The 57,671-nt window shown below is 55.6% G+C and carries 55 protein-coding genes (1 of these 55 running past the window's edge); 18 read left to right on the top strand and 37 right to left on the bottom strand.

All coding sequences use genetic code 11. The features are described 5' to 3' along the window. From EIEH_RS00835 to ibpA, 3 genes are all read right to left on the bottom strand, one after another. Positions 1 to 106 carry the 5' end (the start) of a valine--pyruvate transaminase gene (locus tag EIEH_RS00835; RefSeq protein ID WP_015869498.1) on the bottom strand. The gene continues 1,154 nt to the left of window position 1, outside the view, so only the first 106 of its 1,260 coding nucleotides appear in the window; its start codon is at positions 104 to 106; its stop codon lies off the left edge, out of view. A 190-nt stretch (positions 107 to 296) separates the two neighbouring features. Further along, positions 297 to 764 carry a small heat shock chaperone IbpB gene (gene ibpB, locus EIEH_RS00830; RefSeq protein ID WP_015869497.1) on the bottom strand — a complete coding sequence of 156 codons (468 nt, stop codon included), beginning with the start codon at positions 762 to 764 and terminating at the stop codon, positions 297 to 299. A 115-nt stretch (positions 765 to 879) separates the two neighbouring features. Further along, the gene (gene ibpA, locus EIEH_RS00825) at positions 880 to 1,293 is read right to left on the bottom strand and encodes a small heat shock chaperone IbpA (protein ID WP_015869496.1); all 414 of its coding nucleotides are present in this window, start codon (positions 1,291 to 1,293) and stop codon (positions 880 to 882) included. 274 nt (positions 1,294 to 1,567) lie between these two features. Here ibpA and EIEH_RS00820 point away from each other — a divergent pair, with 274 nt between their 5' ends. Then, positions 1,568 to 1,918: a YceK/YidQ family lipoprotein gene (locus tag EIEH_RS00820; RefSeq protein ID WP_081167119.1), complete on the top strand. Its 351-nt coding sequence runs from the start codon at positions 1,568 to 1,570 to the stop codon at positions 1,916 to 1,918. A gap of 6 nt (positions 1,919 to 1,924) precedes the next feature. Here EIEH_RS00820 and EIEH_RS00815 read toward each other — a convergent pair whose 3' ends face one another. The 6 genes from EIEH_RS00815 to dnaA all read right to left on the bottom strand — a co-directional run bounded on the left by EIEH_RS00815 (position 1,925) and on the right by dnaA (position 10,335). Next, positions 1,925 to 3,223 carry a YidR family protein gene (locus EIEH_RS00815; protein WP_015869493.1) on the bottom strand — a complete coding sequence of 433 codons (1,299 nt, stop codon included), beginning with the start codon at positions 3,221 to 3,223 and terminating at the stop codon, positions 1,925 to 1,927. A 76-nt stretch (positions 3,224 to 3,299) separates the two neighbouring features. Further along, the gene (gene yidA / locus EIEH_RS00810; protein ID WP_015869492.1) at positions 3,300 to 4,118 is read right to left on the bottom strand and encodes a sugar-phosphatase; all 819 of its coding nucleotides are present in this window, start codon (positions 4,116 to 4,118) and stop codon (positions 3,300 to 3,302) included. A gap of 89 nt (positions 4,119 to 4,207) precedes the next feature. Continuing rightward, positions 4,208 to 6,622: a DNA topoisomerase (ATP-hydrolyzing) subunit B gene (gene gyrB, locus EIEH_RS00805; RefSeq protein WP_015869491.1), complete on the bottom strand. Its 2,415-nt coding sequence runs from the start codon at positions 6,620 to 6,622 to the stop codon at positions 4,208 to 4,210. A gap of 43 nt (positions 6,623 to 6,665) precedes the next feature. Continuing rightward, positions 6,666 to 7,742, bottom strand: a complete 1,077-nt coding sequence (gene recF / locus EIEH_RS00800; RefSeq protein ID WP_015869490.1) for a DNA replication/repair protein RecF — start codon at positions 7,740 to 7,742, stop codon at positions 6,666 to 6,668. A gap of 76 nt (positions 7,743 to 7,818) precedes the next feature. Continuing rightward, positions 7,819 to 8,919, bottom strand: a complete 1,101-nt coding sequence (gene dnaN, locus EIEH_RS00795; RefSeq protein WP_012846885.1) for a DNA polymerase III subunit beta — start codon at positions 8,917 to 8,919, stop codon at positions 7,819 to 7,821. Between the two features lie 24 nt (positions 8,920 to 8,943). After that, the gene (gene dnaA, locus EIEH_RS00790) at positions 8,944 to 10,335 is read right to left on the bottom strand and encodes a chromosomal replication initiator protein DnaA (protein WP_015869489.1); all 1,392 of its coding nucleotides are present in this window, start codon (positions 10,333 to 10,335) and stop codon (positions 8,944 to 8,946) included. Positions 10,336 to 11,057: 722 nt separating this feature from the next. Here dnaA and rpmH point away from each other — a divergent pair. The 5 genes from rpmH to mnmE all read left to right on the top strand — a co-directional run bounded on the left by rpmH (position 11,058) and on the right by mnmE (position 14,892). Beyond that, positions 11,058 to 11,198 carry a 50S ribosomal protein L34 gene (gene rpmH, locus EIEH_RS17040; RefSeq protein ID WP_015462599.1) on the top strand — a complete coding sequence of 47 codons (141 nt, stop codon included), beginning with the start codon at positions 11,058 to 11,060 and terminating at the stop codon, positions 11,196 to 11,198. 17 nt (positions 11,199 to 11,215) lie between these two features. Then, entirely contained in the window at positions 11,216 to 11,575 is a 360-nt protein-coding gene (gene rnpA, locus EIEH_RS17035) for a ribonuclease P protein component (protein WP_015873072.1), read from the top strand. Beyond that, positions 11,539 to 11,793: a membrane protein insertion efficiency factor YidD gene (yidD, locus tag EIEH_RS17030; RefSeq protein ID WP_071525660.1), complete on the top strand. Its 255-nt coding sequence runs from the start codon at positions 11,539 to 11,541 to the stop codon at positions 11,791 to 11,793. Before rnpA ends, yidD begins: the two co-directional genes overlap by 37 nt. 1 nt (position 11,794) lies before the next feature. Further along, on the top strand, positions 11,795 to 13,420 hold the full coding sequence (gene yidC / locus EIEH_RS00780; RefSeq protein WP_015873071.1) for a membrane protein insertase YidC: 1,626 nt from the start codon (positions 11,795 to 11,797) through the stop codon (positions 13,418 to 13,420). 107 nt (positions 13,421 to 13,527) lie between these two features. After that, on the top strand, positions 13,528 to 14,892 hold the full coding sequence (mnmE, locus tag EIEH_RS00775; RefSeq protein ID WP_035608323.1) for a tRNA uridine-5-carboxymethylaminomethyl(34) synthesis GTPase MnmE: 1,365 nt from the start codon (positions 13,528 to 13,530) through the stop codon (positions 14,890 to 14,892). Between the two features lie 34 nt (positions 14,893 to 14,926). Here mnmE and smrA read toward each other — a convergent pair whose 3' ends face one another. Both smrA and EIEH_RS00765 read right to left on the bottom strand, forming a co-directional pair. Next, positions 14,927 to 15,502: a DNA endonuclease SmrA gene (gene smrA, locus EIEH_RS00770; RefSeq protein ID WP_015873069.1), complete on the bottom strand. Its 576-nt coding sequence runs from the start codon at positions 15,500 to 15,502 to the stop codon at positions 14,927 to 14,929. A gap of 20 nt (positions 15,503 to 15,522) precedes the next feature. Continuing rightward, positions 15,523 to 16,173, bottom strand: a complete 651-nt coding sequence (locus tag EIEH_RS00765) for a TVP38/TMEM64 family protein (RefSeq protein WP_035608320.1) — start codon at positions 16,171 to 16,173, stop codon at positions 15,523 to 15,525. A 269-nt stretch (positions 16,174 to 16,442) separates the two neighbouring features. Between EIEH_RS00765 and EIEH_RS00760 the strand changes: the two genes are divergently transcribed. Beyond that, on the top strand, positions 16,443 to 17,180 hold the full coding sequence (locus tag EIEH_RS00760; protein ID WP_015873067.1) for a 4'-phosphopantetheinyl transferase family protein: 738 nt from the start codon (positions 16,443 to 16,445) through the stop codon (positions 17,178 to 17,180). Between the two features lie 619 nt (positions 17,181 to 17,799). On the opposite strand, the gene EIEH_RS00755 is transcribed toward EIEH_RS00760, so the two are convergent. Then, positions 17,800 to 19,137, bottom strand: a complete 1,338-nt coding sequence (locus EIEH_RS00755) for an NCS2 family permease (protein ID WP_015873064.1) — start codon at positions 19,135 to 19,137, stop codon at positions 17,800 to 17,802. Between the two features lie 209 nt (positions 19,138 to 19,346). On the opposite strand from EIEH_RS00755, the gene adeD reads away from it, so the two are divergent. Further along, complete coding sequence (gene adeD / locus EIEH_RS00750; RefSeq protein ID WP_015873062.1) at positions 19,347 to 21,122, top strand: adenine deaminase; 1,776 nt, start codon at positions 19,347 to 19,349, stop codon at positions 21,120 to 21,122. 66 nt (positions 21,123 to 21,188) lie between these two features. Then, positions 21,189 to 21,860, top strand: a complete 672-nt coding sequence (gene yieH / locus EIEH_RS00745) for a 6-phosphogluconate phosphatase (protein ID WP_015873061.1) — start codon at positions 21,189 to 21,191, stop codon at positions 21,858 to 21,860. Positions 21,861 to 21,920: 60 nt separating this feature from the next. On the opposite strand, the gene phoU is transcribed toward yieH, so the two are convergent. The 5 genes from phoU to pstS form a co-directional block, all read right to left on the bottom strand. After that, the gene (gene phoU / locus EIEH_RS00740) at positions 21,921 to 22,652 is read right to left on the bottom strand and encodes a phosphate signaling complex protein PhoU (RefSeq protein WP_015873060.1); all 732 of its coding nucleotides are present in this window, start codon (positions 22,650 to 22,652) and stop codon (positions 21,921 to 21,923) included. 19 nt (positions 22,653 to 22,671) lie between these two features. Beyond that, entirely contained in the window at positions 22,672 to 23,451 is a 780-nt protein-coding gene (gene pstB, locus EIEH_RS00735) for a phosphate ABC transporter ATP-binding protein PstB (RefSeq protein WP_015873059.1), read from the bottom strand. A 47-nt stretch (positions 23,452 to 23,498) separates the two neighbouring features. Next, positions 23,499 to 24,386 (bottom strand): phosphate ABC transporter permease PstA, encoded by an 888-nt coding sequence (pstA, locus tag EIEH_RS00730; RefSeq protein ID WP_015873058.1) that lies wholly within the window; start codon positions 24,384 to 24,386, stop codon positions 23,499 to 23,501. A gap of 1 nt (position 24,387) precedes the next feature. Next, positions 24,388 to 25,359: a phosphate ABC transporter permease PstC gene (pstC, locus tag EIEH_RS00725; protein ID WP_015873057.1), complete on the bottom strand. Its 972-nt coding sequence runs from the start codon at positions 25,357 to 25,359 to the stop codon at positions 24,388 to 24,390. 62 nt (positions 25,360 to 25,421) lie between these two features. Then, a complete protein-coding gene (gene pstS / locus EIEH_RS00720) occupies positions 25,422 to 26,462 on the bottom strand; it encodes a phosphate ABC transporter substrate-binding protein PstS (protein ID WP_015873056.1) in 1,041 nt (346 codons plus the stop codon). Positions 26,463 to 26,824: 362 nt separating this feature from the next. Here pstS and EIEH_RS00715 point away from each other — a divergent pair, with 362 nt between their 5' ends. Continuing rightward, positions 26,825 to 27,661 (top strand): glycosyltransferase family A protein, encoded by an 837-nt coding sequence (locus EIEH_RS00715; RefSeq protein WP_015873054.1) that lies wholly within the window; start codon positions 26,825 to 26,827, stop codon positions 27,659 to 27,661. A 57-nt stretch (positions 27,662 to 27,718) separates the two neighbouring features. Here the strand turns inward: EIEH_RS00715 and glmS are convergent, their stop codons facing one another. From glmS to asnC, 15 genes are all read right to left on the bottom strand, one after another. Then, positions 27,719 to 29,548 (bottom strand): glutamine--fructose-6-phosphate transaminase (isomerizing), encoded by a 1,830-nt coding sequence (glmS, locus tag EIEH_RS00710; RefSeq protein WP_015873053.1) that lies wholly within the window; start codon positions 29,546 to 29,548, stop codon positions 27,719 to 27,721. A 208-nt stretch (positions 29,549 to 29,756) separates the two neighbouring features. Further along, positions 29,757 to 31,127 carry a bifunctional UDP-N-acetylglucosamine diphosphorylase/glucosamine-1-phosphate N-acetyltransferase GlmU gene (glmU, locus tag EIEH_RS00705; protein WP_015873052.1) on the bottom strand — a complete coding sequence of 457 codons (1,371 nt, stop codon included), beginning with the start codon at positions 31,125 to 31,127 and terminating at the stop codon, positions 29,757 to 29,759. A 278-nt stretch (positions 31,128 to 31,405) separates the two neighbouring features. Further along, positions 31,406 to 31,825 (bottom strand): F0F1 ATP synthase subunit epsilon, encoded by a 420-nt coding sequence (locus EIEH_RS00700; protein ID WP_012850327.1) that lies wholly within the window; start codon positions 31,823 to 31,825, stop codon positions 31,406 to 31,408. A 19-nt stretch (positions 31,826 to 31,844) separates the two neighbouring features. Then, a complete protein-coding gene (gene atpD, locus EIEH_RS00695; RefSeq protein ID WP_012850326.1) occupies positions 31,845 to 33,227 on the bottom strand; it encodes a F0F1 ATP synthase subunit beta in 1,383 nt (460 codons plus the stop codon). A 34-nt stretch (positions 33,228 to 33,261) separates the two neighbouring features. Next, positions 33,262 to 34,125, bottom strand: a complete 864-nt coding sequence (atpG, locus tag EIEH_RS00690) for a F0F1 ATP synthase subunit gamma (protein WP_015873050.1) — start codon at positions 34,123 to 34,125, stop codon at positions 33,262 to 33,264. A gap of 62 nt (positions 34,126 to 34,187) precedes the next feature. Then, complete coding sequence (atpA, locus tag EIEH_RS00685; protein ID WP_015873049.1) at positions 34,188 to 35,729, bottom strand: F0F1 ATP synthase subunit alpha; 1,542 nt, start codon at positions 35,727 to 35,729, stop codon at positions 34,188 to 34,190. Positions 35,730 to 35,741: 12 nt separating this feature from the next. Next, entirely contained in the window at positions 35,742 to 36,275 is a 534-nt protein-coding gene (gene atpH / locus EIEH_RS00680; protein WP_015873048.1) for a F0F1 ATP synthase subunit delta, read from the bottom strand. Positions 36,276 to 36,289: 14 nt separating this feature from the next. Then, the gene (gene atpF / locus EIEH_RS00675; RefSeq protein ID WP_012850322.1) at positions 36,290 to 36,760 is read right to left on the bottom strand and encodes a F0F1 ATP synthase subunit B; all 471 of its coding nucleotides are present in this window, start codon (positions 36,758 to 36,760) and stop codon (positions 36,290 to 36,292) included. Between the two features lie 59 nt (positions 36,761 to 36,819). Further along, positions 36,820 to 37,059, bottom strand: coding sequence for a F0F1 ATP synthase subunit C (gene atpE / locus EIEH_RS00670; protein ID WP_004093904.1), 240 nt, complete (start codon positions 37,057 to 37,059; stop codon positions 36,820 to 36,822). Positions 37,060 to 37,110: 51 nt separating this feature from the next. After that, positions 37,111 to 37,929 (bottom strand): F0F1 ATP synthase subunit A, encoded by an 819-nt coding sequence (gene atpB, locus EIEH_RS00665; RefSeq protein ID WP_015873047.1) that lies wholly within the window; start codon positions 37,927 to 37,929, stop codon positions 37,111 to 37,113. Positions 37,930 to 37,969: 40 nt separating this feature from the next. Continuing rightward, positions 37,970 to 38,347 (bottom strand): F0F1 ATP synthase subunit I, encoded by a 378-nt coding sequence (atpI, locus tag EIEH_RS00660; RefSeq protein WP_015873046.1) that lies wholly within the window; start codon positions 38,345 to 38,347, stop codon positions 37,970 to 37,972. A gap of 647 nt (positions 38,348 to 38,994) precedes the next feature. Further along, positions 38,995 to 39,615: a 16S rRNA (guanine(527)-N(7))-methyltransferase RsmG gene (gene rsmG, locus EIEH_RS00655; RefSeq protein WP_015873045.1), complete on the bottom strand. Its 621-nt coding sequence runs from the start codon at positions 39,613 to 39,615 to the stop codon at positions 38,995 to 38,997. 85 nt (positions 39,616 to 39,700) lie between these two features. After that, positions 39,701 to 41,590: a tRNA uridine-5-carboxymethylaminomethyl(34) synthesis enzyme MnmG gene (mnmG, locus tag EIEH_RS00650; protein WP_015873044.1), complete on the bottom strand. Its 1,890-nt coding sequence runs from the start codon at positions 41,588 to 41,590 to the stop codon at positions 39,701 to 39,703. Positions 41,591 to 41,986: 396 nt separating this feature from the next. After that, the gene (gene mioC / locus EIEH_RS00645; protein ID WP_015873043.1) at positions 41,987 to 42,430 is read right to left on the bottom strand and encodes an FMN-binding protein MioC; all 444 of its coding nucleotides are present in this window, start codon (positions 42,428 to 42,430) and stop codon (positions 41,987 to 41,989) included. Positions 42,431 to 42,532: 102 nt separating this feature from the next. Then, on the bottom strand, positions 42,533 to 42,994 hold the full coding sequence (gene asnC, locus EIEH_RS00640; protein ID WP_015873042.1) for a transcriptional regulator AsnC: 462 nt from the start codon (positions 42,992 to 42,994) through the stop codon (positions 42,533 to 42,535). Positions 42,995 to 43,152: 158 nt separating this feature from the next. Here asnC and asnA point away from each other — a divergent pair, with 158 nt between their 5' ends. After that, positions 43,153 to 44,145: an aspartate--ammonia ligase gene (gene asnA, locus EIEH_RS00635; protein WP_015873041.1), complete on the top strand. Its 993-nt coding sequence runs from the start codon at positions 43,153 to 43,155 to the stop codon at positions 44,143 to 44,145. Positions 44,146 to 44,148: 3 nt separating this feature from the next. Here the strand turns inward: asnA and viaA are convergent, their stop codons facing one another. Both viaA and ravA read right to left on the bottom strand, forming a co-directional pair. Then, positions 44,149 to 45,603: an ATPase RavA stimulator ViaA gene (viaA, locus tag EIEH_RS00630; protein ID WP_015873040.1), complete on the bottom strand. Its 1,455-nt coding sequence runs from the start codon at positions 45,601 to 45,603 to the stop codon at positions 44,149 to 44,151. 1 nt (position 45,604) lies between these two features. Next, a complete protein-coding gene (ravA, locus tag EIEH_RS00625) occupies positions 45,605 to 47,119 on the bottom strand; it encodes an ATPase RavA (protein WP_015873039.1) in 1,515 nt (504 codons plus the stop codon). A 262-nt stretch (positions 47,120 to 47,381) separates the two neighbouring features. On the opposite strand from ravA, the gene kup reads away from it, so the two are divergent. From kup to rbsR, 7 genes are all read left to right on the top strand, one after another. After that, positions 47,382 to 49,250 (top strand): low affinity potassium transporter Kup, encoded by a 1,869-nt coding sequence (kup, locus tag EIEH_RS00620; RefSeq protein ID WP_015873038.1) that lies wholly within the window; start codon positions 47,382 to 47,384, stop codon positions 49,248 to 49,250. 191 nt (positions 49,251 to 49,441) lie between these two features. Beyond that, complete coding sequence (gene rbsD, locus EIEH_RS00615) at positions 49,442 to 49,861, top strand: D-ribose pyranase (protein ID WP_015873037.1); 420 nt, start codon at positions 49,442 to 49,444, stop codon at positions 49,859 to 49,861. A gap of 7 nt (positions 49,862 to 49,868) precedes the next feature. After that, a complete protein-coding gene (rbsA, locus tag EIEH_RS00610; protein ID WP_015873036.1) occupies positions 49,869 to 51,374 on the top strand; it encodes a ribose ABC transporter ATP-binding protein RbsA in 1,506 nt (501 codons plus the stop codon). A gap of 6 nt (positions 51,375 to 51,380) precedes the next feature. Beyond that, a complete protein-coding gene (gene rbsC / locus EIEH_RS00605) occupies positions 51,381 to 52,361 on the top strand; it encodes a ribose ABC transporter permease (protein ID WP_015873035.1) in 981 nt (326 codons plus the stop codon). Positions 52,362 to 52,384: 23 nt separating this feature from the next. Continuing rightward, complete coding sequence (gene rbsB, locus EIEH_RS00600; protein WP_015873034.1) at positions 52,385 to 53,272, top strand: ribose ABC transporter substrate-binding protein RbsB; 888 nt, start codon at positions 52,385 to 52,387, stop codon at positions 53,270 to 53,272. Positions 53,273 to 53,344: 72 nt separating this feature from the next. Further along, positions 53,345 to 54,274 (top strand): ribokinase, encoded by a 930-nt coding sequence (gene rbsK, locus EIEH_RS00595; protein WP_015873033.1) that lies wholly within the window; start codon positions 53,345 to 53,347, stop codon positions 54,272 to 54,274. 6 nt (positions 54,275 to 54,280) lie between these two features. Then, on the top strand, positions 54,281 to 55,288 hold the full coding sequence (rbsR, locus tag EIEH_RS00590) for a ribose operon transcriptional repressor RbsR (protein ID WP_015873032.1): 1,008 nt from the start codon (positions 54,281 to 54,283) through the stop codon (positions 55,286 to 55,288). Here rbsR and mdtD read toward each other — a convergent pair. The 3 genes from mdtD to EIEH_RS19455 form a co-directional block, all read right to left on the bottom strand. Beyond that, positions 55,279 to 56,688 carry a multidrug transporter subunit MdtD gene (gene mdtD, locus EIEH_RS00585; RefSeq protein ID WP_015873031.1) on the bottom strand — a complete coding sequence of 470 codons (1,410 nt, stop codon included), beginning with the start codon at positions 56,686 to 56,688 and terminating at the stop codon, positions 55,279 to 55,281. The genes rbsR and mdtD overlap by 10 nt on opposite strands. 17 nt (positions 56,689 to 56,705) lie before the next feature. Further along, complete coding sequence (locus EIEH_RS00580; RefSeq protein WP_015873030.1) at positions 56,706 to 57,398, bottom strand: FadR/GntR family transcriptional regulator; 693 nt, start codon at positions 57,396 to 57,398, stop codon at positions 56,706 to 56,708. A 45-nt stretch (positions 57,399 to 57,443) separates the two neighbouring features. Beyond that, positions 57,444 to 57,671: hypothetical protein (locus EIEH_RS19455; protein WP_204365805.1), on the bottom strand; the 228-nt coding region annotated here is incomplete at its 5' end.

The raw sequence follows: 57,671 nt of genomic DNA, 5'->3' as shown, positions 1-57,671 counted from the left end.
CCAGCATAATGGTGCCGGGCGTACGCAGGCCACTATTGAGATCGTCCATCAGACGGGTGATTGCAGAGTAACGGGTAAATCTCTCGCCAAAAGCAGAAAACGTCATAGCAGACCACGCGGGGGATTAGGGATAAAACAGCCACATTACCTGCAGTTGGACGATGCGACAAGTCAACCACTAAGTCCCTTTATTTTGATTATTCTGGAAAAATTTAAAATTACAGAATAAAAAAGGCGCAGCAACGGCTGCGCCAAATCGAGAGGGTTTATACCCACGGAGGGTATGGTGGATCTGATTATTGCTGATGGGTATCCGGTTCATTCCGACATTCAAGCGCCGCGGGATCGCGCGGCGCGGCACTGATGACAATACGCTGTGGCTGGAGCGCCTCCGGTACGTGACGTACCAGATCGATATTCAATAGACCGTTCTCAAAGGCAGCGCCCTCTACCGTCAGGTGCTCTGCCAGCGTAAAACTCAACTCAAAGGCTTTGCATACCAGCCCCTGATGCAGATACTCCACTGGCTTTTCCGGCTTGACCGGGTTACCGCGTACTGTCAGGCGTGGGCCTTCGACCTCAAGATCCAGCTCACTCTGGCGAAATCCGGCCAGCGCCAAAGAGATGCGGTAGTGGTTATCATCACTTTTTTCAATGTTATACGGTGGAAATCCCTGCGGCTCCAGTGAGGTCTGCATGGCATTAGCCAGCTTGTCAAAACCAATCCACTGGCGCATTAGCGGTGCAAGATCATAATTACGCATGTTCATATACTCCTTCTAAGAAGCGAGATGTTAATAATGCTCAGGTGGGATATTTCCCACCTACCTTATCCCCTAAGGCAGGCAAAAAAAACAATAGCCAACCAGCCAACTTTCGTTATTTTATATCAATCTTACGCGCCTGCTGCGACTCGGGAACAATACGCTCCAAGTCGATAAATAATAGTCCATTCTCCAGTCGAGCTTCATTGATATGAATGTGCTCAGCCAACTGAAATTTACGCTCGAAATTACGTTCGGCGATCCCCTGATACAAATAGGTTCGCCGCTTGTCGCTCACCAGATGGGACCCTTTAATAATTAATGAGTTAACGTGATATATTATCTCAAGCTCTGCCTCATCAAAGCCAGCAACGGCAATAGAAATACGGTAGTGATTATCATCTACCAGCTCAACATTATATGGAGGATATCCCCCATTGGTATTATTCTGGCCCGATTCAATAAGATTAAATAAACGATCGAATCCGATGGCAGAACGGTACAACGGAGCCAAATCAAAATTACGCATAGCGATAACCCCCTAAACAATGTAGCGAGGATGAAATAATCTTCTCAATGGACAGATTGATGAAATGAGTACCCTATCGGCGTATTCATTATTTCCCTGATAATAAGATGGCGACGATTCTGACGTTTTCAAGCAGTATCATCTAAATTTTATGATACAGCACAGATTGATAAAATTTGGCTGAAAAACAAACACAGCGTCAATGTTACGGTATATGCTAAGCAGCGTGGCCGAAAGAGACGGCGGCAGATTGGAATCAGCCCAGGATGACACTATGACTACACCCTTCGTGCGCCATACCACGCTCCTGCTTGCCGGGAGCATGCTGTTACTCAGCAGCGGATGTTCCAGCGTCATGACGCGCGTCGGCCCCCACCAGGGCTACTATGCGGGAACCAAAAACGATCTGCAGATGATCAGCAGCGAGGAGAGCGGCTGGGTCATGCGCCCACTGTTAGTATTGGATCTACCGCTGTCGGCGCTCGTCGATACGCTGCTGTTGCCCTATGACTACTACCGCACCGACGACGAGCCAGCCACAGAATCGCCGCGCGCCCGGGTGCAGCGCGCCGAGCAGGCCAGCGCTACCAACGGTATGGTGCCGCCGGCAGCACCAGAGAACTGACCGAAGCTACTCGCCATCTGAGGTCAGACGGGCGACAAAAATTTGCGTCCAACCGTTAACCTCTCGCATATAGGCTACCCAGCGGCCATCCGGTGACGGTATGACGGCGTCAGCACAGGGGGGCTGCGCCGTACGCCCGGTGATCCGGGTGACAGCGCCGCTGGCCACATCGCAGCGCACCACGCTGTTATCCATCACCATCAGCACCGAGCGCCCATCCGGATGCCAGTTAAAAGCAGATTGAACATCATGCGCGCCGTGCGTGATCTGGCGGGCCTCACCGCCATTAGGTGAGATCAGCCACAGCTGCACCACACCCTGCTCATCCCTCATCAGGAAAGCGATAGCACTGCCGTCCGGCGCACTGCGTACCCAATGGCGTGGCACCGTTGCCAGGCCGGGATGACGCCGTTGATGGGTAAAGGTTAAACGCCGCTGGCAGATGCCGGCCGGTGGCGCAGGAAGCGACGAGAGGGTCCCCTGCAATGGTTGATCCCCTGCGCATCGATAGGCCGCCATCTCCGCCGGTAGATCGACGATAAACAGCTCCGCAACGCGGCGACCGTCCAGATCCAAAGTATCGCCGATAAATGCCAACGCCCAACGTTGGTGCTGACCATCCTCTTTTAGGTATCCCTGCTTACCGATCCATCCCTCTTCGTAAGCCCGGGTAATATCATCACTACCGGGCCGCGGTGTCGGCGTCGTCGCACTGACCAGGACACAGAAGTGGCTGCCGTCATACTCGCGTGGGTGCTGTTTCTTCACGCGCACCGCTCCCATCGGCAAGGCTACCCCGATGTTGCGCTGATCGCGCTCAGGGCAATGCTCATGCATCACATGATCGTTATAGGTAAAACTCAGGCGTGAACCATCCGGGCTGAAGACATGCACATGGGAACCTCCGCGCAAGGCCCCGGGGAGATATGGAGCGGTGATCGATAACGCGTCCAGAGTCTCGGCCTGGCCAGGGCGATCGGCGCTAACGATGGCGCCACGCCGATGATGGAAGTCATACTGCCACTGCGCATCGGGATGCTCCGGACCATGGATGAAAACATAGCGCTCCGGCAGCGTCGGCGCTACCGTGACCACACCGACACAGGCCTCATCGCCGGCATGATAGATAACCTCGCACTGTCCATCCGGCACGCTGACCCGCTCAATGGTCACGCCGCTAAACGAGCCACCGTGTGGGCGGACATCGTAAGCGATCCAGTGGCTATCCGGAGTCCAAACGCCGGTATTGGTCAACTGATGTCCACGGGCATCGTGGGTCAGCTGTACTTCTGAAGGATGACGCATAGGAACCTCTTGACGGCCTACTTTCCCCCAGCATAAACCAGGTATCATCACGAGACGATGGTTTTATCTCGCTGATTTAGGCGGCATTAAGCACCCACTGCCGAATCGCCTGCGCCACCCCATCTTCACGGTTACTGGCCGTCACATGCTGCGCTGCCTCCAGAATAGCCGCTTCGGCATTACCCATCGCGACCCCTAGACCGGCATACTCGATCATCGCTAAATCATTGCCATGATCACCGATGCACATCACCGCCTGACGCTCGATACCCAGATGCTGTGCCAGACGCGCGATCCCTTTTCCCTTATCCACATCGCGATGCAAAATTTCCAAGAAGAAAGGGCTGCTACGCAGCAGGGTATAGCGTTGATATACCTGCGCAGGAATGCGTGCGATCGCCGCCTCCAGCACCGCCGGGTGATCGATCATCATCACTTTGGGGAAACGCAGGGAGGGATCCATCTGTTCTGCCGGGCAAAAATAGAGCGGTATGCCGGTAATAAAGGACTCATGCACCGTATACTTACTGATATCCTTATTGGCAGTAAACAGACGATCAGCGTCCAGTGCGTGAAAATGACAGTTCACCTCTCGTGCCAACGCCTCCAGATAGCGGTAGTCGCCATAGTCCAACGCAGTCTCAAACAGGGTCTCTCCGCTGTCCGCATGGACAATCAGCCCCCCGTTGTTGCACAGGCAATACTCCCCGGCGCTATCCAACCCCAGCTCCTGGAGATAACGCTGTACCCCAACCAACGGGCGCCCGGTGGCTAAGACCACGCGAACGCCTTGCCGACGCGCGGCGGCAATGGCCGCCTTGACCGCCGGCGTGATTTCCCGCGCTTCGTTCAACAACGTTCCATCAAGGTCGATGGCGATCAATTTTATTGGCATGATTCTCTCCCTTACTCGATGCTCGCTGGCAATTGCACAGCAAAAGGGGACGTTCCCGTCCCCTTAAATACTGACTTAACAATACGCGATTAGAAGTCTAGGTTGGAGGCCTTCAGCGCATTCTCTTCGATAAAGGCCCGACGCGGCTCAACCGCATCCCCCATCAGGGTGGTGAACAGCTGATCGGCTGCCACCGCATCCTTAATGGTCACACGCAACATACGGCGCCCTTCCGGATCCATGGTGGTTTCCCACAGCTGATCCGGGTTCATTTCACCCAGCCCTTTGTAACGCTGAATGGCCAGGCCACGACGCGACTCCTTCACCAGCCAGTCCAGCGCCTGCTCAAAGCTGGCCACCGGCTGACGACGTTCGCCGCGCTCCACGAAGGCGCTCTCTTCCAGCAGATCTCGCAGCTTTTCACCCAGCGCGCAGATACGGCGATACTCGGCGCCGTGAACAAAATCAAAGTCAAACCCATAGTCGGTATCCACACCGTGGGTACGCACACGCACCAGTGGCTCGAACATCTGACGTTCGCGATTCTCCAGAGCGCGGGCGCTATAGACGCTACCGTGCAGCTCTTTCTCGTTCAGCGTTGCCACCAGTGAGTTAATCCACTGCTCAACCTGCGCCTGGTTCCCCAGATCGGCGTCGCTGAGGGTCGGCTGATAGATCAGCTGGTTCAGCACCGCTTTGGGATAGCGACGCTCCATGCGACCAATCAGCTTCTGCGCCTGGTAATATTCCGCCACCAGTTTTTCCAGCGGCTCACCGGCCAGCGCGGGGGCGGCGGCATTGATATGCAGGGCGGCGCCGTCCAGTGCGATGGACATCTGATACTGATCCATCGCCTCATCGTCTTTAATGTACTGTTCCTGCTTACCTTTCTTCACCTTGTACAGCGGCGGCTGAGCAATATATACATGACCGCGCTCGATAATTTCCGGCATCTGGCGATAGAAGAAGGTCAGCAACAGGGTACGGATGTGCGAGCCATCGACGTCGGCATCGGTCATGATGATGATGCTGTGATAACGCAGCTTATCCGGGTTGTACTCATCCCGGCCAATGCCGCAGCCCAGTGCGGTGATCAGGGTCGCGACCTCCTGCGAGGAGAGCATCTTATCGAAGCGCGCCTTCTCCACGTTGAGGATTTTCCCCTTCAGTGGCAGGATCGCCTGATTCTTACGGTTACGTCCCTGCTTGGCAGAGCCGCCCGCGGAGTCCCCTTCCACCAGGTAGAGCTCTGAGTGGGCGGGATCGCGCTCCTGGCAGTCCGCCAGCTTGCCCGGCAGGCCGGCCAGATCCAGCGCGCCCTTGCGGCGGGTCATTTCACGCGCCTTGCGAGCTGCCTCGCGTGCGCGGGCCGCGTCGATGATTTTGCCCACGACAATTTTGGCATCGCTGGGATTTTCCAGCAGGTATTCAGCCAGACGCTCGTTCATCAGCGACTCAACGGCGGATTTCACCTCAGAAGAGACCAGCTTATCCTTGGTCTGAGAGGAGAACTTGGGATCCGGTACCTTCACGGATACCACGGCAATCAGCCCCTCACGCGCATCGTCGCCGGTAGCGGAGATTTTGCTCTTCTTGGTATAGCCCTCGTTCTCCATGTAGCTGTTCAGCGTACGGGTCATCGCCGCACGGAAACCGGCCAGATGGGTCCCGCCATCGCGCTGCGGGATGTTATTGGTAAAGCAGTAGATATTTTCCTGGAAGCCATCGTTCCACTGCAGTGCCACCTCTACGCCGATATCATCCTTCATGGTCGAAAAGTAAAACACGTTCGGATGGATTGGCGTTTTGTTCTTGTTCAGATACTCAACAAACGCCTTGATCCCACCCTCATAGTGGAAATGATCTTCGCGATCGTTGCGTTTGTCGCACAGACGAATGGAGACGCCGGAGTTCAGGAAGGAGAGTTCACGCAGGCGCTTGGCCAGGATGTCATACTGGAACTCAACCACATTGCTGAAGGTCTCCATACTCGGCCAGAAACGCACACGGGTACCGGTCAGATCGGTGTCGCCAACCACTTTCAGCGGTGCTGCCGGTACCCCGTGCCGGTAGATTTGCTCATGGACATGGCCGTCGCGACGGATCACCAGCTCCAGCTTTTCAGACAGGGCGTTCACCACGGAAACCCCCACGCCATGCAGGCCGCCGGAGACCTTATAGGAGTTATCGTCGAACTTACCCCCGGCGTGCAGCACGGTCATGATGACCTCGGCGGCAGAGACACCCTCCTCCGGGTGAATGCCGGTTGGAATGCCGCGGCCGTCATCCTGTACGGAGACGGAGTTGTCACTGTGAATGGTGACGATGATATCTTTGCAATAACCAGCGAGCGCTTCGTCAATCGCGTTATCCACCACCTCAAACACCATGTGGTGCAGACCCGTACCATCATCGGTATCCCCGATGTACATGCCCGGGCGCTTACGAACGGCATCCAGCCCTTTTAATACCTTGATACTTGAGGAGTCATACGTATTTGACATCAGCCTTTCTCGCTCATTGGATAACTATCGTAATAAATCGAATCTAAACGGCTATTTTACCTTGTTCCACGTGGAACATCTTGCCCTTTTCATCAACCATGTCGCCGATCTGATCGGCATTGACCGCGCTGACAAACACCTGTGCGCCGGTGGATTTCAGCCGTTCGGCAAGCAAACGGCGCCGCCCGGCATCCAGCTCAGAGGCGAAGTCATCGATCAGATACAGACACTGACGGCCGCTGTGGCGCGTCAGGTATTCCCCCTGTGCGAGGCGCAGCGCGCACATCAACAATTTTAGCTGCCCACGCGACAGCAAATCCTCAACCGGCGTACCGTCGGCGCGGATACGGAAGTCCGCTTTGTGCGGCCCCTGTGCGGTATAGGTCAGCGCCCGATCGCGCTCAAAGTGACGCTCCAGCAGCGCTGCATAATCGCTCTCGCGATCCCAGCCACGCATAAACGAAAAGGAGAGCGCATACTCTGGCAAAAACTGGCTGCAGGTCGCCGCAATGTCCTGGGCGATAGCCTCACTGTAGGCCGCCCGCAGCGCGCTGACCTGTTCGGCCAGCGGCACCAGCTCCTGATCCCAGGGGCGGATTTGGGCATAGCGCGTCACCTGACGCAGCGCGGCGTTACGCTGTTTCAACACCCGCCGCAGATTGTTCCACGCGGTAAAAAAGCTCCGCTCTCCGTGAAAACAGCCCCAGTCCAGGAAGGCCCGCCGGTATTTAGGTCCGCCATTGAGCAGGGTGAATCCCTCCGGGGTGATCAGCTGCATCGGCAGCATCTGCGCCAGCTCAGCCACTTTATGGCCGTCGCTGCCGTCGATGCGAACCTTGCTGTCCCCCTGGCGATCCTTGCTCAGCCCGACCGCCCGCTCCCGCCCGCCACCGTCATCAATGCGGCCATGCAACACGAACGCAGAGCAGTCGTGACGGATCACCCGCCCGGCCTGTAGGCTGCGAAACGCCCGCCCGTGCCCCAGCGTATAGATAGCCTCCAGCACGCTGGTCTTTCCACTGCCGTTGGCGCCGACCAAAAAATTAAATCCAGGGGCCAACGCGAGATCAGCCTCTTCGATATTACGAAAATCACGGATCACCAGACGGGTCAATGCCATGCACACCGCCCTGCCATAACCGCGGCGGATCCGTCGCAGCGCGGTGACTCACTACGCGGGCAAAAGGTAAACATCGTTACAGACGCATCGGCATCACGACATACACTGCCGCCTGACTGGCGGCATCTTCGATCTGTACGCTGGAAACCGCATCCGTCAGCATCATCACCACCCGCTCACACTTCAGGGCGTTTAACACATCCAGAACATAGCTCACGTTAAAGCCGATCTCCAGATCGCTGCCCGGATAGTCCACATCCAGCAGCTCCTCGGCCTCTTCTTGCTCCGGGTTGTTGGCCGTGATCTTCAGCTGGTTATGGCTGACATGCAAGCGTACGCCGCGGAATTTCTCATTGGAGAGGATCGCCGCGCGGGCAAAGGCCTGCTTCAGTTCGTCACAACCTGCCTCCAGGGCTTTATCCGGATTTTTTGGCAATACGCGACGATAATCAGGGAAACGTCCATCAACCAGCTTGGAGGTAAATATGAACCCCCCGACATGGGCGCGCAGGTTATTGCTGCCAATCTGCAGGCGCAGCGGCGTCTCGCCACCGTCCAGCAGACGCATCAGCTCAATGACGCCTTTACGCGGTACGATCACCGAATGGCTCGGCAGGCTCTGCCCGATAGGCATTGAACAGACTGCCAGGCGATGACCGTCCGTCGCCACGGTGCGTAGCTCTTCGCCCTCGGTTTCAAACAGCATACCGTTCAGATAATAGCGGACGTCCTGATGGGCCATGGAAAACTGCGTCGCCTCGATCAGGCGCTTCAGCGTAGCCTGCGGCAGAGTAAACTCTACCTCGCTCTGCCAGTCATCCAGGTTTGGAAAATCAGCTGCCGGTAGAGTAGACAGAGAAAAACGGCTGCGCCCGGAGCGAACCAGCATGCGATCGCCGTCCAACGCCACCGAGATTTCGGCGCCGTCCGGCAGACCGCGGCAAATATCCAGAAACTTACGCGCCGGGACCGTCGTCGCTCCCGCTTCATGGGGCTGTACCAGGGGTACCCTGGCCACCATCTCCATCTCGAGATCGGTGCCGGTCAGCGACAGATGGCCATCTTCCACCTGCAGCAACAGGTTACCCAGAATCGGCAACGTAGGACGCCCGCCCAGCGGGCTGCTCACCTGTTGCAACGGCTTGATAAGATGCTCACGCTCAACAATAAATTTCATATCGCTACGATGATTATTAGGTAATTAGGATGACAACGTTCTGATTAAATTAGAAAAATCTTCTTTTATATCGTGACTTTCTTCACGCAGCTGCTCAATCTTACGACAGGCGTGCAGCACCGTGGTATGGTCCCGGCCACCAAAGGCATCGCCGATCTCCGGCAGACTGTGGTTGGTCAGCTCCTTGGCCAACGCCATCGCCATCTGGCGTGGGCGGGCAACGGAGCGGGAGCGGCGCTTGGACAGCAGGTCGGCCACTTTAATTTTATAGTACTCCGCCACCGTCTTCTGGATGTTGTCGATAGTGACCAGCTTTTCCTGCAGCGCCAGCAGATCACGCAGCGCTTCGCGTACAAAATCAATGGTGATCGCCCGCCCGGTAAAGTTGGCGTTGGCGATAACCCGGTTCAGTGCCCCCTCCAGCTCGCGGACGTTCGAGCGCAGGCGTTTGGCAATAAAGAAAGCCACTTCGCCCGGCAGACGAATGTCGTTTTCATCGGCTTTTTTCATCAGAATAGCAACCCGCGTCTCCAGCTCCGGCGGCTCAATGGCCACCGTCAGTCCCCAGCCGAAGCGCGACTTCAAGCGGTCCTCTACCCCATTGATCTCCTTAGGATAGCGATCGGAAGTCAGGATGATTTGCTGATTGCCCTCCAGCAGCGCATTAAAGGTGTGGAAAAACTCCTCCTGTGAGCGCTCCTTATTGGCAAAAAACTGAATATCGTCTATTAACAGCGCATCGACAGAGCGGTAGTAGCGCTTGAACTCTTCAATAGCATTATTCTGCAGCGCCTTGACCATATCCTGAACAAAACGCTCAGAGTGCATGTATACCACTTTGGCATTAGGCTTACGCGCCATGATGCCGTTGCCTACCGCATGCAGCAGGTGCGTTTTACCCAAGCCGGTACCGCCGTATAGAAACAGCGGATTATAGGCACCACCCGGATTATCCGCCACCTGACGCGCCGCCGCGCGCGCCAGCTGGTTAGACTTACCCTCAACAAAGTTATCGAAGGTGTGCTTAGGATTAACGTTGGAGCGGTAGGAGAGCTCCGGCTGCGCAGTAACCCGCTCCCAGCTCGGTCGCGCCAGACTGCTGGCCCGTACGGCGGCCGGCGGCACGCTCGCGCCGCTGCTGGCGGCGCTGCTGACCGCAACCGGGACTATCGGCTTACTGCCCACCTCAAAACGCAACACCGGCGCATCGGAACCGCAAAAATCATTCAGCAAGCCATTAATATTATTAATATATTTATCACGAACCCAATCAAGAACAAAGCGGTTAGGCGCATACAGCGCCAGCGTGTTGTCACTGAGCTCCGCCTGAAGAGGACGGATCCACATGCTGAATTCTGTGGCAGGTAACTCATCCTGCAATCGGGCAAGACACTGCTGCCAAAGCGAAAGTGACACGGCGGACTCCACTCGAACAAAGATAAAGAAGAAATGATTAGGGTATTTATGGTTTTCATTACCGGAAATGCAGCCGGTAGCCCGCGGCGCGCAACGCGGCCGGATCCCAACGGGGCGGCGGGATCATAAACAGGTTACCCACAACTTGACCACTTCCTGGTCACCGCTTGCACGGCATACTCGCACAACCGCCCCTCACAAGAAAGGGATCGCGATTGGGATGGCGGATCATAGCCTAAACCGCCCAGAAGATCCTCTTCTTCTGCACAGAATCGCTCCTTTTTATCCACAGACCAGCCAGCCCCTGTATGGATTATTCCTTTTCCTATGCAATATAGCGTTAACGGCAGCACAAAGCGGAAACTTTCAGAAAAACCGTTGATCAATGCCATACTGATCCCAAGATCGACAGAAGGATCGCGCTAAGATCCTTGCGCTTTGGTAGGGAGTCCGTATAATTTGCCACCCACGCGTTACGCCTGCGTTCTGTTGCCGGAAACGCAGTACCCCAACCCTCCGGAAGGTTAGGTGTGACGGTGACAGCGGGTTTACCCGTGTGAGCCCAGGTGAGCTGCTTGGCATAAGTCAATTGACTCAGGACTGTACAATTATTACAATCCTGCCTCTTTAATATATGCGATTGAGGCGTCGGTCGTTCTCACGTCGAGTAGCCAAACGCGTTTACTGATCAGTAATTATTTAAAGTTTAGGTAGAAATCGCTATGAAACGCACTTTCCAACCGTCCGTATTGAAACGCAACCGTACCCACGGTTTCCGTGCCCGTATGGCAAATAAAAATGGCCGTCAGGTTCTTGCCCGTCGCCGCGCTAAAGGCCGCGCTCGTCTGACCGTAGCCGGTTAATTTAGCTGACCAGATTAGTGGTTAAGCTAAGTTTCCCTAGGGAGTTACGTTTGTTAACTCCCAATCACTTCAATTTCGTCTTCCAGCAACCGCAACGAGCCGGTACGCCCCAACTTACCATTCTCGGCCGTATGAACTCGCTGGGGTATCCCCGCATCGGTCTTACTGTCGCCAAAAAGCATGTCAAACGCGCTCATGAGCGTAACCGTATCAAGCGCCTGACACGCGAAAGTTTCCGTCTGCGTCAGCATTCGCTGCCAGCTATGGACTTTGTGGTAATCGTCAAAAAGGGTGTTCAGGAACTCGATAATCGGGCGCTGACAGAGATGTTGGAAAAATTATGGCGTCGCCATTGTCGCCAGGCTCGCGCCTCCTGATTGCGCTGATACGTGGTTATCAGCGCTTTATCAGTCCGCTGCTTGGGCCACACTGCCGCTTCCATCCTACCTGCTCACAGTACGGAATTGAGGCATTGCGCAGGTTTGGAATGGTAAAAGGCAGTTGGTTGACGCTGAAACGCGTATTAAAATGCCACCCTTTGAACCCGGGTGGCGATGATCCCGTGCCGCCAAAGACCAATAACAGAGAACATTAAGATGGATTCGCAACGTAATCTATTCCTCGTCGCTCTGCTGTTCGTGTCCTTCTTAATCTGGCAGGCCTGGCAGACGGACCATAATCCGCAGCCGGTCGCTCAGACAGCAGGACAGAGCATAAGTGACACCGCTAGCCAGGCAGTACCGGAAAGCGGTCAGGGTAAGCTTATTACGGTTAAGACCGACGTACTGGCTTTGACCATCAACACCCGCGGTGGTGACATCGAGCAGGCCGATCTGCTGGCCTACCCGGCTACTCTGGGCTCAGATACCCCATTCCAACTGCTGGAAACCACGCCGCAGTTTGTCTACCAGGCTCAGAGCGGCCTGACCGGCAAGAGCGGTCCGGATAACCCGGCGAACGGCGCCCGCCCGCTGTACAGCGCTAACCAAACCAGCTATGAAATGCTGCCGGGCCAGGATGAGCTGCGAATCCCGCTGACCTATACTGCTGCAAACGGCGTTATCTACACCAAAACCTTCGTTCTTAAGCGCAATGACTACGCCATCGCCGTTGACTATAAGGTGAAAAACGACAGCCACGACGCACTGGATCTGACCCTGTTCGGGCAGCTCAAGCAATCCGTCGATCTGCCAAAGCACCGCGATACCGGCAGCAACAACTTTGCACTGCACACCTTCCGCGGCGCGGCTTACTCCTCCAGCGATGACAAGTATCAGAAGTACAGCTTCAGCGATATCGAAGACAAGAACCTGAACGTGCAGACGAAAGGCGGCTGGGTCGCCATGCTGCAACAGTACTTCGCCACCGCCTGGATCCCGCACGACAGCGGCGTAAACACCTTCTACAGCGCCAATCTGGGTAATGGCCAGGCGGCTATCGGCTATAAGGCGCCGTCCGTTAGCGTCGCGCCAAACACAGAGAAGGTGCTCAGCACCACGCTGTGGGTCGGTCCGGAGCTGCAAAGCGATATGGCTGCCGTTGCGCCACACCTTGATTTGACCGTGGACTATGGCTGGCTGTGGTTTATCTCTCAGCCGCTGTTCAAGCTGCTGCAGCTGATCCACAGCTTCGTCGGGAACTGGGGCTTCGCCATCATTATCATCACCTTTATCGTTCGTGGCATCATGTACCCGCTGACCAAGGCGCAGTACACCTCGATGGCCAAGATGCGTATGCTGCAGCCCAAGCTGCAGGCCATGCGCGAACGTATCGGCGATGACAAACAGCGCATGAGCCAGGAGATGATGGCGCTGTACAAGACCGAGAAGGTTAACCCGTTGGGCGGCTGCTTCCCGCTGCTGATCCAGATGCCTATCTTCCTGGCCCTGTACTACATGCTGATGGGCTCCGTCGAGCTGCGTCAGGCGCCGTTTGCCCTGTGGATCCATGACCTGGCCGCGCCGGACCCGTTCTACATTCTGCCTATCCTGATGGGCGTAACCATGTTCTTCATCCAGAAGATGTCGCCGACAACCGTCACCGATCCGATGCAGCAGAAGATCATGACGTTTATGCCGGTTATCTTTACCGTCTTCTTCCTGTGGTTCCCTTCAGGCCTGGTGCTGTACTATATCGTCAGCAACCTGGTTACCATCATCCAGCAGCAGCTGATTTACCGCGGTCTGGAAAAACGCGGTCTGCACAGCAGGGATAAAAAATAACCCACGCTGATGCAGCGAGGTACCAGGGGGGCGGTCTGATGACCGCCCCTTTTTTCTTGCCGCCCGCCGCGCGGGCCAGCACTCAACGCCAAAAGAGAGAGAACATGATCAGCTCATCCGACACCATCGTCGCCCAGGCTACCGCGCCGGGACGCGGCGGCGTAGGGATCCTGCGCGTATCCGGCCCGCAGGCGCAGGCCGTAGCCATGGCGCTATTGGGCAAGCTGCCCAAACCGCGCTATGCCGATTACCTGCCGTTCCGAGACCATGATGGAACCCCGCTGGATCAGGGCATTGCCCTCTATTTCCCCGGCCCCAACTCCTTTACCGGAGAGGATGTTCTGGAGCTACAGGGCCACGGTGGTCCGGTGATCCTCGATTTATTGTTAAAGCGTATTCTGCAACTGCCGGAACTGCGCATCGCCCGTCCGGGTGAGTTTTCCGAACGTGCATTCCTCAACGATAAAATGGATCTGGCGCAGGCCGAGGCGATTGCCGACCTTATCGATGCCAGCTCAGAGCAGGCGGCTCGCTCGGCGGTCAACTCGCTGCAGGGCGTCTTCTCGGCGCGCATCCATCAGCTGGTCGAGTCCCTGATCCACCTGCGTATCTACGTCGAGGCCGCCATCGACTTTCCCGATGAAGAGATAGACTTTCTCTCCGACGGTAAGGTGGAGGCTCATCTGAATGCGGTGATGGATGAACTGGCCGGCGTACGCACGGAAGCGCGCCAGGGCAGCCTGCTGCGTGAGGGGATGAAAGTGGTGATCGCCGGGCGTCCTAACGCCGGGAAATCCAGTCTGCTCAATGCGCTGGCCGGACGAGAGGCGGCTATCGTCACTGATATCGCCGGGACCACTCGCGACGTCCTGCGTGAGCATATTCATATCGATGGCATGCCGCTGCACATCATCGATACCGCCGGGCTGCGCGAGGCCAGCGACGAGGTGGAGCGTATCGGCATTGAGCGCGCCTGGCAGGAGATCGAGCGCGCCGATCGCGTACTGTTTATGGTCGACGGCACCACCACCGACGCCACCGATCCCGCCGCCATCTGGCCCGATTTTATTGCGCGTCTACCAGCAAGCCTGCCCATTACCGTAGTGCGGAATAAGGCGGACGTCACCGGTGAGACGCTGGGGATCAGCGACTGCGATGGCCATACGCTGGTGCGCCTGTCGGCCCGCACCGGCGCTGGCGTCGACGTGCTGCGCGATCACCTCAAGCGCAGTATGGGCTTTGACACCCGTCTGGAGGGGGGATTTCTGGCGCGCCGCCGTCACCTGCAGGCGCTGGATCAGGCCGCCCTGCACCTGCAGCAGGGAAAAGATCAGCTGCTCGGCGCCATGGCCGGTGAGCTGCTAGCCGAAGAGCTGCGTCTGGCGCAGCAGTCGCTCAGCGAGATCACCGGCGAATTTACCTCTGACGATCTGCTGGGGCGCATTTTCACCAGCTTCTGCATCGGCAAGTGAGGCTAGGCCGAAACGAACGCCGGCCCGCCCGGCGTTATCCCCGTCGTTTCTGGTGACGCTCTCGGTTATCCGCCTTACGCCGCTCGCTCTTACGCAGCAGGATATAGAGCGCGCCGCTGCCGCCGTGGCGCCTATCGGCGCTGTGTATCGCCATCACGTCAGGGATCTGCGGCAGCCAGGCGCTGACATAGCTTTTCAGCAGCGCCTGAGGCTGGCTGCGCTCCCCTTTGCCATGCAATACCAGCGCGGTACGAACGTCGCGCGCGATGCAGTCCGCCACGAACTGCAGCAGCGCGGTGCGCGCCTCGATCAGCGTATGACGGTGCAGATCCAGAACCGCCTGCAGTGCATATTTACCCAGCCGCAGCTTACGATAAACCCCGTCTTGGATCCCCTCACGCTTAAATCCCAGCAGATCGCACGGACGTAGCATCTCGACCGACGCCATCGAGAGCGAGTCCAAAGACACATCCAAGGTCCGCTGCGCAGCCGCCCGCCGGGCCAACTGCGCCTCACTGGGTGGCGTGGCGCGCGCCGTCGACACGCGGCGATCCGGGACCAGCGGCTTCACGCCGGCCATCTCCTGACAAAACAGCTGATGGCTATCCATTCTTATCTCCTCGTACAACCTCAGTCATCTGACACCGTATCTGGACTATCGCATACCGCGCCGAGACAATGACGGTATACCTGGCGTGCCGCCTGGGTAATGACAAACAGCAGCAGGCCGCACAGCAGCAGTTCTACGCTAACCTGCCAGGTCACCCCATTTTGCGCCAATGTCGCCGCCATATAGCTGTAGAGAAATGTCCCCGGTAACAGCGTTAACGCTGAAATCCAGGTATATCGCCAAAAGCCGATGTCCGTCAGCCCATATACATAGTTTTGAATATTGTAGGGAAACAGCGGCACCAGGCGGGTAAAAATCAAAAAGTCGACGCCATAGCGCGTCATCCCCAAAGTGATCCGCTGAAACAGGGGACGCGACCCAAAACGGGCCTGTAGCCAGTCACGCCCCAAATACCGCGCCAGCAGAAAGGCGCAGGCGGATGCCAGCGTCGCCGCCAACAGTGAAAATAGCGTTCCCCACCATACCCCAAACAGCATCGCCGCCGCGATCACCAGAATACTGCCCGGAAACAGCATCAGCGAGGCGGCAATAAACAGGATCATATAGCCCAGCGCGCCATAGACAAACCCCATCTCCCCCAGCAGACGCTGCAGCGCCGCCAGATCGCCGCTCAGCGTGCGCAGCGGCGTGCAACCGATCGCAGCAGCCACCAGCGCCAACATCCCCCATCGCCGCCAAGGTTTACGCCTTCTTTTCCATCGCATGTCTCCTCTTATTTCGTATTCCTCGCTAGCGTGGTAACCAAATCAGTGCGCTATGCCACACATTACATACATGATGATTATCAAATATCGTTAGAGGATAAATACTTCTAAGGGTTATACAACCGCCATGTGACAGGCATGCTGGACTGACACGGTAAATGCGCCGATCTTTACCGCCTGACGCATCATTATGATCGGCAGTATAGGGAGAGACTATGGAAAGCCACTTTGTCTGGTGGAACACAGAGCATCGCCCACTGGACGTCCATCGACTCACCGAAGACGTCATTGCAACCTCACTCCACTACTCACCTAAACGGCGTGAGCGTTTTCTGCACGCCCGGGTTGCGCTGGCGGAGCTGATGGCCATTCTGTATGGCCACAATAAACTGCCGCGTACGGCGATCGACTGCCACGGGCGTCCTTTTTTTATCGATCCCTGCCTGCCCGACTTCAGCCTTGCCTATGGCAGCAATATCGTCGGGGTGATGCTGGGATGTACCGGTAAGGTAGGTCTGGATATTGAGGTTATCCGCGCCCGCCAGGGTGGATTCGTCACCCTGCAGCAGCAGTACCTGAGCAATACGGAAAAAGTCTGGATCGCACGCCAAGAGGATAGGCTGGAGGCGATCACCCAGCTGTGGGCCATCCGCCAATCCGTGCTGAAAATATCCGGCCTCGGCAATAGCGGACTCGGTACCCTACAACTCCAGCCCGGCGTGGGAAAACTGCGCTCAAGCGCCACGCCGCAGGTAGAAACCCTGAGTGCGATACACAAAGATATAGCCTGGGCCTGTAGTCGCTCACCCTCTCTGCAGCGGCTGCACTACTGGTATATGCAGCCCAACGGTCGCATGGCCAACGTTGATAGAGAGAAACGCCAGACACTGGAATTGTTACCAACGTTTCTACGCTTTACCAGCCATATTCCTCTACAAACGGTATCAGGTTGACGACCGGGCTCTGAGCGCAGAAAAACCACCGACATGTTTGATAAAAAGGATTTACTCTCCATAAGCGTGTCCATGCTCTTGCGCTACTGACGCTGCCGCTGATCCCGAGCGTCAGCGCCAGTCGTCTACCCGACGGCGAGCAGCCACTGCCGGAAAGCCTGTGCCAGGAACATCTGCCACACAACGGCGATCTGATCGATAACCGCCTGATAGCCAGTGATAAGCCTGAGCGTCATGTACGACACCCCACGTAACGTCTGGGCGCGCTGTACCCCATACGCCTAATGCAGGATTCTCCGTCACAGTATGCCAACACGCAGCCGATCGCACCCAGGGAGAAATCACTATCGCTGCGGATACCCCGCTGAATAACCGACGCATCTACCAGGTCAACTTCGCACACAGCGCCACGACGCAACGGCAGGTGGCCGGGCTCCATCGTCTGCTCCGTCCAACCAATCAGGTCCAGCGTACCCGCTGTAACCGCGACGTTGACGGCCAGTCACAATGGCAACAGCGCTATCGCCAGCCGCTGCGCTGACTTATGGACGACTGCCATACTCCATAAACAAACAGGGAGGGCCAATGCCCTCCCTGTCGCTGCGTCCCATTGCATGGATCAGTGCGCGTCAACCAACGCTATCTTCAGCACAAACAGCAGCGCCACCACCACCACGCAGGGGCTAATCTCACGCCAGCGTCCCGTGCCCGCCTTCATCACGCAGTAGGCGATAAAGCCGAGCGCGATCCCCTCGGTGATCGAGAAGCTGAACGGCATCATCACCGCGGTAATAAACGCCGGTACCGCCTCGGTCAGATCGTCCCACGTAACCCGCGCCAGACTCGAGGTCATCAGCACGCCGACGTAGATCAGCGCCCCAGCGGCAGCATATCCCGGCACCATGGCCGCCAGCGGAGAGAGAAAGATAACCAGCATAAACAGCAGCCCCACCACCACGGCGGTCAGGCCAGTGCGCCCGCCGACGGAGACCCCAGAGGAGCTTTCAATATAGGCGGTCACAGAGGAGGTACCGATAAAAGAACCGGCGACGGAGCTGATACTGTCCACATACAGCGCCTGCTGCATGCGCGGAAACTTGCCGTTGACGTCCGTCAGACCTGCTTTATCCGTAACGCCAATCAGCGTGCCCGAGGAGTCAAACAGGTTCACCAGCATAAAGGAGAAGATAACACCGGACAGACCGATATTCAGCGCGCCGCTCAAATCGACCTGACCGACTACGCTGGTCACGCTGGGCGGCATGGAGAAAATGCCGCTGTACTGCACGTCACCCAACAGCAGACCGATAGCCGTGGTCACCACAATAGATACCAGCACCGCGGCGTGAATGTTGCGCGATGCCAGAACAGCGATGATGAAAAAGCCCAGCGCTCCCAGCAGGACATGGTGCGACGTCAGCTCCCCCACGGTCACCAGCGTATCCTGGTTCGGCACGATGATGCCGGCGTTTTTGAGCCCCATCATGGCAATAAACAGGCCGATACCGCTGGTGATCCCCACCCGCAGACTCAGCGGAATATTGGCGATCATCCAATAGCGAATACGGAATATCGTCAGCAGCAGCAGAGCGACGGCGCCCCAGAAAATGGCGCCCATCCCGATCTGCCAGGAGAGCCCCATTGCCCCGACGACCACGAAAGCAAAGAAGGCATTCAGCCCCATCGCCGGCGCCAGCGCGACCGGAAGATTGGCTAACACCCCCATAAGAATACTGCCGAAGGCAGCAATCAGACAGGTCGTCACAAACACGGCCTGGGTATCCATGCCTGCGGCACTGAGGATCTGCGGGTTAACGAAGACGATATACACCATGGTGAGGAACGTGGTGAAACCGGCAATCACTTCGGTCCTGACGGTGGTACCATGTGCCTGTAGTTTAAAGACGCGCTCGAATACGCCCCGGGAGTGAGCGGTATTGGACGTGGATTGGCTCATACATGAAATCCGTATAGTATCTTGGGTGGCCATCCTATACTAAAAATGCCAAATATTGATATTTGTCACATCCTTTTTTGCTGTTTCTTTGCCTCCGATCAGCCTATGTGATGTAACGCAAACGCTTATATACATAAAATTGCTACAATAGACATGTGAAAACGCTTTAATATCAAAATGATAAAATAAATATCTGTAAGGTGAACCACATGGAAGATATTCATCACAAACATACGCAATCGGTTTCCCGCTCTGATATGCTGCGTCTTCTGGCCGTTTCACGTGGCGATCAGCCTGCAGACCTCATCATCGATAATGTTTTCCTGCTGGATCTCATCAACGGCGGAACCCTGCCGGGTCCCATTCTCATCAGCGGTGACAGCATTGCCGGCGTCGGGCCGGCCTATGCCGGTACCGCGGCCCTGGAGCGCATTGACGCCGGCGGTGCCATCGCCGTTCCCGGCTTTATCGACGCCCACCTGCACATCGAGTCCAGCATGATGACCCCCATCGCCTTCGAAAGCGTCACGTTGCCCCTCGGCGTCACCACTATCGTATGCGACCCCCATGAAATCGTTAACGTGATGGGGGAAAAGGGGCTGACATGGTTCCTGCGCTGTGCCGAGGGTGCACAGCAAAACCAGTTCATACAGATCAGCTCCTGTGTGCCGGCACTGGCCGGAACCGATATCAACGGTGCAGAGTTCCCCCTGACAGCAATGCTGCCCTATCGTGAGCATCCCCATGTGCTGGGACTGGCAGAGATGATGAACTTTCCCGGCGTCATTGCCGGCGATGAGCCTACTCTCGATAAGCTGGATGCGTTCCGCCACCTGACGCTGGACGGCCATAGCCCCATGCTGAGCGGCAAAGCGCTGAATGCCTATCTGGCCGCCGGCGTGGAAAACTGCCATGAGACACTGGCGCTGGAAGAGGGACGGGAAAAGCTGGCACTGGGCATGGCGCTGATGATCCGCGAAGGCTCCGCGGCGCGTAACCTGGATACGCTGGCGCCTCTGATCAGCGAGTTCAATAGCCCGCAGTGCATGCTGTGCACCGATGACAGGAATCCATGGGAGATCGCGCACGAAGGGCACATTGATGCGCTGATCCGGCGCCTGATCCAACGGCATCACATCGCGCCACACGTAGCATACCGCGTCGCCAGCTGGTCGGCGGCGCGCCACTTTGGTCTCAAGCGCCTGGGGTTGATCGCCCCGGGGAAAAAGGCAGATATTGTCCTGCTGGATAACCTTGAGCAGGTGGCCATTCGCCAGGTATTTGCTGGCGGTAAGGCCATCGATGCACAGCAGCTGCTGCGCAGCGCAGCGATGCGCCAGCTGGCCAGCTGCCCGCCGCAGCACAATACCCTACGGCGAGCCCCACTCAGCGCTGAGGATCTGACGCTACCCCTGACGCAGGATGCCGACTATCGCGCCATTCAGCTAATCCCCAACGAGCTCATCACCCCGGCCAGGACGGTACGCTGGCTGGGCGATGGCTTCGATACGCCAGACGTATGCCGCATTGCGGTGATGGAACGCTATGGTCAGCAGAGGGTGCCAGCGCTGGGCCTTCTTCACAATAGCGGCCTGAGCAAAGGAGCACTGGCGGCCACCGTCAGCCACGACAGCCACAATATTGTGGTCATCGGCCACCATCCGGCAGAGATGGCACTGGCGGTCAATCAGCTGATTGACGACGGCGGCGGACTGTGTGTCGTTGCCGACGGACAGGTCGTAGTCCATCTGCCGCTGCCCATCGCCGGCCTGATGAGCTCACGATCGGCGGCAGAGATTGCCGATATCATCGATGCGCTGAAACAGGCCTGCCGCAACTGCGGCATGACCCTGAATGAACCGTTTATTCAGATGGCGTTTCTCTCGCTGCCGGTGATCCCATCGCTCAAGCTGACCAGTCTTGGGCTGTATGATGTAGACCACTTCCGCTTTACCGAGGTTCGCATACCGGAAGAGAGCGCTTAAACTAGGACAAAAATAACGTTGATACGGCGCGGACATCTCCGCGCCGACCGGCCAAAAAGGACGCCCATGAGCAGTATCCGCTGTATTCTCTTCGACTGTGATGGAACGCTGGTAGACAGCGAAATGATCTGCAGTAAAGCCTATGTAAGTATGTTCTCCCAGTATGGGATAACGCTATCGCTGGAAGATATCTACCGCGAATTCAAAGGAGTGCGGCTGTACGAAATTATTGACGTGATACAGCGGCGCCATCCGTTCACGGCCGATCGCGCCGAGATGGAGTCTCACTACCGCGCCGAAGTGGCGCGTCTGTTCGACAGCGAGCTCCAGCCAATTCCCCACGCCAACGAGCTGCTAAACCAAGTCTGCGTCCCCATGTGTACCGCCTCCAATGGACCTGTCAGCAAGATGCAGAGTTCCCTTGGCGCCACCGGAATGCTGCCCTTCTTCGGCGATCGTCTGTACAGTGGCTACGATATTCAGCGCTGGAAACCCCTGCCGGATTTATTGCTCCACGCAGCCCGGGATATGGGGGTTGATATCGGTGAGTGCATTCTCGTAGACGACTCGCCGGCCGGGGCACAGTCCGGCATTGCCGCCGGCATCCCGGTATTTTACTTTTGCGCCGACCCCCACAACCCGGCGATCGACCATCCGCTGGTCACCACCTTTGACGATCTGCGCCAGCTCCCGCAGCTGTGGCGCCAGCGCGGCTGGCAACTGACCCGCGACGCATAAAAAAGGAGGGCCGCCCCTATAGGCGGCCCGATACGGTTCAGCGCGCGGCGACGTAGGAGGTTATGCCTCGTCCGTCCGCCTATGATCTGTCAGCAGCTGCTCCAGATCATCACCGCCGATATGGCGGAAATCCTGCCCTTTGACATAGTAGAAAATAAACTCACAGATATTCTGGCAGCGATCGCCGATGCGCTCGATAGAGCGGGCACAGAACAGCGCCGTCAATACGCTGGGAATGGTACGCGAGTCCTCCATCATATAGGTCATCAGCTGACGCACAATGCCTTCATACTCCTGATCGACCTTCTTATCTTCCCGATAAATCCGAATGGCCTCATTCAGATCCATGCGCGCAAAGGCATCCAGCACATCGTGCAGCATCTGTACGGTATGCCGCCCCAGGGACTCCAGGCTAACCAGCAGCGGCTGATGCTGCTGGGAGAACTTCTCCAGCGCGGTGCGGCAGATTTTATCCGCGACGTCACCAATGCGCTCCAGCTCGGAGATCGTTTTGATAATCGCCATCACCAGGCGCAGATCGCTGGCGGTAGGCTGACGCTTGGCAATAATTTTAACGCAGGCCTCATCGATGGCGATCTCCATCATGTTGACCTTGGCATCCCCTTCCACCACCCGACGCGCCAGATCGGCATCCTGGTTATGCATGGCGGTGATCGCATCCGTCAGCTGCTGCTCCACCAGCCCGCCCATGCTCATTACCTGGGTGCGGATATATTCAAGCTCGGCATTAAACTGACCGGAGGTGTGCTTGTTTAAATTCAGATTATCCATGTTCCCTTCCTAAAAACCATCAGCCATAGCGACCGGTAATATAGTCTTCCGTCTGCCGCTGCGCAGGGGCGGTAAACAGCTTATCTGTATCACTAAATTCAATGAGCTCACCAAGATACATAAATGCAGTGTAGTCGGAACAGCGCGCCGCCTGCTGCATATTGTGGGTCACGATCACCACGGTGTAGTCCTGCTTCAGCTCAGTGATAAGCTCCTCGATACGGCTGGTCGAAATAGGGTCCAGCGCAGAGCAGGGCTCATCCAACAGTAAGACCTCCGGACGGATGGCAATACCGCGGGCGATACACAGACGCTGCTGCTGGCCGCCTGACAGGCTATAGCCGCTTTGGTGCAGCTTATCTTTCGTCTCACTCCACAGTGCCGCCTTGGTCAGCGCCCACTGTACCCGCTCATCCATATCGGCACGCGACAGCTTTTCAAACAGGCGTACGCCGAAGGCGATATTGTCGTAGATGGACATGGGAAAAGGCGTCGGCTTCTGAAACACCATGCCCACCTTGGCGCGCAGCAGCGCGACATCCTGGCTGTCGGTCAGGATATTCTGGCCATCCAGTAGAATCTCCCCCTCTGCGCGCTGCTCCGGGTAAAGCTGGAACATCTTGTTAAAGGTACGCAGCAGCGTCGACTTGCCGCAGCCGGACGGGCCGATGAAGGCCGTTACTTTATTTTTATCAATATCCAGCGAGATATTCTTCAGCGCGTGGAATTTTCCGTAATAGAAGTTCAGATCGCGCACCTGAATTTTACTGTTGGTCGGGTCTGCCACTGCATTACTCATCGTTTTTCTCTCTGTTAGCGGCGCCGCTGTGCGGCAGCGCCCCAAAATTAGTATTTTTTCTTGGCAAAAATCACGCGGGCCACGATATTCAGCAGCAGAACGCACAGCGTGATCAGCAGTACCCCAGCCCAGGCCAGCTGTTGCCACTCCGCAAACGGACTCATGGCAAACTTAAAGATAGTGACCGGCAGGTTAGCCAGCGGCTGCATCATATCGGTACTCCAGAACTGGTTGGAGAGCGACGTAAACAGCAGGGGCGCCGTCTCACCGGCGATACGGGCGATGGCCAGCAGTACCCCGGTAATAATCCCCGATACGGACGCTTTCAGGGTAATCGCTGAAATCATCTTCCACTTGGGGGTACCCAGCGCATAGGCCGCCTCACGCAGGCTGTCCGGCACCAGCTTCAACATATTCTCCGTGGTGCGGATAACGATCGGCACCTGCAGCAGCGCCAGCGCGATCACCCCGGCCCAGCCGGAAAAGTGCTGCATCCTGGCCACCACAATGGTGTATACGAACAGTCCGACCACGATAGAGGGTGCAGACAACAGAATATCGTTAATAAAACGGGTCACGTTGGCCAACCAGCCGTTGCGGCCGTATTCCGCCAGATAAATGCCCGCCATGATCCCCAACGGCGTACCGATCACCGTCGCCCACAGAATTAGTAACCCAGAGCCAACGATAGCATTCGCCAAACCGCCGCCTTCGGTATTCGGCGGCGGCGTCATTTCGGTAAACAGCGCCAGCGACATACCGTCCAGGCCGCGGGTAAAGGTAGATAGCAGGATCCACACCAGCCAAAACAGGCCAAATGCCATCGTGCCCATCGACAGGCATAGCGCAATACGGTTTTTCTGGCGACGCCAGGCCTGCATGCGGCGACGGGATTCCGCCAGCTTCTGCGGATGTTGTACGTCCATCGTTGCCATATTAACGTCCCTCGTTCTTCGCCAGACGCAGAACCATCAGCTTGGACAGCGCCAGCACGATGAAGGTGATCACAAACAGAATCAGCCCAAGCTCCATCAGCGCCGCGGTATGCAGACCGGACTCCGCCTCGGCAAACTCATTGGCCAGCGCTGAGGTAATACTGTTACCCGGCATATACAGTGAAAAGCTGTCGAGCTGGTAGGTATTACCGATGACAAAAGTGACCGCCATGGTCTCCCCCAGCGCGCGTCCCAACCCCAGCATAACGCCTCCGATCACCCCATTTTTAGTGAACGGCAGGACGATACGCCAAATCACCTCCCAGGTGGTACAGCCAATGCCATAGGCAGACTCTTTCATCATGACCGGCGTCTGCTCAAACACATCGCGCATCACCGCCGCAATATAGGGAATGATCATGATCGCCAGGATCACCCCCGCGGCCAAGATACCGATACCGAACGCTGGACCGGAAAATAGGGTACCGACGATGGGAATACCGGAGAGCACGTTGCTCACCGGCGTCTGAAAATACTCGGCAAACAGCGGGGCAAAGATAAACAGCCCCCACATACCGTAAACAATACTGGGGATCGCCGCCAGTAGCTCAATAGCTACCCCTAGCGGGCGACGTAGCCATCCCGGCGCCAGCTCCGTCAGAAACAGGGCAATACCGAAGCTGACCGGAACGGCGATGATCAGCGCGATAAGGGAGGTAACCAGCGTGCCGTAGATAGGCACCATCGCGCCAAACTGCTCCGCGGGTGCATCCCACTCTTTACTCCACAGGAAGGCAAAGCCAAACTTCTCCATGCTGGGCAGCGCGGCGACGATCAGCGAAACGATGATCCCCCCCAGCAGCAATAGCGTAATCAGGGCCGCCAGTTTAACCAACGCCCCAAAAACGACATCACCAAGCTTACTCGGCGCTTTTATCATCGGCTGTTTATTAGACAACGGCGAATCAGCCATGCGTATCTCTTCTTAAACGGTCACGGTACGGCACGCACCGCGCGGTGCGTGCCAAAAAGCGATCAGTACAGCGCGTTGCCGCCGCTGTCCTTAACGCTGCTTTTCCAGGCAGTACGAATGTGCTCCACCACCGACGTCGGCAGGGTCGCATAGTCCAGATCATTGGCCTGTTTGGCACCTTTACTGTAAGCCCAATCGAAGAACTTCAGCACCTCTGCCGTTTGCTTGGGTTTGCTGGGCGCCTGATGAACCAGAATGAAGGTGGTCGAGGTGATCGGCCACACGTTATCGCCCGGCTGGTTAGTCAGATCCTGAGCAAAAGACGCGCTCCAGTCAGCGCCTTTCGCCGCATTGCTGAAGCTGGCCTCCGTCGGACTGACCGCCTGTCCCTCGGAGGAGATCAGCTTGGTGTAGGCCAGCTTATTCTGTTTGGCATAGGCATACTCGACGTAGCCGATAGCGCCAGGCAGGCGCTGTACAAAGGCGGCAACACCATCGTTGCCTTTACCACCCAAGCCTGTAGGCCAGTTAACAGTAGAGCCGGCACCGACGTCACTCTTCCACTGTGCGTTAACTTTGTTCAGGTAGCTGGTAAAGACAAACGAGGTGCCCGAGCCATCGGCGCGACGTACAACGGCAATCGCCTGATCCGGCAGCTTAACCCCCGGGTTCATCTTGGCAATTGCCGCGTCGTTCCACTTCTTAATTTTACCCAGGTAGATATCACCCAGCGTTTCACCGTCCAGCGTCAGCTCGCCGGACTTAATGCCCGGTAGGTTAACGGCCATCACCACGCCGCCGATAACTGTCGGGAACTGAAATAGGCCGTCCGCCGCCAGCTTTTCTTCGCTCAGAGGGGCATCGGAGGCACCGAAATCAACGGTGTTGGCAATGATCTGCTTCACACCGCCAGAGGAGCCAATGCCTTGATAATTTACTTTATTACCGGTCTCTTTCTGATAGGAGTCTGCCCACTTGGCGTAAACCGGCGCAGGGAAGGTGGCACCGGCACCGGTCAGGCTCTCCGCCGCAAAGGCAGACATGGCGCTCAGGGAGACGGTCGCGGCGACAATCCCGGCGACAGTGGTACGCATCAGTTTCATATTCCCTCCTGGGAAGTGTTATTCATCGTAACGTATGAACGATCGGCTCAACTATGGTGCAGGTAGCAAAATAAGGCAGTTTAATGACAGTAAAATGTATGGATTATGACAGTTTTATGACAACTCGGTAGCCAGGGCGTACGCCGCACGATAGGCCGCGGGTTCCGTCGGCAGCGCAGCGGTCATCTGCGCGACGGCCAGCAGAAAACGCAGCGTCATCAGATAAATCGCGTCTGACGATATATTAAAAATTACGATATACAACAAATACATATTACTATCGTTGGTGATATTAACTACTATCCATGTGATAATGGGCAAAATCGCTCACCTCATGGCTATGCTCACAGGATAACCGTTAAATGATCCACCAAGACAATGACAAACAACATATTAAACTGTCTTATGTGACACACTTTTATTGTAATCAGAAAAGTATTGAATCTGTCTTTTCACTGCTGCGAAAGTATGAAAATTTACCGTTATCCATCCGCAGCGCGGTGGAGTTTATTATTGTCGATGATGGCTCCCCGGTAACCTACGACATTGGCAGTTTTGACTTAAATATTACCTGGTTAAAGATAACTGAGGATATTAAATGGAATCAGGCCGGCGCACGTAACCTGGGGGTTACCTATGCAAAGTCTGATAAAATTTTGCTGACCGATTTGGATCACGAACTGCCGGCCAAAACCTTTGAATACCTGATCGATGCGAGAAATCCCGGGCGTAACTTCTATAAAATATATAGAGAAAGCCCTGAACGTGGATTGTATAAAGGCCATTCTAATCTATTTTTTATGTCGCGAGCGCGTTTCTTTCGCCACTTTGGCTATGATGAAGAGTTTGCCGGTAACTACGGCGCAGAGGATTACCGCTTTGTTAAATATCATAAATATCATGGTTCTCGACAAAAATATCTGCCAAAAAAAATTATTTGCCACGAGAGAGTGCTCGATCGTGAAAAAAGCTATCATAGCCTGAGTCGCGATTTATCAGCCAATACGCCTGTCGACTTACAAAAGCGAAAAGAGTGCGAAACATATGGTGATGAATATGGCCATAGCCGCATTTTCCTTAATTTTGAATGGAAGATTATCTACCGCCACAGTGTATTTCCAACGACGCTGCCAGCAGAAAAACGCTGGTGGAGGCCGCTATGGTGGCTACGCTATTTATCGTCCACCCTTTCTCGCTAATCGTTACTCAATAAAAAGGGGATGCCGAGGCATCCCCTGATATCTCACGATCGCGCTTTATTCTACGGTAACCGACTTAGCCAGGTTACGCGGCTGATCGACGTCGGTCCCCTTGATCAGGGCGACATGATAGGAGAGCAGCTGCAGCGGCACCGTATAGAAAATCGGTGCAATCACCTCTTCTACGTGTGGCAGAGCGATAATACGCATCCCTTCACTTTTGCTAAACCCGGCGCTCTGGGCAGCGAAAACGTACAGCAGACCGCCGCGGGCACGCACCTCTTCAATATTGGATTTTAACTTCTCCAGCAGCTCATTATTCGGCGCCACCACCACCACTGGCATATCGGAGTCGATCAGCGCCAGTGGACCATGCTTCAGCTCACCGGCGGCGTAGGCCTCGGCATGGATATAGGAGATCTCCTTCAGCTTCAGCGCCCCTTCCATCGCGATCGGATACTGATCGCCGCGCCCTAAAAACAGCGCGTGGTGCTTATCCAGAAAATCTTCGGCCAGCGCTTCAATGCTGCGATCCAGCGAAAGCATCTGCTCAATACGGTTCGGTAACGCCTGCAGGGCATGGACAATCTCCTGCTCCGCCTCCACTGACATCGCGTGTAGACGACCAATACGCGCCACCAGCATCAGCAATACCGTCAGCTGAGTAGTGAAGGCCTTGGTTGACGCAACGCCGATTTCAGTGCCGGCGCGGGTCATCAGCGCTAAGTCGGACTCGCGCACCAGCGAGGAGCTGGCTACGTTACAAATTGCCAGCGACCCCAGGTAGCCAATCTCTTTGGACAGGCGCAACGCCGCCAGCGTATCGGCCGTTTCACCTGACTGAGACAGCGTTATTATCAAGCTGTTTTTACGCACGGCTGACTTACGGTAGCGGAATTCAGAGGCGATCTCTACATCGCAGGGAACGCCGGCCAGCGCCTCAAACCAATAGCGGGCAACCATACCGGAGTGGTATGACGTTCCGCAGGCGATAATTTGGATATGCTCAACCTGCGACAGCAGGCGCTCTCCGGCCTCGCCCAGCTCCTGCAGATCGATTTGACCGTGGCTAAAGCGCCCCTCAAGGGTGTTTTTGATCGCCTGCGGCTGTTCGTAAATCTCTTTCTGCATGTAGTGGCGATAGTCACCCTTATCACCGGCATCATACTGCACGTTGGATTCGACTTCGGCACGTGCCGCCGGTGCACCGGTGGCGTCAAAGATGGTCACGCTGTGGCGGGTTAGCTCGGCAATATCCCCCTCTTCCAGGAAGATAAAGCGGCGGGTGACCGGCAGCAGCGCCAGCTGATCGGAGGCCAGAAAGTTCTCCCCCATTCCTCGGCCAATCACCAGCGGGCTACCTGAGCGAGCACAGACCAGCACTCCTGGGTGCTGGCTGTCCATCACTACCGTACCATATGCGCCGCGCAGCTGCGGGATGACCCGCTTAACGACCTCCAGCAGGGATCCTCCCTGGCGTTGTTCCCAGTTTACCAGGTGCGCAATCACCTCCGTATCCGTCTCGGAGGTAAAACGGTAGCCGCGCTCAATCAGCTGTGCGCGCAGCGTCTCGTGGTTTTCGATAATACCGTTGTGCACCACGCTGATGTGGCCGGATACATGGGGATGCGCATTCTGTTCACTCGGTTCACCATGGGTTGCCCAGCGGGTGTGGGCAATACCGGTGCCGCCGACCATTGGCGACAGGGCAACCGCGTCGTTTAAAGCATTGACCTTGCCTACACGACGTAGACGCTGCATATGTCCCTGCGCGTCCACGACTGCCAGACCTGCAGAGTCATAGCCTCGGTACTCCAGACGACGTAACCCTTCCAGCAGGATCTCTGCCACATCTCGCTGCGCTACCGCGCCAACAATTCCACACATAAGGTTTTCTTCCTATAGCCAAACCGCCACAGCGGTTTGTCGATGCCCGTATCGATCTGATTGATAAACGGCGCTGTGCGCCGCTGCCCCGAGCCTTGTAGAGAGTGGGGCTGATCCCTTTAGCGGGATCTTTATTATTTTTTTCCCTGTGTCCCTCGTCGGGGCACAGGGAAAAACCGCTGCAGCCGTCAGGCTGCAGCGATCGCGATCATTTTTTCTTCACCGGCCGCTCCCAGCCGCTGAGCTGTACCTGTTTCACCCGACTGAGCACCAGCTCTCCGTCACCCACATTTTTGGTGACCGTCGTACCGGCCGCGATCGTCGCACCACGGCCAACGGTAACCGGCGCCACCAGCTGACTGTCTGAACCAACGAAGACATCATCACCGATCACCGTCTGGTGTTTATTGGCGCCATCATAGTTACAGGTAATAGTCCCTGCGCCGATATTCACCCCTGCGCCGATCTCCGCATCACCCAGATAACTCAGATGACCCGCCTTAGAGCCGCGCCCCAGGTGCGCCTTCTTCATTTCAACAAAGTTACCCACGTGCGCCTCCGCATCGAGGCAGGCGCCGGGGCGCAGACGGGCAAAGGGCCCCACGGTACAAGCCTGCGCCAGCCGGGCACCCTCAATCACCGTATAGGGACTAATCACACTATCATCGGCGATCTGGCAATCTTTCAGCACACAGCCGCTGCCGATATGAACCCGGTTTCCCAGCGTCACTTTGCCTTCGATAATCACGTTGGTATCGATCACCACATCGCGTCCGTGTACCAGCTCTCCGCGCAGATCGAAGCGGGCCGGATCGGTTAGCATTACGCCAGCCAGCAGCAAACGCTGCGCCTGCTGCTGCTGATAGGCCCGTTCCAGGGCGGAAAGCTGCAGGCGGTTGTTAACCCCCTCCACCTCGCTCAGGCGTTCGGGATGTACTGCCGCAATCTGCCTCCCTTCCTGATGGGCCATGGCGATAATATCGGTAATATAGAACTCACCCTGAGCATTGTTGTTATCCAGACGGGCCAGCCAGCGCTTCAGATCCACGCCGTTGGCCACCAGAATGCCGGTGTTGATCTCATTGATACGACGCTGCGCTTCGCTGGCATCCTTATGTTCGACGATCCCCACTACGCGGTCGTGATGACGCACAATGCGGCCATAGCCGCTCGGATCGTCCAGTTTTACCGTCAGTAGACCGATTCCCCCCTGGGGCTTCGCCGCGATCAGGCGCTGCAACGTCGCGGCCGAAATCAGCGGCACATCGCCGTACAGCATCAGGATATCTTCATCGTCGGAAAAATCAGGCGCCGCCTGCTGCATGGCATGGCCGGTGCCCAGCTGCTGAGCCTGCAGCACCCAGTTCAGCGGCTGGCCAGACAGATGGGCCTTCAGCAGATCACCGCCGTGTCCATATACCAGATGTACCTGACGGGCGCCCAGCGTCAGCGCGCTATCAATAACATGCTGCACCATCGGCTTACCTGCCAGCGGATGCAACACCTTAGGAAGATCGGAATACATGCGGGTTCCTTTACCGGCGGCAAGGATGACCACGCTTAATGGAGATGTCGACATAAGCAATCTGATCCATTCAAATTGATGGGGTAAAGTAAACCCGTTCAGTGGCGGGATTACTACATATTTCTCTACTCAAAACGCGCGCAGGTCAGATGTACTGCGGGGATAGGATGATGATAGATAACTTGGCAGGAGGGGGGCAAACACTCTCTTCGCCAATACGCTTTTTCGTGCGATTAGCCCAACAATTGCGCAGCGAATATCCAGGGAGAGCGCTTTTTTTTAACGATAAAAAAAACCTCTCCGCCGGGGAGAGGTTTTTTACCGTCGTCTGCTTACATCATTTTTTTGGTCAATTCGATTACGCGCAGTTTGGCAATCGCCTTGGCCAGCTCTGCAGATGCCTGAGCATAGTCAACGTCGCCGTGCGAGCTGCGGATGTGTTCTTCTGCTTTACGCTTCGACTCCATCGCACGCGCCTCGTCGAGGTCCTGACCACGGATAGCGGTATCGGCCAGTACGGTAACCGCGCTGGACTGCACCTCAAGGATGCCGCCGGAAAGGTAGATAAACTCCTCCTCTCCGTGCTGTTTAACGATACGCACCATGCCAGGCTTAATGGCAGTAAGCAGCGGAGCGTGCCCCGGGTAGATACCCAGCTCACCTTCACTACCCGTCACCTGGATTTTCTGCACCAGCCCGGAGAACATCTGACGCTCCGCGCTGACCACATCCAGATGGAAAGTCATAGCCATATCACCCTCCTATCAGGCGTTACAGTTTCTTGGCTTTTTCCACGGCTTCGTCGATAGAGCCCACCATGTAGAACGCCTGCTCCGGCAGATGGTCATAGTCACCGTTCATGATGCCTTTAAAGCCCATGATGGTGTCTTTCAGCGAAACGTACTTGCCAGGAGAACCGGTGAACACTTCCGCAACGAAGAACGGCTGTGACAGGAAGCGCTGGATCTTACGCGCACGGGCCACGACCAGCTTGTCCTCTTCAGACAGCTCATCCATACCCAGAATGGCGATGATATCCTTCAGCTCCTGATAGCGCTGCAGAATGGACTGCACGCCGCGTGCCGTGTCATAGTGCTCCTGACCCACCACCAGAGGATCCAGCTGACGGCTGGTCGAGTCCAGCGGGTCAACGGCCGGGTAGATACCCAGAGAGGCGATCTGACGGCTCAGAACCACGGTGGCATCCAGGTGGGCAAAGGTGGTTGCCGGCGACGGGTCAGTCAGGTCATCTGCAGGAACGTATACCGCCTGAACTGAGGTGATAGAGCCGGTTTTCGTAGAGGTAATACGCTCCTGCAACACGCCCATCTCTTCTGCCAGCGTCGGCTGATAACCTACCGCTGACGGCATACGGCCCAACAGTGCAGATACCTCGGTACCGGCCAGGGTATAGCGGTAGATGTTATCGATAAATAGCAGAACGTCGCGGCCTTCATCGCGGAACTTCTCCGCCATGGTCAGACCGGTCAGTGCAACGCGCAGACGGTTTCCCGGCGGCTCATTCATCTGGCCATAGACCAGAGACACTTTGTCCAGTACGTTGGAATCCGTCATCTCGTGGTAGAAGTCATTACCCTCACGGGTACGCTCACCCACGCCGGCGAAAACGGAGTAACCGGAGTGCTCGATAGCGATGTTACGGATAAGCTCCATCATGTTAACGGTCTTGCCGACACCGGCGCCCCCGAACAGACCCACCTTACCGCCTTTAGCGAACGGGCAGATCAGGTCGATAACCTTGATGCCGGTCTCCAGCAGCTCCTGGGAGTTGGACAGATCTTCGTAGCTCGGCGCTGCGCGGTGAATTGCCCAGCGCTCTTCCTCGCCGATCTCGCCCTTCATATCGACCGGATCGCCCAGTACGTTCATGATACGGCCCAGTGTTGCCTTACCCACCGGGACTTCGATCGGATGGTTTTGGTCTTCTACATCCAGCCCGCGACGCAGGCCGTCAGAAGAACCCATTGCGATGCAGCGAACGACGCCACCACCCAGCTGCTGCTGAACTTCCAGTACCAGTTTAGTGGCACCGCCTTTTACCTCCAGTGCGTTATACACCTTCGGCACGGCATCCTGCGGGAACTCCACGTCCACCACGGCGCCGATAACCTGGATAATCTTTCCAGTAGCCATCTTGAATCCTCTACGTAATTCGTAAACCTAGCTCTTAAACCGCAGCAGCGCCCGAGACGATCTCGGTGAGCTCCTGGGTGATGCTGGCCTGACGAGCCTTGTTGTAGACCAACTGCAGCTCTTTGATCAGGTTGCCGCCGTTGTCAGTTGCCGCCTTCATAGCAACCATTCGTGCGGCCTGCTCACTGGCCAGGTTTTCCACGACGCCCTGATAAACCTGCGATTCCACATAGCGACGCAGCAGGGTATCCAGCAGCGCCTTCGGATCCGGTTCATACAGGTAATCCCATGATTTCCGTTTCAGCTCCGCATCATCTGCCTTGGGCAGCGGTAACAGCTGAATGACCTGTGGTTCTTGGGACATGGTGTTGATGAACTTGTTGCTCACCACATACAGGCGATCCAGACGGCCTTCATCATAGGCCTGCAGCATCACCTTCACCGGACCGATCAGCTCGGACAGGGAGGGGTTATCTCCCATGCCGGTGACCTGAGCGACAACGTTGCCGCCCACGGACCCAAAGAAAGAGACTGCCTTGGAGCCGATCAGCGCGAGATCGATATCCACGCCCTTCTGGTTCCACTCTTTCATCTCTGTCAGCAGCTTCTTGAACAGGTTAATGTTCAGGCCACCGCACAGACCACGGTCGGTAGAAACCACCAGATACCCCACACGTTTAATATCGCGCTCTTCCAGGTACGGGTGTTTGTATTCCAGATTCCCCAGCGCAAGGTGACCAATCACTTTGCGCATGGTTTCTGCATAGGGACGGCTGGCCGCCATGCGATCCTGCGTTTTACGCATTTTGGAGGCGGCGACCATCTCCATCGCTTTCGTGATCTTTTGCGTGTTTTGCACGCTGGCGATCTTGCTACGTATCTCTTTCGCGCCGGCCATCTCTGCTTCTCCTCAAAACCTTTTACGGCCCACCGTATTACTGCCGGCAGGCCGTAAGGCTATTACCAGGACTGGGTTGCTTTGAAGGTATCGAGAATGCCTTTCAGCTTGCCTTCGATCTCGTCGTTATAAGCACCGGTCTGGTTGATTTGTTGCATCAGGTCAGCGTGCTCGCGATCAACGTAAGCCATCAGCGCCGCTTCGAAGCCGCCAACCTTCGCCAGCTCGACATCTTCCAGGTAGCCACGCTCAGCGGCGAACAGCACCAGCGACTGCGTAGCGACAGACATCGGCGCATACTGTTTCTGCTTGAGCAGCTCAGTCACCTTCTGGCCGTGGCTCAGCTGTTTCCGGGTCGCATCGTCCAGATCAGAGGCAAACTGAGAAAACGCCGCCAGTTCACGGTACTGCGCCAGAGCGGTACGGATACCGCCGGACAGTTTCTTCATGATCTTGGTCTGCGCCGCGCCACCCACACGGGATACGGAGATCCCCGGGTTTACCGCAGGGCGGATACCGGCGTTAAACAGGTTAGATTCCAGGAAGATCTGACCATCGGTAATCGAGATTACGTTGGTCGGAACGAACGCGGAAACGTCACCAGCCTGGGTTTCAATGATCGGCAGCGCCGTCAGTGAACCCGTCTTACCCTTGACCTCACCCTTGGTGAAGGTCTCGACGTACTCAGCGTTAACGCGCGCTGCACGCTCCAGCAGACGGGAGTGGAGGTAAAATACGTCACCCGGAAATGCTTCACGACCTGGCGGGCGACGGAGCAGCAGGGATATTTGGCGATAAGCGACCGCTTGCTTGGACAAGTCATCATAGATGATCAGCGCGTCTTCACCGCGATCTCGGAAATATTCCCCCATCGCACAGCCGGCGTACGGCGCCAGGTACTGCAGGGCGGCGGATTCTGAGGCCGAGGCCACGACGACAATGGTGTTAGCCAGCGCGCCGTGCTCTTCCAGCTTACGCACCACGTTAGCAATGGTAGAAGCCTTCTGACCTACGGCGACATAGATACACTTAATGCCGGAGTCACGCTGGTTGATAATGGCATCGACGGCCAGCGCGGTTTTACCGGTCTGACGGTCGCCGATGACAAGCTCACGCTGACCGCGACCGATAGGGATCATGGCATCCACGGACTTATAGCCCGTCTGTACCGGCTGATCGACAGACTGACGTTCGATAACGCCCGGGGCGATGGCTTCAACAGCGGAGAACCCGTCGTGCTCGACCGGACCTTTACCGTCGATCGGCTCACCCAGGGTGTTCACCACGCGGCCCAGCAAACCACGGCCTACCGGAACTTCCAGAATACGGCCGGTACACTTGACCTTCATGCCTTCGGCAAGGTCAGCGTAGGGCCCCATAACTACCGCACCCACAGAGTCGCGCTCCAGGTTCAGTGCGATAGCGTAGCGGTTACCCGGCAGCGCGATCATTTCGCCCTGCATGACGTCCGCCAGACCGTGAACGCGGATAATCCCGTCGCTCACTGAGACGATTGTACCTTCGTTGTGAGCTTCGCTCACCACGTCGAACTGAGCAATGCGCTGCTTGATCAGTTCGCTGATTTCGGTGGAATTCAGTTGCATGCTCCAGTCCCCTTAAGACTGCAAGACGTCTGTCAGGCGATCCAAACGGCCACGAATGCTGCCATCGATCACCAGGTCACCCGCGCGGATAACCACGCCGGCCAATACAGACTTATCAATTTTGCAATTCAGCTTCACTTTACGTGACAGACGTTGTTCCATTGCGGCGCTGATTTTATCCAGCTGCGCCTGAGTCAGGGGCGCTGCAGAGGTGACTTCCACATCTGCCGTCGCTTCCATCGCATCACGCAGTGCAATAAACTGCTGCAGCACGTCAGGAATAACCTGTAAACGTCCGTTTTCCGCCATCACTTTAATGAAGTTCTGACCGGATTCATCGAGCTGGTCGCCGCAAATATCAATGAAGAATGCCGCAAGGGTCTCCGGAGCCAAGGCACCGGACAACATTTCGGCCACGCTTTCATTGCGGGTCACCTCAGCGCTGAACGTCAGCATGTTCTGCCAACGATCCAGGCTGTTATGCTCAACAGCAAAGTCAAAAGCTGCTTTGGCGTAGGGGCGAGCTACCGTGATAAATTCAGACATCGGCCCCTCCCTCCTTACAGTTCAGCGACCAGTTTATCGACGATGTCGCTGTTCGCAGCTTCATCCACGGAACGTTCAATAATTTTCTCGGCACCAGCGATTGCCAACATGGCGACCTGTTTACGCAGCTCTTCACGGGCACGCTTGCGTTCGGCATCGATTTCAGCCTGCGCCTGCGCGACGATCTTGGCGCGTTCCTGTTCTGCTTCCGCCTTCGCCTCATCGATGATCTGAGACTTACGCTTGTTCGCCTGCTCGATGATCACCTGTGCGTCAGCCTTGGCTTTCTTCAGCTGGTCGGTCGCATTGGCCTGCGCCAAGTCCAGATCTTTCTTCGCACGCTCTGCGGAAGAGAGACCGTCAGCAATCTCTTTCTGACGCTTCTCAATGGCAGCCATAAGCGGCGGCCATACATACTTCATGCAGAACCAGACGAACAGGACAAACGCGATGGCCTGGCCGAGGATTGTTGCGTTAAGATTCACAGCACAATGCCTCTTAAATTAGTTAATCGGTTTGGTTGGCGTTAACGGGGAGACCCCATTTACGCGACGGCAAACATGACGTACAGACCCAGACCAACCGCAATCATCGGGATAGCATCCACCAGACCCATTACGATAAAGAACTGTGTACGCAGCAGCGGGATCAGGTCAGGCTGACGCGCGGCGCCTTCCAGAAATTTACCACCCAGGATGCCGATACCGATCGCAGCACCGATTGCCGCCAGGCCCATCATCACAGCGGCAGCCATGTACAGCAGATCCATACTCAGGTTTTCCATGACAGTCTCCAGTTTATTTCAGTTAAACGCAGTAGTGTTGTTAAAAAATAATCAGTGCTCTTCAGACGCCATCGACAGATAGACGATCGTCAGAACCATGAAGATAAAGGCTTGAAGCGTAATAATCAGGATGTGGAAAATAGCCCATGGAACGTTGAGCAACCACTGTGACCACCACGGCAACAGACCGGCAATCAGGATGAAAATCAGCTCGCCGGCATACATGTTACCGAACAGTCGCAAACCGAGGGAGACCGGCTTGGACAACAGGCTGACGCCTTCCAGAATCAGGTTGACGGGAATAAAGACAGGATGATTGAACGGCTGCAGAGTCAACTCCTTAACGAAGCCCCCCACCCCTTTCATCTTAATGCTGTAGAACAGGATCAGGATAAACACCCCAAGCGCCATCGACAGGGTGATATTGACATCCGCCGACGGTACCACGCGCAGCGCAGGAAGCCCCATCCAATGCTCAGCGATATACGGCAGGAAATCGATGGGAACCAGATCCATCAGGTTCATCAGGAAGACCCAGACGAAGATGGTCAGAGCCAGCGGTGCGATCAGCTTGCTCTTGCCGTGATACATGTCGCGCACACTGCCATCGACGAAGCCGATAATCAGCTCAACGGCGGTCTGAAACTTACCCGGTACGCCGCTGGTTGCATTCTTGGCGACCTTACGGAACAGAGCCAAAAATATCAGGCCCAGAACCACAGAGAAAAACATGGAGTCGATGTTCAGCGTCCAGAAAGATGCTGGACCATCGTGCGGATTCACCAGCTCAAAAGTACGCAGATCCAACTGAAGGTTGTTCAGATGATGACCGATGTACTCTTGTGGCGTAGAGATTTCTCCTGCAGACATGATGCCTCTTACCCTTTAAGTAGTTAATACGGTAACTGTTTTAATTACGACTAATAAATGCCGGCGCTGCTACCTGCACCACCAGCACCGCAATGTAAGTCAGGCCAAGCGGAAGAAAAACCGCCTTAAACCCCCCTAGCGACACGATAAGCAGGGCTATCGTGCAGACCATTTTAAGCGCCTCGCCCAGAGCGAATGCCCAAGCAATACGCCCCTCAGCCCGCACTTCGGCCCGCGAACCCAAGGCAAACAGCATAAACACGGCATTGGGTAACCAGGCGGAAAGCCCGCCCAACAGTGCGGACCATCCCCAGCCTACCGATTTTATCGACAGGCATATACTGAATAGAACAAAGGTCACTAGCTGTAGAATCAGCAAGTTACGTGCGATCTTTCCGCCATAAAGCGCTCCAGACATGACGTTTGCTCTCTCCAAACCCCCAGGAGGGATGCCGATTTGAGTGACGTAATAAAACTGCCTTTGCGAGGCTGAGTCAAGCCAGAAAAACGTGAAAATTATACGGTGCATCCCTACAAATTCAATGTATAAGTAGCCAAAAAGTGAATGGTAATTTAAATATTTTCACGATTTATCACCGAACACACAGAATCGACGAAATATCCTTTTTGACCAATACATAACACAATTCCAATCTTACATTTTTACGCTGTTTAATGATCACCTAACTACATAGAAGAAAAACCTATATACCATAGAGGAAAGGCTATTTTTTAGCCAATACTGCTGATATATACATTTAAAATCATAAAATCAGTTGATTACCCCATCAATCTATAGTTCAAAACCAAATGGAAACAGCCTGTTGACATATCGTTCCCCTCTTATCTGCCCGCCCCTAAACGGGAAACAATACGGCAAAAATACACGGGCAGAGAGAGATAGCGGTCGGATTAACAGTGCTTAGGCAAGAGGATAATCACGCAAACATTGTAAACAAACGGTAAACAAATGAAATATATGTCTACAAATGATTCAAGTTATTAACGGTTGATCCGTTCACTTACTATGCAATGTTTTTTTTGTTTTTTTGACAGAAAACAAAATTAATCGGATTTTAGTACCACCAGATGGCGTTCCCCCTCCAGCATTGGCACCTGCAGGCGGATCAGTTGATCCACGCTAACGCCGGCCGGTAAGCTTTGCAGCTCATCCTGTGGAACTCCCCCCTTCAGGGCATAAAAGCGTCCATGGTGCGCGGCTGGGAGATGATGACACCAAGACACCATATCCTGTAAAGAGGCAAAAGCACGGCTGATCACACCGTCAAAAGGCGGCTCTGCGACAAACGCCTCGACCCGGCTCTGCACCGGCTCAATATTGTCCAAACGCAGCTCATGCTGGACCTGACGCAGGAAACGTACCCGCTTGCCTAAGCTATCCAGCAGCGTGAAATTGGCATCAGGGCGCACAATAGCCAGAGGGATCCCCGGCAGACCCGGTCCTGTTCCCACGTCGATGAACCGCAGCCCCTGCAGATAAGGACTCACAACGATGCTGTCCATGATATGGCGCACCAGCATGTCGCGCGGCTCGCGTACAGAGGTCAGGTTATAGGCCTTATTCCACTTATCCAGCAGAGATACGTAGCCCAGTAGCCGTTGTTTTTGCTGATCGGTTAACGAAATGCCGGCCTGCGCCAGCAGCGTGTCCAGTTGCTTGTACAAGGTATATACCTCAATCAAAGCCGGCCGTCTTAAAGACGGCCGGTCGTGAATAATGGCCGCCAGGCAGCGGCCAATGGGCGCGCAGCTACAGGCTGCGACGCAGCATTCCCTGCTTTTTCAGCCACACCAGCAGAATAGAGATCGCTGCAGGCGTAATACCGGAAATACGCGATGCCTGACCGATAGAGCTGGGTTTATGATCGTTAAGTTTCGCGATCACCTCATTGGACAAGCCATTGACCTGACGATAGTCCAAATCGGCTGGCAGCAACGTATTTTCGTTACGCAGCTGCTTTTCAATTTCGTCCTGCTGACGGGCAATATACCCTTGGTATTTAACTTGGATCTCAACCTGCTCAGCCGCCTGACGATCCGCCAGCGGTGGATAAAACGGAGACAGCGAGGTCAGCGTGGCATAATCCATCTCAGGCCTACGCAATAGATCCTCACCGCTGGCCTCGCGAGACAGCGGGGTTTTTAACAACACATTCACCTCAGCCGCCCGTTCAGACTGCGGGTGTACCCAGGTTTCACGCAGGCGCTGACGTTCACGCTCCATGTTTTCCAGCTTCTGGTTAAACTGGGCCCAACGCACATCGTCGACCAGACCCAGTTCACGCCCTATCGGGGTCAAACGCAAGTCGGCGTTATCTTCACGCAACATCAGACGATACTCCGCACGTGAGGTAAACATGCGGTAGGGCTCTTTGGTACCCAGGGTACACAGGTCATCCACCAGCACGCCAAGGTATGCCTCGTCGCGACGGGGCATCCAACCTTCTAAATCGGCAGCACAGCGTCCAGCGTTCAGGCCTGCCAGTAACCCCTGTGCCGCCGCTTCCTCATAGCCGGTTGTGCCGTTGATCTGACCGGCGAAGAACAGCCCCTGAATGTATTTACTCTCCAGGGTGGGCTTCAAGTCCCGCGGATCGAAGAAATCATACTCAATCGCATACCCCGGACGCACGATGCGGGTGTTTTGCATCCCCGCCATCGACCGTACGATGGCCATCTGAACGTCAAACGGCAAGCTGGTTGAGATCCCGTTTGGATAGATCTCATTGCTGCTCAGTCCCTCTGGCTCCAAAAAGATCTGGTGCGCATTACGATCGGCAAAGCGCATCACCTTATCTTCGATCGACGGGCAATAGCGTGGGCCGATCCCCTCGATGATCCCGGCATACATCGGGCTGCGATCCAGATTGCCGCGGATCACCTCATGGGTATGTTCGTTGGTATGCGTTATATAGCACGGTACCTGACGCGGATGCTGACTGGCCTCACCGAGGAAAGAAAAAACCGGCGCTGGGTTGTCACCGTGCTGCTGCGCCAGCACGCTGAAGTCGATGGTTCGAGCGTCAAGGCGCGGAGGTGTGCCGGTTTTCAGTCGGTTTACCCGTAGCGGTAACTCGCGCAGGCGGCGGGCCAGTCCGATGGAAGGCGGATCGCCTGCGCGACCACCGCTGTAGTTCTCCAGACCGATATGAATTTTACCGTTCAGGAACGTGCCTACGGTGAGAACCACAGCTTTGGCGCGGAACTTTAGCCCCATTTGGGTAACCGCACCGACGACGCGATCGTTTTCAACGATCAGATCCTCTACAGCCTGTTGAAAGATCATCAGGTTGGGCTGGTTCTCTAGCGCCATACGTACCGCCTGACGATACAGTATGCGATCGGCCTGTGCCCGGGTTGCACGTACCGCGGGTCCTTTGCTGCCGTTGAGGATCCTAAACTGGATCCCACCTTTGTCGATCGCCTGAGCCATCAGTCCCCCCAGGGCATCGACCTCTTTTACTAAGTGCCCCTTACCGATACCACCGATGGCTGGATTGCAGGACATATGTCCTAGCGTATCGATATTATGTGTTAATAACAGGGTCTGGCGGCCCATTCGGGCAGAAGCCATGGCCGCTTCGGTACCGGCATGGCCGCCACCGATAATGATGACGTCAAAGGGATCGGGGTAAAACATGGTACTACACCTCGCGCTGACCGAAAGGCTCTCAACGATCGTTATTTGCCTAGGGGTGGGGATTCTACTCAAGTTTAGGCGCAGGTCCAACCTATGTGGATCGCGGATCCTCCGCCCAGTATTTAAAAGATCTTTTTTATTTAAAGATCTCTTTATTAGATCTTCTATTAGGATCCTGATCCTTTGTGGATAACACGAATTTATCAATAAGGATCAAGTTACTATGCAGGATCATTAACTGTGGAAGATCGGTGATCCCAGACCGTAAAAGCTGGGATCTTTATTGGTTGTTATACACAGGTGTAAAAACAGCACTGGTTTATTATTTGAATAACTACCGGTTTTTTACTGCTTATAAAAAGACTTATACACAGTCTAAGTGGGCAAAAAACATACTCACTGGATAAGTTTTTCCCATTGGATCAGCCACTCCTCGGCGAGATCCTCTGGAATATCGCAGCGCTGGATATCGATCTTGAGCATTTCACCAAGGCGCTGAGCGCCGAATGCGATCAGAATACGATCGACGATCGCTATCCCTCCGCAAAAGGTGTCATATTCACTGCTGCCGATACCGACAGCGCCAAAGTGGATCCCTGAGAGATCCGGCTGCTGGGTCTCTATCTGTTCAAATAGCGGTTGCAGGTTGTCCGGCAGCTCTCCGGCGCCGTGCGTCGATGTCACCACCAGCCAAATACCCAGCTGGGGTAGCTCACCCAGATCCGGACCGTGCAGCACCTGCACGTCATGACCCCGTTCAGTTAACTTTTCTGCCAGATGTTCGGCGACATATTCGGCGTTGCCTAAGGTACTGCCGCTGATAACGGTGATATTTGGCATGATGATCCCAGCGAATGATTTGGACGGGCTATTGTACGCTGCGAATTTGCTGGGATCTAGCTGTGGATAATCTGGGTGTGAATGCGGATAACTCGATCCTGATCAGGGCCTGATGTCGCGCATGATCGGGTTTTGCAGTGAGATCAGCGTTTCCGTAGACTGAATTTCATCAATGGTCTGGATCTTGTTGATAAGTACGTGCTGCAGCGCTTCGATAGATTTGGTCATTACTTTAATGAAAATACTGTAGTGACCGGTGGTGTAATAGGCCTCGACCACTTCATTGAGACTTTCCAAGCGCGCCAGGGCGGCCGGGTAGTCTTTAGCGCTTTTGAGAATAATGCCGATGAAGCAGCAGACGTCATATCCCAACATCTTAGGGCTGACCTGTATGCAGGCGCCGGTAATGACGCCTGCCTGTTTCATCTTTTCTACCCGTACGTGGATGGTTCCCGGGCTGACGTTAAAATTTTTCGCCAGCTCAGCATAAGGCGTACGGGCATTTTGCATCAGCGCATTGAGGATGCCACGATCGAGATTATCGATCGGATAAATTTCTGCCATTTTTTACCTTTAGATTTAGATAAAATTCAATTATAGACGCCATAAAATGATTGATTAAAACCAATAAGGCAATATTTGTTGTTGATTATTGAATTCATCGTCGCATCTGTTGCTTAATCAATATCAACAGGAAAGAAAGACAGGCAGTGAGTACAACAATGAAAAAATCCTATATTGAAAAACAGCAGCAGATCAGCTTTGTTAAGGCACATTTCTCCCGTCAGCTGGAGCAGCGTCTCGGTCTCATTGAAGTGCAGGCGCCGATCCTGAGCCGTTTGGGCGACGGTACGCAGGATAACCTTTCCGGTCATGAGAAGGCGGTACAGGTAAAGGTGAAGAACCTGCCGCAGGACGCCTTTGAAGTGGTGCATTCTCTGGCCAAATGGAAACGTAAGACGCTGGGAATGTATGACTTTGCACCGGGGGAAGGACTGTATACCCACATGAAGGCGCTGCGTCCCGATGAGGACCGTCTCTCAGCGATCCACTCGGTGTACGTGGATCAATGGGACTGGGAGCGCGTGATGGGCGATGGGGAGCGTACCCCTGCCTATCTGCAGGAGACGGTGCGCCACATTTATGCCGCGATGAAAACAACAGAGGCTGAAGTGTGTGCGCAGTACGGTTTAACGCCATTTTTACCCGCGGAAATCCATTTTATTCACAGTGAGGCTCTGTTACGCCGTTATCCGGATCTGGATGCCAAAGGCCGCGAGCGCGCGATCACCCATGAGCTGGGCGCCGTGTTCCTGATCGGGATCGGCGGCCGCTTGTCAAACGGTCAGGCCCATGACGTTCGCGCGCCGGACTATGATGACTGGACGTCGCTGGGCGCAGAGGGCTTCGGTGGGCTCAACGGCGATATTCTGGTGTGGAACCCGGTGCTGGGTGATGCCTTTGAGCTCTCATCCATGGGGATCCGCGTTGATGCCAAGGCGCTGAAGCGTCAGTTGGCGCTGACGGACGATGAGGATCGTCTGGCGCTGGAGTGGCATCAGTCACTGCTGCGCGGAGATATGCCACAGACTATCGGTGGCGGTATCGGCCAATCCCGTCTGGTGATGCTGCTGCTGCAGCAGCAGCACATCGGTCAGGTGCAGTGCGGTGTATGGCCTCAGGAGATTCGCCAACGCGTGCAGGCGATTCTCTAAGACTCAATGGCGCCAACGACGCAGCAGACGTCCCTTAATTCCGCTGTCGAAGCGCCAAATATAATCAAAGACTTTCATTATGCTGGGCTTGCCATGTGGCGACATGGCCACTGCGTGAAAGCAGTGGCCATCCTGTTTTTGCAACTGGTTTATCAGACCCTGTGTTTCTTCTGGCAACCGCTGGGCAATAAAATCGGAAATGACGACTGCATCCGCCTGTTGCCAGGTCGGTTGCTGCAGCAGTGTACAGGTTTGCGCCAGGCAGCGTGCCAGATCGGTTCCCCCACGAAAGCGCTGGCTGAGAAAACGAATCGCCTGATCGATGCCGCTGTCGGCGGTCAGTTCATACTGCACAATTGCAGTAGAAAACAGCATGATGTAGCAGCGACGATTATCGGCAAGTGCGATGCGCATCAGTGCCAGACAGAACGCTTTGGCACACTGCTCATGAAATCCTCCCATTGAACCTGACGTGTCTACGCAGACAATAAACGGTCCCTTGGGCTGCTGTTGATGGTGGCGGTACGTTACCCTGTGCTGAATTTGCTGTTCACGCCAGGCATCACCCTGCAGACGATAGGTCATCAGGCGCTTTTCCAGCAGACGGCGGTAAAACTCCAGCTCTAGCTCGCTGAGCCCCAGCAGCGACAGCTCGCTGGGCATCAGACGCAGGATCTCATCACTTTGATGGATCCCGCTGACCTCTTCAGGCATAACGGCCGGCTCGCGTACCAGTACGCGGCGAATCTCCAGCTGAGTGTCTGCGTGATCCTGAGGATCTGCGGCACGGCTGCGCCCCAGCCGTTCAGCCAGCTGCAGCAGCTCTGGCTGGCCGGCAAGAAAGTCACCGTACTGAACCAGCAGCTGATAGTCACCGTGATGCGTCGGTGCACGGCTCATATCCCAGAGACGGCCCGCGGCATTTTCATTCTCCACCAGCACCGGTTCTAGTGCGCCACTGAGTTGCATGCGCTGTTGCAGCTCTTGCTGCAGCATCTCTCGTTCCTGCTCCATCACCTGGTGGTGGAGCGTCAGAGTACGGGCGACCAGGCTCAGGCGCCATTGCTGTAAAAACAGTGTGTGAAAACTGTCGCTGTGGGTGATCTTCCCATCGGGACAGAGCTGGTGTGCTTTATGACTAAACGGAGAGCCTTGGCTATCCAGCGCGGCAAGGGTTGCGGGTAAGCGGCGGAAGAATTCACCGCTGCCCAGTAGGAGCTGATGCTGATACAGCGTAAATTCTTGAGCCAGATCATCGGGTACGTTGGTATCGTGGATCCGTTTACGTAGACGGCGCTGCCAGCCGGGCCACTCGCGATCGATGATCTTGCGCAGGCGGGGATATTTTTCAAAGAAGACCGCCAACTGAGGGGCGGCTATCAGCCCGACCAGAAAGTCCTGCAGCAGCTCGCTTTCATTCATTACCAGAAAAGCTTCTACGGCCTCAAGTGACGGCATGTTAGAGGGTATCTCCCTGCAACCGAGTTGCTAGGGCATTAAGCTGTTCATCCACCTCCAGCAGGCTGGCCTCTATCTGGGCCAGCCACTCACGGCAGACAAACAGGCAGGGCTGCTGCCCGGCAAACTGTTGGCGCTGCTGGCGCAGTGTTTGCCTTATCTCCTCAAGAGCAGCCAGAATGGTGGGATCTGCTGGCTGACGCGTACCGTCAGGCAGACCCAGCAGGCTGGATTGATGGCTGATATCGCGGATCTCCAGTTGATGCTGTGGATTAATATCAACGTCAATGCTCAGGGCAAAGCCGATACCGTTGAGGCGGGCCCGCAGTTCGCCGCCTTTTTGCAGCCAGCGGGTCAGCGCCGCGGTTTCAACGGTTAAGTGGGTAACCTGCATATCGTGCAGGCGCAGTGGTTGCAGCAGTAGCAGCGTGAGCTGCGGCGAATTGAGATCCACTGGCAGGGTATAGTGGGTCTTGTGGTTAAACAGCGCGGATTTATGTCGTAGCGTCAGCGCGCGGTTCTGCTGATATGTCCGCTGGCTTTGCAGCCATTGGCCTTCCAGCTGCTGGATCTGCAGCAACAGCCTTTGCTGCCGGTAGGCCTGCTGCGTCAGGATCTGCTGGATGTGCTGATTCAGCAGCTGGCGGGAGGAAAGATCGTGCCATAGGCACTCTTTCAGCAGGATCAAATCAAGTGGCGCAACGGCATTGCGGCCGCTGAAAAAGGCACAGGCCTGCAGCAGGCGTACGGATTTTTTCCAGCGTCGATCGGATATATAAGGCGTGTTTTCCAGCGTGTCGATATGCTGGCGCAGTTGAAATATGAGGTCAAAGACGTTATCCGGTAGTGTTACACCGCTTAGCTGTTGTTGCCAGCGTTGAAACTCGTCGCCGTCGATGCTGAGGCTGTCAGGTACAGGATTGGCATTTTCATCCTGGTGGTTATTGATCAGCGCCCGAAAATTACTCTTTTCCTGCACTTTATCCAGCCATAGGCGGATCAGCATACGGTCGTACAGCGCTTCCAGCCCCCCGTCAGCGTCAGGCAGCTCGTTAGAGGCGGTTACCAGCAGGCGCAGTGGGATATCCTCTTCCCGATCACCGTTACGGAAACGGCGTTCGTTGATGGCGGTCAACAGAGTATTCAGAATGGCCGGGCCCGCTTTCCATACCTCATCCAAAAAGACGATTTCGGCCTCTGGCAGGTAGCCCTGGGTCAGGCGCTGGTAGCGTCCTTCATCTTTTAGTGCCTGAATAGAGAGGGGGCCAAACACCTCCTCCGGAGTGGAAAAGCGGGTCATCAGGTACTCAAAGGCGCGTGCATTGCGAAAGGCAAACTTAAGCCGACGGGCGATTAAGCTTTTGGCAATGCCCGGCGGCCCAAGCAGGAAGACGCTTTCCCCGCACAGCGCAGCCAGCAGACACAGACGTACTGCCTGCTGCCGTTCATACAGCCCGGACTCCAGCGCCTGGCTCAGTCGTGAAATACGTTCTGCCAATTGGCGAGGTTGCGTCATAATATTCTCTATTCATGATATGGATGATTTTGTTGTATCCATTTATAAACTATATGACCAGCTTTTATTTTCATTCACGGCCATCGGGGAGAGATTTACAGGCAATGCGGCGGCGCCACATGTTGTTTGTTACATAATCAACGATGTTCTTGCGGGTTTTACAGTGGGAATACATGTGTATTTATGCATACTGTGCAATCTTTATCTGCGCTCGGGATGTTGGCGCATTGATGGCTGACGGAAATTTCAAACGAAAAATGTTATGAGTACAGAACAGAAACGTTCACTGACTACGGTTACACTGGCCGCTATTGGCGTTGTATATGGCGATATAGGCACCAGCCCGCTATATACCCTGCGCGAGTGTTTTGCTGGGCACTATGGATTTGAGGTTAAGCCAGAGACTGTCTTTGGCTTCCTTTCGCTGATTTTTTGGATGCAGATTCTGATCGTCTCGCTGAAGTATCTGACCTTTGTGATGCGAGCCGACAACGAAGGTGAAGGGGGGATACTGACCCTGATGTCGCTGGCTGGCCGTAACACACCGGCGCGGATAACGGCTATGCTGGTGATCCTGGGGCTGATTGGCGGTAGCTTCTTCTACGGCGAGGTGGTTATCACTCCGGCAATTTCTGTTATGTCTGCCATTGAAGGGCTTGAAATTGCTGCCCCGTCGCTGGATCCCTATATCGTTCCGCTCTCTGTTCTGGTGCTAACGGTCCTGTTTTGTATTCAAAAACACGGTACCGGCAGTATTGGCCGCTTGTTTGCGCCGGTGATGGTGCTGTGGTTTTTAGCGCTGGCCATATTGGGTGGGCGCAGTATTCTCGCCAATCCTCAGGTGCTGTATGCCCTGGATCCGCGCTGGGCTATCAACTTCTTTATACATTATAAGGCGCTGGCATTTTTTTCCCTCGGTGCCGTGGTGCTGTCAATCACCGGGGTCGAGGCGCTGTATGCTGACATGGGCCACTTCGGTAAACGGCCGATCCGTCTCGCCTGGTTTCTGTTTGTGATCCCCTCTCTGATGCTGAACTATTTTGGCCAGGGAGCGCTATTGCTCAAAGATCCGTCGGCGATAAAGAATCCCTTCTTTTTGTTGGCACCTGACTGGGCGCTAATCCCATTGCTGGTATTGGCTACCCTCGCTACGGTCATCGCGTCGCAGGCGGTGATTTCCGGCGTCTTTTCTCTGACGCGGCAGGCGGTTCGTCTCGGTTATTTGCCGCCGATGCGTATTATTCATACGTCGGATATGGAGGCCGGTCAGATCTATATTCCGGCCATTAACTGGGCGCTATATATCAGCGTGGTGTTGGTTATCGTCGGCTTTGAGCGCTCCAGCAATCTGGCGGCGGCCTACGGTATCGCTGTTACCGGTACGATGGTGCTGACCAGCATTCTCTCCTGTACCGTCGCGTTTAAAAATTGGCATTGGAACCGTTTCTTGGTCGGGATCCTGTTGGTATGCCTACTGTTTATCGATATACCGCTGTTTAGTGCCAATGCCATGAAGATATTCTCCGGTGGCTGGTTACCGCTGACGCTGGGGCTGATGATGTTTATCGTCATGACGACCTGGAAAAGTGAGCGCTTTCGTCTATTGCGTCGCCTGCATGAGCACGGAAATTCTCTGGAGGCCATGATCGCCTCGCTGGAAAAGTCACCTCCGGTCAGGGTGCAGGGAACTGCGGTATATATGTCGCGGGCGGTGAACGTCATTCCCCTGGCGCTGCTGCATAACCTGAAACATAACAAGGTGCTCCATGAGAGGGTGATCTTGCTGACCCTGCGTACCGAAGATGTGCCCTATGTGCATAATGTGCGTCGCGTCACCCTCGAACAGCTGTCGCCGACGTTTTGGCGGGTGGTGGCCAGCTATGGCTTTAAGGAAACACCGAACGTTGAGGAGATTTTCCACCGCTGCGGTCTAGAGGGGCTATCCTGCCGGATTATGGAGACCTCGTTCTTCATGTCCCATGAGTCACTGCTGCTGGGACACCGGCCTTGGTATCTCAAGGCGCGGGGCCGGCTGTTCATGGCGCTGAGCCGCAATGCGCTGCAGGCGGCCGATCAGTTTGAGATCCCGCCTAATCGGGTTATCGAGCTGGGAACCCAGGTCGAAATCTGAACCGTCAAACAGGATAAAGAGTAAAAGGGCGCCTAACGGCGCCTTTTCTCTTTTTACTTACTGTTTAGCTGAATCGTTTTTACTACGAAACGTTTCGATTATGATCACATTTTTTTATTTTTTGTTTTGTCCAGCCCGGCTATACCTTTACAATCAGCGGTTATCGAAACGTTTCGCCAGTGGGGCGAGCTATGAAAAAAGGCACGGTATTAAATTCTGAACTTTCAGCCCTGATCTCCCGTCTGGGTCATACGGACAGCGTGACGGTTGGCGATGCCGGGCTGCCGGTTCCTGACGGTATCCAGCGTATCGATCTGGCGCTGACCCATGGCATCCCGCGTTTTATGCAGGTTATTGAGACGATGACGGCGGAAATGCAGGTTGAGCGTGCCGTTTTGGCGCAGGAGATGGTTGAGGCTAATCCTGACATTCACCGGCAGCTGGTGACATGGCTGCAGCGGCTGGCGCAGACGCAGGGCAACGCGATTCATATCGACTATGTTTCCCACGGTCAGTTTAAGGCGCTGAGCGGTGAAAGTAAGGCCATCGTCCGCAGCGGAGAGTGTTCACCCTATGCCAATGTACTGCTGTATGCCGGCGTGACCTTTTGAGGCCATTATGCAACCGTTACTGGCTTTAACCGCAATCGATAAATCGTTTCCCGGCGTGAAGGCGCTGTCCGGTGCTTCGCTGAATGTCTATCCCGGACGGGTGATGGCGCTGGTTGGAGAAAACGGCGCAGGCAAATCCACCATGATGAAAGTGCTGACCGGGATCTATCAGAAAGATGCCGGTTCGCTGAATTATCTGGGCAAAGAGACGGCGTTTAACGGTCCCAAGTCCTCGCAGGAGGCCGGCATTGGTATTATTCATCAGGAGTTGAACCTGATCCCGCAGCTGACTATCGCTGAAAATATCTTTTTGGGCCGCGAGTTTACCAATCGCCTGGGGCGTATCGACTGGAAAAAAATGTATGCCGAGGCAGACAGGCTGCTGGCACGATTGAATCTGGACTATGGTGGCCGCCGTCTGGTCGGCGATCTGTCCATCGGCGAACAGCAGATGGTCGAGATAGCCAAGGTGCTGAGTTTCGAATCGCGGGTCATCATCATGGATGAGCCGACCGATGCGCTGACGGATACCGAGACGGAGTCCCTGTTTAGCGTCATTCGTGAGCTGAAGGCTCAGGGGCGCGGCATTGTTTATATCTCACACCGTCTGAAGGAAATCTTTGAAATCTGCGATGACGTGACCATCTTCCGCGACGGACAGTTTATCGCAGAGCGGCCCGTCAGCGCGCTCTGTGAAGATTCGCTGATTGAGATGATGGTTGGGCGCAAACTGGAGGAGCAGTATCCGCGCCTCGACAGTGCGCCTGGCGATCTGCGCCTGCAGGTCAGTCACCTATCAGGCCCTGGCGTCAGGGATGTCTCTTTTACGCTGCGCAGCGGTGAAATACTGGGCGTGTCCGGGCTGATGGGCGCGGGGCGCAGTGAGCTGATGAAGATCCTGTACGGCGCGCTGCCGCGTACCCAGGGGAGTATAACCCAGGAGGGCAACCCTATTCAGACCCGCTCTCCGCAGGAGGGGATGGCCAACGGGATCGTCTATATCTCAGAGGATCGAAAGCGCGATGGCCTGGTGCTGGGAATGTCGGTGAAGGAGAACATGTCACTGACGGCGCTGCGCTACTTCAGCCGTCTTAATGGCTCGCTCAAGCATGGCGAAGAGCGGGAGGCCGTCGGTGATTTTATCTCGCTGTTCAACATCAAGACCCCATCGATGGATCAGGCTATCGGCCTGCTTTCCGGCGGAAACCAGCAGAAGGTGGCGATTGCCCGTGGCCTGATGACCCGCCCCAAGGTTCTCATCCTTGATGAACCGACGCGCGGCGTCGACGTTGGTGCCAAAAAAGAGATCTATCAGCTGATTAACCAGTTTAAGGCGGAGGGGTTGAGCATCATTCTGGTCTCCTCCGAAATGCCCGAGGTGCTGGGAATGAGCGATCGTATTCTGGTCATGCATGAGGGGCGGCTGAGTGGCGAGTTCCCGATTGAACAGGCAACACAGGAAGTGCTGATGGCCGCGGCCGTTGGCAAGCAATACGGCGTTAAGCAGGAGTAATCCCCGATGAATACCCAAGTAACTGCAAACCAGGGCGGATTCAGCAAGGTCCGACTCAAAGTCTGGCTGGTCGAGCAGAAATCGCTGATCGCCCTGCTGGTGCTGATCGCGGTGGTCTCCTCCATGAGCCCCAATTTCTTCACCGTCAATAATCTGTTCAACATTCTGCAGCAGACCTCCGTGAACGCCATCATGGCCGTAGGGATGACGCTGGTGATCCTGACCTCCGGCATCGATCTGTCCGTAGGATCGCTGCTGGCGCTGACCGGCGCGGTCGCGGCGTCCATTGTCGGGATGGATGTGAATGCGCTGGTGGCGGTTGGCGCAGCGCTGGCGCTGGGGGCGGCGATTGGCGGCTGCACCGGCGTTATCGTGGCTAAGGGCAAGGTTCAGGCCTTTATTGCGACCCTGGTGATGATGCTGCTGCTGCGCGGGGTCACGATGGTGTATACCGACGGCAGTCCGGTCAATACCGGTTTCTCTGCGCAGGCGGATCTGTTTGGCTGGTTTGGCATTGGTCGTCCTCTGGGGATGCCGACGCCTATCTGGCTGATGATTGTGGTCTTTGCGCTGGCGTGGTACATGCTGCACCACACCCGCATGGGGCGTTATATTTACGCGCTGGGGGGGAATGAGGCGGCAACGCGCCTGTCCGGGATCAGCGTCGATCGCGTCAAGATTGCGGTGTATGCCCTGTGCGGCTTGCTGTCGGCGTTGGCCGGTGTGATAGAGGTCGCCCGGCTCTCCTCAGCGCAGCCGACGGCCGGTACCGGCTATGAGCTGGATGCGATTGCGGCGGTGGTGCTGGGCGGGACCAGTCTGGCCGGCGGTAAGGGGCGGATTATGGGAACGCTGATCGGCGCCCTGATCCTTGGCTTCCTGAATAACGGCCTAAACTTACTCGGTGTTTCCTCCTACTACCAAATGATCGTCAAGGCAGCGGTGATTCTGTTGGCGGTTTTGGTAGACAACAAAAGCAATAAATAATCTTACCTACAGGAATCGATGAGATGAATATTACAAAACTGGCAACCTTGATCTCCGCCGTGGCCCTGAGCGCCATCCTGAGTGCCAACGCCATGGCGCAGGATACCATTGCCCTGGTGGTCTCTACCCTGAATAACCCGTTCTTTGTGTCGATGAAGGATGGCGCGCAGAAAGAGGCCAATAAGCTGGGATACAAGCTGGTGGTATTGGACTCACAGAACAACCCGGCCAAAGAGCTGGCCAACGTACAGGATCTGACCGTGCGCGGCGCTAAGCTGATGCTGATTAACCCGACGGACTCCGATGCGGTGGGCAACGCGGTAAAAATGGCCAATCAGGCCAATATTCCGGTGATCACCCTTGACCGTGCGGCCAGCCAAGGTAGCGTGGTTAGCCATATCGCCTCCGATAACGTCGCCGGCGGCAAGCTGGCCGGTGACTTTATCGCCCAGCAGCTGGGGACCGGTGCCAAGATCATTCAGCTGGAGGGGATCGCCGGAACCTCGGCAGCCCGTGAGCGCGGCGAAGGCTTTAAACAGGCGGTCGTCGCCCATAAGTTTGACGTACTGGCCAGCCAGCCAGCCGACTTTGACCGTACTAAGGGCTTGAACGTCATGCAAAACCTGCTCACGGCTCACCCGCAGGTTCAGGCCGTATTCGCGCAGAACGATGAGATGGCGCTGGGTGCCCTGCGCGCTTTGCAAACGGCGGGGCGTAACGATGTGTTGGTCGTCGGATTCGATGGCACCCAAGACGGTGAAAAAGCGGTACAGAGCGGTAAGCTGGGAGCCACTGTAGCACAGCAGCCGGAGCAGATCGGCGTGATCGGCGTCGAGACCGCGGATAAGGTGATCAAAGGGGAAAACGTGCCGGCCAACATTCCGGTTGAGCTGAAGCTGGTCACCAAGTAACGTACCGGGAGACCCTCCGGGCAACGCCGCCGCTGGGATACCGGCGGCGGTAGATAAGTAGGAATACAGAATATGCAAACAGGCAAACTGGTCGTATTAGGCAGTATCAATGCCGATCACATTCTCAAGGTCGAACATTTTCCCCGCCCCGGCGAAACCTTAACCGGACAGGGATATCAGGTGGCATTCGGCGGTAAAGGGGCCAATCAGGCCGTTGCCGCCGGGCGCAGCGGTGCGGATATTGCCTTTATTGCCTGTGTTGGCGCCGATGATATCGGCGAACGGATCCGAACCCAGTTGGCCGGTGATGGGATCGATATACACGCCGTGGAGCGCGTCGATGGCGAAAGCACCGGCGTGGCACTGATTTTTGTCAATCAGGATGGGGAGAATGTCATTGGCATCAACGCCGGTGCTAATCATGCGCTGACGCCGCAGTATCTATCTCACCACCGGACGCTGGTGGTGCAGGCAGATGCGCTGCTGATGCAGCTGGAGTCACCGTTGGAGACCGTTGAAGCCGCCGCGGTGCTGGCCCGAGAGCATCAGACCAAGGTAATTTTGAATCCCGCACCGGCGCGGACGCTGCCGGATTCTCTGCTGCGGCTGGTGGATGTCATCACTCCCAATGAGACCGAGGCTGAGCATCTGACCGGTATTCGGGTCCACAGCGATGAGAGTGCTCGCCAAGCCGCCGCTGTATTGCACGGTAAAGGCATCGAAACCGTGATGATAACGCTTGGTCGCCGCGGCGTTTGGGTCAGCCAGGAGGGGTATGGTGAAGTGATCCCGGGATTTAGGGTTAACGCTGTCGATACCATTGCTGCCGGGGATACCTTTAACGGTGCGTTGCTAACCGCTCTGCTGGAGGGGAATACCCTGCCTGCCGCCGTGCGCTTTGCCCATGCTGCCGCGGCGATCGCCGTGACGCGTGAGGGCGCGCAGTCCTCTGTCCCTTGGCGCCGTGAGATCGATGCCTTCCTACAGACGCATCAGGAGTAATCATACGTGGCAACAATGAAGGACGTCGCCCGTCTCGCAGGCGTCTCCACCTCGACTGTATCCCATGTCATCAATAACAATCGCTTCGTCAGCGACAGTGTGCGTCAGCGTGTCCTGGAGGCCGTTCAGCAGCTGAATTATGCCCCTTCTGCGCTGGCCCGCAGCTTAAAGATGAACCAGACGCACACGCTCGGGATGTTGGTTACCACCAGTAATAATCCTTTTTTTGCTGAGGTGGTACGCGGGGTAGAGCGCAGCTGCTATGAGCGGGGCTATAGCCTGATCCTGTGTAACACTGAGGGCGATCCGGCGCGTATGAGCCAGAGTATGGAAACTCTGCTGCAAAAGCGGGTGGATGGTCTGCTGATGATGTGCACTGAGAATTTTCGGCCGGCGCAGGAGATGATTGCCCGTTATCCCGCGCTGCCGACGGTAATGATGGACTGGGCGCTGTTCGATGGCCAGAACGATATCATCCAGGATAACTCCTTCCTGGGGGGGCAAATAGCGACACGACATCTGATCGAACGCGGCTATACCCGCATAGCCTGTCTGGCGGGTCCTAAGGATAAGTCCCCCTCTCGCCAGCGTCTGGAAGGCTTTCTGCACGAAATGAAACAGGCCGCGCTACCTGTGCCGCCGGAGTACATCCTGTTCGGCGATTTCGAGTTTGCCGGTGGAGTGCAGGCGATGAAACAGCTGCTGGCGCTGCCGACGCCGCCCCATGCGCTGTTTACCGGCAATGATGCGATGGCCGTCGGCGTATATCAGGTGCTGTTTGAAGCCGGACTGCGGGTGGGCGATGATGTCGCGGTCGTCGGCTATGACGATATTGAGCTGGCGCGCTATATGTCGCCGCCGTTGACGACGATTCATCAGCCCAAGGATGAGCTGGGAGAACTGGCCGTCGATACGCTGGTACACCGTCTGCAGCATCCCTCGCGGGAGCCACAGACACTGGTATTAACGCCCCAGCTTATTGAGCGGGGATCGGTCGCCATCCATCACGGTTGAGGGGGAGTATCACGGTGATATGGGTGGCGGCGGCCCTTCAGCAAATGGTCGCCGTCCCTGGGATGGAGTAACATGAATACGTTGGCAGACAGCAGGGTGATGGCGCCCATTGTAATAAAGGTATAGTGGAAGTGATCGACCAGTGACCCGGTAATCCGAGTATCATAAAAGCGCAGCACCGCGGCGCTGACCGCAACGCCAAAGCTGATGGACAGCTGCTGGGTCACCGCCAGTACGCAGTTGCCTGCGCTGGCATTTTGGTCGCTCAGATCGCCAAGGGTAAGCGTGTTCATTGCGGTAAATTGGGTGGATATAAACATCCCCAGCAGGAACAGCGGCAAGATCAGCAGCCACAGGGGCATTTCAGGCTTCTGTAGGGAGAACTGCGCGATCGTCAGACCGATAATCAGCGTCACCCCAACCAACGTGTTACGATATCCCTGGCGGTGCAGTACGCCGGTAACCAGTGATTTTCCCAACATCGACCCCAGCGCCGTTGGTGCCATCATGCAGCCCGAGACAATGGCACTATAGCCGAACCCTACCTGCAGCATGAGCGGCATCAGAAATGGAATGCAGCCGGTGCCCAGGCGTGAGGCTATGTTACCCACGATGCCAATAGAGAAGGTATGGGTACGAAATAGAGGAAGGGCGATAAGCGGGTGAGGGTGGCGTCTGGCGTGCAGGATATACAGTAGCAATGAGCCGAGGCCTGTCAATATGATGCCCCAGGCATAGGGCTGCGGTAGCGTCGGCTTACCGAATAGCTCCATGCCACATGAGAGCAGCACCAGCCCCAGACCAAATAGCATAAAGCCAAGCATATCAAAGCCGTGTGTTGGGGCGGTAAAGTCAGGCATATAGCGCAGGGCATAGAGGATTCCGATGATGCCAATCGGGATATTGATCAGGAAAATCCAGTGCCAGGTTGCATAGGTGACGAGCCAACCGCCGAGCAAAGGGCCGAGCACTGGACCCACCAGACCGGGTAAGCTGATGAAGTTGAGTACCGTCAATAGCTCATCGCGCGGATAGGCGCGCAGGAGCGCGAGACGGGCAACCGGCATCATCATCGCCCCGCCTACACCCTGTAGAACGCGGGAGGCGACCAGCATTTCCAGTGATCCCGACAGCGCGCACAACAGGGAGCCAAGTGAGAATAGCGAAACGGCGGCAATAAAGACGCGCCGGGTCCCCATCCTATCGGCTATCCAGCCACTGATGGGGATCAGCATTGCGACTGTCAGGGTATAACTGATGATGGCAGACTGCATCACCAGCGGGGAGCAGGCCAGACTGCGGGCGATGGCGGGCAGTGCGGTATTCAGGATAGTGGCATCCAGCGCCTGCATAAAAAAAGCCATTGCTGCAATCCAAGGCAAGCCAGCCATCTGGGTCATAAATTTTCCGTCGAGTGTTAGACTCCCTCTATACCCAGCAAGCCCTGACAGGCCACATAGGCTCCATGGGCGTCGCCAGCGAGAATAGCATCGACGATCGCTTGGTGTTGCTCCAGCTTGACGACTTCATTGCCGGTTACCGAACGGAAGTAGCTTTGGTAGACCGAGTTGAACAAGTTGGAGAACGAGGTCAGGAATGGGTTAGCGCTGGCCTTGTAGATTTGCTGGTGGAATTGTACATCGACCCGAATCCAGCGCTCGCGATCAAAATGGCTATTGAGCTCGCGCATTTCGTGCATCAGGTTATTGATCGCGGCTTTATCAGTGTCGCTGGCGTGTAGTGCCGTTAGCAGACAGGCCTGCGGCTCCAGCGCATTGCGCAGTACCAGGAAGTGATCTTTTACGTGTTCAAAATTCTCTCGGGTTAGCCACCAAGTCAGCAGCTCCTGATCGAGAAAGTTCCAGCTACTGCTCGGCATGACGCGTGTACCGATGCGCGGACGTGGAAGCAGCATACCTTTGGCCGCCAGCATTTTTACCGCTTCACGTACGGCGGTACGACTGACGCCATAGATCTCACCCAGTTCGAGTTCCCCCGGCAGAATGCTGCCGGACGGATATTCGCCGGACAGGATCCGCTGGCCTATCTTCTCAGCAAGCAGATAGGAGAGATTGCGCTGGGCGGCTTGTTGTTGAGCATTTAGTTGCATGGCTAGTTGATCCTAATAGGGTATGCATATCTATACTTCTCTATTTTATCCTACAAAAAACAGATCACACTGTACTGTTGGATGAAAAGAGTCCGATATTACGCTTTTTTGTGCGAGGTGGTGAAAATAAGCGCAGTTGTGCGTTTTTTTTAAATTAAGACTTGTCACGCCGCGAGAAGTCCCTATAATGCGCCTCCACTGACCGGGAACAACGACTGATGCGTCGCCCAGCCAGTCGGAGAAAGCAAAAAATAACTGCTTGACTCTGCGGGC

The organism is Edwardsiella ictaluri ATCC 33202 (genome assembly GCF_000264785.1).
Classification (GTDB): domain Bacteria; phylum Pseudomonadota; class Gammaproteobacteria; order Enterobacterales; family Enterobacteriaceae; genus Edwardsiella; species Edwardsiella ictaluri.
The sequence above is the reverse complement of the archived record's forward strand: the minus strand, read 5'-3'. Positions and strand labels throughout refer to the sequence as shown.

Excerpts from the sequence above, each read along its gene's own strand:
- kup (WP_015873038.1), top strand. The coding sequence starts at position 47,382 with ATGAGTACAGAACAGAAACGTTCACTGACTACGGTTACACTGGCCGCT.
- pstS (WP_015873056.1), bottom strand. The coding sequence starts at position 26,462 with ATGAAACTGATGCGTACCACTGTCGCCGGGATTGTCGCCGCGACCGTC.
- glmS (WP_015873053.1), bottom strand. The coding sequence starts at position 29,548 with ATGTGTGGAATTGTTGGCGCGGTAGCGCAGCGAGATGTGGCAGAGATC.
- yidA (WP_015869492.1), bottom strand. The coding sequence starts at position 4,118 with ATGCCAATAAAATTGATCGCCATCGACCTTGATGGAACGTTGTTGAAC.
- atpB (WP_015873047.1), bottom strand. The coding sequence starts at position 37,929 with ATGTCTGCAGGAGAAATCTCTACGCCACAAGAGTACATCGGTCATCAT.
- EIEH_RS00760 (WP_015873067.1), top strand. The coding sequence starts at position 16,443 with ATGGAAAGCCACTTTGTCTGGTGGAACACAGAGCATCGCCCACTGGAC.
- recF (WP_015869490.1), bottom strand. The coding sequence starts at position 7,742 with ATGGCATTGACCCGTCTGGTGATCCGTGATTTTCGTAATATCGAAGAG.
- dnaN (WP_012846885.1), bottom strand. The coding sequence starts at position 8,919 with ATGAAATTTATTGTTGAGCGTGAGCATCTTATCAAGCCGTTGCAACAG.
- yieH (WP_015873061.1), top strand. The coding sequence starts at position 21,189 with ATGAGCAGTATCCGCTGTATTCTCTTCGACTGTGATGGAACGCTGGTA.
- ibpA (WP_015869496.1), bottom strand. The coding sequence starts at position 1,293 with ATGCGTAATTTTGATTTGGCTCCGTTGTACCGTTCTGCCATCGGATTC.
- rbsC (WP_015873035.1), top strand. The coding sequence starts at position 51,381 with ATGAATACCCAAGTAACTGCAAACCAGGGCGGATTCAGCAAGGTCCGA.
- atpE (WP_004093904.1), bottom strand. The coding sequence starts at position 37,059 with ATGGAAAACCTGAGTATGGATCTGCTGTACATGGCTGCCGCTGTGATG.
- adeD (WP_015873062.1), top strand. The coding sequence starts at position 19,347 with ATGGAAGATATTCATCACAAACATACGCAATCGGTTTCCCGCTCTGAT.
- mioC (WP_015873043.1), bottom strand. The coding sequence starts at position 42,430 with ATGCCAAATATCACCGTTATCAGCGGCAGTACCTTAGGCAACGCCGAA.
- ibpB (WP_015869497.1), bottom strand. The coding sequence starts at position 764 with ATGCGTAATTATGATCTTGCACCGCTAATGCGCCAGTGGATTGGTTTT.
- EIEH_RS00815 (WP_015869493.1), bottom strand. The coding sequence starts at position 3,223 with ATGCGTCATCCTTCAGAAGTACAGCTGACCCACGATGCCCGTGGACAT.
- glmU (WP_015873052.1), bottom strand. The coding sequence starts at position 31,127 with ATGTCGACATCTCCATTAAGCGTGGTCATCCTTGCCGCCGGTAAAGGA.
- rbsK (WP_015873033.1), top strand. The coding sequence starts at position 53,345 with ATGCAAACAGGCAAACTGGTCGTATTAGGCAGTATCAATGCCGATCAC.
- atpH (WP_015873048.1), bottom strand. The coding sequence starts at position 36,275 with ATGTCTGAATTTATCACGGTAGCTCGCCCCTACGCCAAAGCAGCTTTT.
- smrA (WP_015873069.1), bottom strand. The coding sequence starts at position 15,502 with ATGGATAGCCATCAGCTGTTTTGTCAGGAGATGGCCGGCGTGAAGCCG.
- EIEH_RS00715 (WP_015873054.1), top strand. The coding sequence starts at position 26,825 with ATGATCCACCAAGACAATGACAAACAACATATTAAACTGTCTTATGTG.
- ravA (WP_015873039.1), bottom strand. The coding sequence starts at position 47,119 with ATGACGCAACCTCGCCAATTGGCAGAACGTATTTCACGACTGAGCCAG.
- phoU (WP_015873060.1), bottom strand. The coding sequence starts at position 22,652 with ATGGATAATCTGAATTTAAACAAGCACACCTCCGGTCAGTTTAATGCC.
- atpA (WP_015873049.1), bottom strand. The coding sequence starts at position 35,729 with ATGCAACTGAATTCCACCGAAATCAGCGAACTGATCAAGCAGCGCATT.
- rbsA (WP_015873036.1), top strand. The coding sequence starts at position 49,869 with ATGCAACCGTTACTGGCTTTAACCGCAATCGATAAATCGTTTCCCGGC.
- viaA (WP_015873040.1), bottom strand. The coding sequence starts at position 45,603 with ATGCCGTCACTTGAGGCCGTAGAAGCTTTTCTGGTAATGAATGAAAGC.
- rpmH (WP_015462599.1), top strand. The coding sequence starts at position 11,058 with ATGAAACGCACTTTCCAACCGTCCGTATTGAAACGCAACCGTACCCAC.
- yidC (WP_015873071.1), top strand. The coding sequence starts at position 11,795 with ATGGATTCGCAACGTAATCTATTCCTCGTCGCTCTGCTGTTCGTGTCC.
- asnA (WP_015873041.1), top strand. The coding sequence starts at position 43,153 with ATGAAAAAATCCTATATTGAAAAACAGCAGCAGATCAGCTTTGTTAAG.
- EIEH_RS00755 (WP_015873064.1), bottom strand. The coding sequence starts at position 19,137 with ATGAGCCAATCCACGTCCAATACCGCTCACTCCCGGGGCGTATTCGAG.
- pstB (WP_015873059.1), bottom strand. The coding sequence starts at position 23,451 with ATGAGTAATGCAGTGGCAGACCCGACCAACAGTAAAATTCAGGTGCGC.
- EIEH_RS00580 (WP_015873030.1), bottom strand. The coding sequence starts at position 57,398 with ATGCAACTAAATGCTCAACAACAAGCCGCCCAGCGCAATCTCTCCTAT.
- gyrB (WP_015869491.1), bottom strand. The coding sequence starts at position 6,622 with ATGTCAAATACGTATGACTCCTCAAGTATCAAGGTATTAAAAGGGCTG.
- atpD (WP_012850326.1), bottom strand. The coding sequence starts at position 33,227 with ATGGCTACTGGAAAGATTATCCAGGTTATCGGCGCCGTGGTGGACGTG.
- atpG (WP_015873050.1), bottom strand. The coding sequence starts at position 34,125 with ATGGCCGGCGCGAAAGAGATACGTAGCAAGATCGCCAGCGTGCAAAAC.
- EIEH_RS00820 (WP_081167119.1), top strand. The coding sequence starts at position 1,568 with ATGACTACACCCTTCGTGCGCCATACCACGCTCCTGCTTGCCGGGAGC.
- yidD (WP_071525660.1), top strand. The coding sequence starts at position 11,539 with ATGGCGTCGCCATTGTCGCCAGGCTCGCGCCTCCTGATTGCGCTGATA.
- pstC (WP_015873057.1), bottom strand. The coding sequence starts at position 25,359 with ATGGCTGATTCGCCGTTGTCTAATAAACAGCCGATGATAAAAGCGCCG.
- pstA (WP_015873058.1), bottom strand. The coding sequence starts at position 24,386 with ATGGCAACGATGGACGTACAACATCCGCAGAAGCTGGCGGAATCCCGT.
- rbsD (WP_015873037.1), top strand. The coding sequence starts at position 49,442 with ATGAAAAAAGGCACGGTATTAAATTCTGAACTTTCAGCCCTGATCTCC.
- atpI (WP_015873046.1), bottom strand. The coding sequence starts at position 38,347 with ATGTCTGGAGCGCTTTATGGCGGAAAGATCGCACGTAACTTGCTGATT.
- EIEH_RS00700 (WP_012850327.1), bottom strand. The coding sequence starts at position 31,825 with ATGGCTATGACTTTCCATCTGGATGTGGTCAGCGCGGAGCGTCAGATG.
- mdtD (WP_015873031.1), bottom strand. The coding sequence starts at position 56,688 with ATGACCCAGATGGCTGGCTTGCCTTGGATTGCAGCAATGGCTTTTTTT.
- mnmG (WP_015873044.1), bottom strand. The coding sequence starts at position 41,590 with ATGTTTTACCCCGATCCCTTTGACGTCATCATTATCGGTGGCGGCCAT.
- rbsB (WP_015873034.1), top strand. The coding sequence starts at position 52,385 with ATGAATATTACAAAACTGGCAACCTTGATCTCCGCCGTGGCCCTGAGC.
- asnC (WP_015873042.1), bottom strand. The coding sequence starts at position 42,994 with ATGGCAGAAATTTATCCGATCGATAATCTCGATCGTGGCATCCTCAAT.